Genomic DNA, 57474 nt, shown 5'->3' with positions numbered 1-57474 from the left:
CGCGATATAAAGGTCAGGAGTTACAACCTTACCAGTTTGGCCGATTTGTAGTGAATAATCACAGTAGTCAGCATCACAAGCTCCACGAGAAGCTCCAACTGCTCCACCTAACACGTTCGCAAGCTCTTTTAATGGTGCAAATCCTTCCTCACTCTTCACTCCACGTCCACCCGCGATAACAACCTTCGCCTCTGATAAGTCTACGCCTTCCGTAGATTTACGTACTACTTCTTTAATGATTGTGCGTAGGTTTGTGATGTCAACTGATAGAGAAGAAACGTCACAAGATTTGCTATCGTCTTTTACAAGTGGTGCGATGTTGTTTGGACGAATTGTGATGAACTTAATACCTTCTTTAACTTTAACTTTTTCAAAGGCTTTACCAGAATAGATTGGACGAATATATACTGCATCTTCCCCTTCTCCTTCGATAGCTGTTACATCGGAAATTAGACCGATTTGTAATTTACTAGCGATTTTAGGAGATAGATCTTTTCCAAGAGCTGTATGACCAAATACAATTGCTTCTGGGTTTTCTTGATCGATTACAGCCATAAAAGCTTGACCATAGCCATCAGAAGTATATTGTTTCAAGTGTGGATGCTCTACAGTAATCACACGGTCTGCACCGTATTTTCCTAGCTCAGCAGCTAAATCTTGAACTGCATCTCCTAGTAATACTGCTACTACTTCCCCACCGTCAGAAATTTGCTTTGCTGCAGCGATTGATTCATATGATACATTACGAAGTGCACCTTCACGTGCTTCCCCTAAAACTAATACTTTTTTAGACATGATTTGTTCCTCCCATTTAATAAATGATTCGAACCCTCTTTACTTAACAAGACAGTTCATAGATTACTAGAAACTTAACCGTAAAAAGTTATACTACTTTCGCTTCTGAATGAAGTAGGCTCACTAGCTCTTTTACTTGATCAGCTAGTTCTCCCTCTAAAACTTTTCCAGCTTCCTTTTTAGGAGGTAAGTAAATTTCTATTGTTTCTGTTTTTGCCTCTATGTCATCTTCATCAATATCAAGGTCATCTAATTCTAGTTCTTCTAAAGGTTTTTTCTTAGCCTTCATTATTCCCGGTAAAGAAGGATAGCGTGGCTCATTTAAACCTTGCTGTGCAGTAACTAAAAGAGGTAAAGATGCTTCTAAAATTTCTGTGTCCCCTTCAACGTCACGTTTGATCGTAGCGGTTGTTCCATCGATTTCTAGGTTAGTAATAGTAGTTACATAGTTTATACCTAATAATTCTGCAACGCGTGGTCCAACTTGACCTGAACCGCCATCGATAGCAACGTTTCCAGCTAAGATTAAATTTACATCCTTGTCTTTTAAGTATTCGGAAATTATATGAGCCGCAGTGAATTGGTCCATTTCTTCAACATCATCTTCTGTATTGATCAGAACTGCTTTGTCAGCACCCATTGCTAAAGCTGTACGTAGTTGCTTTTCAGCATCCTCGCCACCCATTGTAATGACTGTAACTTCACCACCGTGTGCGTCGCGAACTTGGATAGCTTCCTCGATTGCATACTCATCGTATGGGTTGATGATGAACTCAGCACCATCCTCTTGAATTTTTCCACCACTTACAACAATTTTCTCCTCTGTATCGAACGTGCGTTTAACTAGAACATAAATATTCATGTTGAAGTCCTCCCAATATTGTTATTTACCTTTAAAGACAGGCTGTCTTTTTTCAATAAATGCTGAAATACCTTCTTTGGCATCCTCTGAAACAAATACTGTTCCAAAAGCGTTTGCTTCTGCTTTTACCCCTTCGTGATAAGATGAAGTCTTCACAAATTGAAGCATTTCCAAAGCAGCCTTCACGGCAACAGGGCTTTTCGTAGCAATTTTGTTTGCTAGCTCCCCTGCTTTTTCAAACAATTCTTCCTCTGGATAAGCATGATTAGCTAGCCCAAATGCTGCCGCATCCTTTCCACTGATTGGTTCACTTGTTAGTAGCATTTCTGCCGCCTTAGCAAACCCTACATATCGTGGAAGGCGTTGGGTACCAGCGAATCCTGGTATTAAACCTAACTGTAGCTCTGGCAAACCAAGTTTAGCATTTTCAGCGACCAATCGAATATGACAGCTCATGGCCAACTCAAGTCCCCCACCAAGTGCTGCACCATGAATGGCTGCAATCACCGGTTTTGGAAATGTTTCGACTCTTTCGAATATAGTTTGTCCGCTAGAAGCTAGCTTCGAGAACTCCTCTCCAGAAGTCACAGTGGTAAATTCTTTAATGTCTGCTCCTGCAGAAAAGAATCGACCTTCCCCTTTTAGAAGGATAACACGAACATTTTCATCGTGCTCCACCTCATCTAGCAAGCTATTAACCTCTAAAATAACACCCCTAGCTAATGCATTTGCAGGAGGACGATTCAGCGTAACGGTTGCTACATGATTTTCGACATTCCATGACAAAAACTCCATCTACCCACATCCCTTTTAGGTTGTTATACCTTTTAGTAATAGACGATGTACTTTTTCTGTTAGTCCGACTAAGTCATATTTATACTCATTCATCACCCAGGAAGTAGTCGTCTCATCAATTGTACCAAAAACCATTTGTCTTGCTAAGCGAATATCTACAGAATTTTCGAATTCCTCGTTTTCAATACCTTCTTTTAAGATAGTGTCGAGTAATGTCAAATAATTTTTTAAGATAGCATTTATTCGCAAACGTAACGCTAGGTTAGATTGACGTAGCTCCAATTGAGTTACAGTTGCTAGATGCCTATTACTAGCAAGCACCTTAAAATGATTTTCGATCATTTTATACAACTTATCAGAAGCACTGATATTCTCTTTTAAAATTTCCTTCAAGTTATCCGCAAAAACTTCCATTTTTTCTTCAAAAACCGATATTAAAATATCTTCCTTGTTTTTGAAGTACAAATAGATTGTTCCATCTGCAACGCCAGCTTGTTTAGCTATTTTAGAAACCTGAGACTGATGGTATCCATTCTCTGCTATAACAATGATTGCAGCGTCAATAATTTGCTTATACTTAGGTTTGTCTTTCTTCAATGAATTCACCACCAAAAAATAAAAATATGAATGATGATTCATTCATATTTTTATTTTATATTCAATTTTTTATATTGTCAATAAACAATTAACTCTGTACTGCCACCTGCTTCAATTTTTCTCTTTCTTCGTCTATAAGGTTTCTTCTTAATATTTTTCCGATAGCTGTTTTTGGAAGCTCTTTCCTAAATTCATAAATCCTTGGAACTTTAAATGATGCGAGATTTTCGCGACAATGTGTATTAAGCTCTTCCTCAGTTGCAGTCATTCCCTCTTTTACAACTATATAGGCTTTTACAGTCTCGCCACGATATGGATCAGGTACACCTGCAACTACACATTCCTGTACTGCAGGATGTTCGTAAAGAACCTCCTCCACATCACGAGGATAAATATTATAACCACCAGCAATAATAAGATCTTTTTTACGGTCTACAATATAAAAGAAACCGTTTTCATCCATGTACCCTAAATCACCTGTTAGCAACCAACCATCTCTCATCGTCATATCAGTATCCTCTTGACGATTCCAATAGCCTTTCATTACCTGTGGTCCCTTTACAGCGATTTCTCCTATTTCACCATAAGGTAATGGGTCCGTGGATTCTGGTCCAAAAATAGTTGCTTCCGTATCAGGCCAAGGAACACCGATGGAACCTTTTACTCGATCTGCACTATAGATTAAATTAGCATGTGTTACTGGAGAAGTTTCAGTTAAGCCATAGCCTTCTACCAGTCTTCCACCCGTAACTTTTTCAAATTTTTCCTGAACTTCTGCTGGTAGAGGTGCCGAGCCACTTAAACAAGCTACGATAGAGGATAAATCATATTTTTTTACATCTGGATGATTTAAAATCCCTATATACATAGTTGGTGCACCAGGAAACAATGTAGGTTTTTGTTTATCAATTGTTTTTAAAGCAGTTTCTACATCAAACTTAGGTAATAATACCATACGATTTCCTTGCATAACAGAGAAAATCATAACAGTAGTCATTCCATACACGTGAAAGAAAGGTAAAATTCCTAAAATTGACTCTTCACCTTCACGACATTCATGCAGCCAAGCACGGCACATCGAAGCGTTTGCAATCAAATTTTTATGTGTGAGCATAACTCCTTTAGGGAAGCCAGTCGTACCCCCTGTGTATTGTAGAAGAGCTATATCTTCATTAAAATCAAATGGTAAAGAAATCGAATCCATCTTTCCAACCTTCATAATTTCAGTAAATAGATGGTTCATCCCCCGATGCTCTACTTTTACACTAAATCCATATTGCTTCTTCTGAATAAAAGGATAAATGAGGTTTTTAGGAAAAGGTAAGTAATCCTTAATCCCTGTAATAATTAAGTTTTCCAAATTTGTTTCTTTAATAACCTTAGTTATTCGAGGGTAAAGAATGTCCATAGCCAAAATAATTTTAGCTCCTGAATCCTTTAATTGATAAGCTACCTCACGTTCGGTGTATAGAGGATTTGTTTGAACGACAATACCTCCAGCATACAGAATCCCGTAATAACCTATAACCCCTTGTGGACAGTTCGGTAGCATGATTGCTACTCTTTCGCCACTTTGCAGACCTAATGACTGCAAATAATTCGCAAACTTCATTGATGATTCATATAGCTCTTTGTAAGTTACATCTCTCCCCATGAAATGTATAGCTATCTTCGTTGGAAATTTCTTGTACGCTCTCGTAAGATACTCTTGGACGGGAATAGATTCATAGTCAAGTGTGTGTGGAACTTCCGGCGGATAGTGAGAAAGCCATGGTTTTTCAATCATTTGTTTGCCCCCTTTGTACGATTTTAATAGAGTGAATATTCCTATTTTTTATTATAGATAAAAATGAATGACAATTCAATTCATAAAACAAGAAAAATATTAGCGCTTGTGCCTGCCCTGACATGCAAAAGGGAGAAAGCGAGAAAGCGGTTACACAATTATCATAGCTTTTATCCATTTGACCACGCAGGACAAGGCAGTAGCAGTTAGATAAATAATTGGAAAAGAAAGCATTTACTTTCTTTTCCTAAAAAAAGAGACCGCAATAATCCGCTAATTCATTAATTTGAATTACAAACGCATTATTACAGCCTCGTTTAGAGTTTAAATTAGTTCTATGAATTTTTTACTATATATAGTATGCCGATTGCTAGAAAAAATATTCCAACTACAATCAATATTTTCGACAATTTTTCCATCTATATCTCTCCTAATTAAATACTCGCACCAATTACAAATGATAATCCAACGGAAATAATTAACGAGATAAATCCAACAGAGCGATTATCATTTTCTATTTCTTTATCGACGTTAAAACTTGGAGTTAAAAACTCAAAAAGCCAATAAGCTACAATTAGTAATGCAAAGCCATATAATCCCCAGCCAATCATCTCAAAAAGGGAATTATGCTCTTCAATGGAGTATTTAAAAATATTACACACACCAAATATTTTCCCACCAGTAGCTAATGCCACTGCAACATTTCCATTTTTAATTTCCTGCCAGTTTTTATATTTGGTCACTATTTCAAACAAAACCATGGAAACAATTAAACATAAAACAACGACACTAAAATAACCTGCAGATTCTACTAATGGATTTGACCAAAAACTACCTAGCAGCATGATATAGCCCCTCTCAAACTTTTCTTTCTATACGAATGGGTATTTGAAAAGTTTCAACATAATATATATTTATTTGAATAAGTATCGTAAATAAAGAGATGACAGAAGTACACAAAATCTGTATCTCTTTCCTTCCATCCATGTTATTTCAGTTCAACTACAGTTACTCCATGGCCACCTTCGCCCGCTTCACCAAATCGATAACTATTCACTCGAGAATGATTTTTCAAGTACTGTTGTATCGCCTGTCTTAGGACGCCTGTACCTTTCCCGTGGATAATAGAAACTCGTGGATAATTAGCCAAAATAGCATCATCTATATATTTTTCAGTTCGAAGTATAGCATCCTCGTATCGCTCTCCACGTAGGTCTAGCTCAAGCTTTACATGTGAATCTCTTCCTCTAACAGCATTAACTGATACTGATTGTTTCTGCTTTTCGGGTTTAATATATTCTAAGTCTGCCTCGTCTAACTTCATCTTGAGCATTCCGATCTGAACGGACCATTCAGTTTTCGATACTTTTTCAAGTAAGGTACCTTTTTGGCCAAAGCTTAGTACCTTCACCTCATCGCCCGACTTTAATTCTTTTGCCTGTTCATTCAATTTTTTCTGCTTCTTCAAAACTGGATTGTTCGGAAGGGCTTCATCTAAACGTTTTTTAGCATCTATTAGCTCATGCTCTTTCACAAGCTTATGCGTATTTGACTGCATTTTTCGTAGCTCACTGATGATTTCATCCGCTTCTCTTCTTGCTTCTTCCACAATCTTTCTCGCTTTTTCCTTTGCTTTTTGCTCTAGTTTTTCTTTTTTCTCGTCGTACTCAGCCAACTTTTGCTCGAGGTCGTCTTTTAGGCGCTTAGCTTTTTCTAACTCGACCTCAGTTTCTTCTGCATCTCGCTCTGCTTGCCTACGGCTATCCTCTAATGAGGCTATCATGGAGTTTACCTCTCCTCGATCCGTTCCAGTAAAGGTTTGAGCCTGTGAAATTATATGGTTTGGTAGACCTAAGCGCTCGGAAATTTCAAACGCATTGCTTCGTCCAGGTACACCAATTAAAAGCTTATAGGTCGGGCTTAGTGTTTCAATGTCAAACTCCACACTGGCATTGGCTACACCAGGTCGGTTATAACCATATGCCTTTAGCTCAGGGTAGTGGGTAGTTGCCATGACACGTGCACCCGTTCCGTGGACAGCATCAAGAATAGATATTGCTAGGGCTGCCCCCTCTTGAGGATCCGTTCCTGCTCCAAGCTCGTCAAACAAGATTAACGATTTATCGTTATATTTCTTCAAAATATCCACAATATTAACCATATGAGAGGAGAACGTACTTAAGCTTTGCTCGATAGATTGCTCGTCTCCGATATCTGCAAACACAGATTCAAACAGAGCAACCTCTGACCCGTCCAGCGCTGGAATCGGTATTCCACTTTGAGCCATTAGAGTACAAAGGCCAACTGTTTTCAAAGTAACGGTTTTCCCGCCCGTATTCGGACCTGTTATCACTATCGCTGTAATTTCTCTTCCGAATTCAATCGTATTTGGAACTGCTTGTTCTACTGGAATAAGAGGGTGTCTCGCTTTTACTAAGCGTATATAACCATCGTTGTTGATTTGGGGCATAGTACATTTTTCTGCCTGTCCATATTTAGCTTTTGCTAAAATGACATCGATTTCTCCAAGTATGTTAACTAAAAGGAAAATCTCATGCCCAACAACCTCAACCTCACCTGTCAAACGTATAAGAATGCGTTCAATTTCTTCCTGTTCCTTCACCTTTAAAGCCCGAATGTCGTTATTGATCTGGACTACAGCTGAAGGTTCAACGAAAAGAGTTTGACCAGAAGAAGATTGATCGTGAACAATGCCACCGTAATGGCTGCGATATTCCGATTTAACCGGAATCACATATCGGTCGTTTCTAATCGTTATAATAGAATCAGATAGCATTTTCGCTGCATTAGCGCCACGTGTGTAGCTCTCTAGCTTCTCACGGACACGACTCACCTGAATTCTCAGTTGCTGACGAATGGAACGTAATGTACTACTCGCACTATCTAGCACGCTGCCGTTTTCATCAATACAGTCGTTTATCTCATGCTCTAATGCTGTCAAAATAGGTAACGAATCCTTTTTTGAAAGAAAATGAGGAATCTCTACAGATTCTGTTTCTGCCATATTTTCTAAAAAGTTTCGAAGAATTTTACTTGCTCTAATAGTGCTTGCAGTTTCCATAAGCTCCATTGGACTCAGCATCCCACCAATTTGAGCACGTTTCGCATGCGGACGGATATCTACAATCCCTCCCATAGGAACGTTCCCTCTCAAGCGAAGAATTGTGAGACCCTCATCCATTTCCTCTAATAGTATAGATACTTCCTCATAATCTACAGAAGGGACTAATTTTTCGATATGCGATTTCCCGATAGATGAAGTACAATATTTCCCTACTTCTTCCCTGATTTTATAATATTCTAAAGTTTTCAGTGCTCTTTCAGCTATCACCGAGGCACCTCCTAATTATTTCTTCAAGTATTGTTTAAATTTATCTAATGTCCATGTATTAACAATATTCTCTTTGTGAAGCCATGCTTTCTGTGCATATTTGACGCCTACATCCATATATCTTAGTTGATCTATATGATGCGCATCCGTGTTAATCGCAATTGGCACACCCTTTTCCTGCGCCATTTTTAAATAGACTGTTTCTAAATCCAAGCGATGCGGGTTAGCATTTAGCTCTAATATCTTTCCGAATTCACTTGCCCACTCTATTAAAGTCGGCACATCCGGATCGTAGCCAGTACGGCTACCAATAATTCTCCCCGTAGGATGAGCAATCATATGAACATGTGGATTTTCAATTGCTGTTCTCAGCCTTGCCATAATCTTGTCCTGTGATTGACTAAAGCTTGAATGGATGGAAGCAATAACAAAGTCTAACTGCTCAAGCAATTCATCATCAAAATCTAGAGAGCCATCTGGGAGTATATCCATCTCTGTACCTGCGAAAATTTCTATATCACTATATTTTTCATTCATGACATGTATTGCTTCTATTTGTTGTAACAGTCTCTCCCTAGAAAGGCCGTTTGCTACTTTTAAATAATTTGAGTGGTCAGTAATTACAATATGAGAGTATCCTTTTTCTCTACATGCCTCTACCATTTCTTCAATAGAGTGAGCTCCATCTGACCACGTAGTGTGCATATGAAAATCTCCCTTTATATCCTCTAACGTTACAAGGCTAGGAATCATTTCTAGCTTGTTTAGCTCTGTTCCATCCTCTCGAATTGTAGGCGGGATAAAAGGTAAATCAAAGTATGCATAGAATTCTTTCTCAGATTCAAAGGACTGAACGGAGCCATCTTCCTGCTCTACCCCGTATTCACTTATTTTCAGACCCTTTTCTTTGGCAATTTGTCTCATTTTAATATTGTGGTCCTTAGAACCGGTAAAATGGTGCAATGCGGAAGCGTATTGATGGGGCTCCACCAGCCTAAAATCAACATCTACCTCATTTTCTACATCTAAGGTCACAGATACCTTGGTGTCTCCTGCTGCAATCACTTTTAGTAGGGGGAGCTTCTCTAGCAATTCCTCTCTAACCTTTAGTGGTAAAGTCGTTGCTACGATAAAGTCGATATCCTTACTAGATTCCTTTACTCTTCGATAGGAACCTGCAACAGAATACTTAACAACAGTATCCATGCTTGCTAAAATACCTTCGATAAAGGCAACAATAGGCTCAAGCTGCCAAATAGCGGTTCTCTCAGGTTTTGTTTGAAAGACTTCTAGCTGTGCTAATATTTTTTCTTCTGTTTTAGCTCCAAATCCCGCTAGTCCTTTAACCTTACCTTCCTCACATGCAATCTTTAAGGACTCAATCGAATCTACACCTAATTCTTTATAAAGCTTGGCGATTTTCTTTCCTCCAAGACCTGGAATCTTTAACATAGGTAAAAGTCCGCCTGGCACAGATTCTTGCATTTCCTTAAGCAAAGAGGACTCACCAGTTTCGATTAAATCGTTGATCACTGCCCCTGTTGCTGCTCCAATCCCCTTCAGAGAAGTAATATTGTCCATCTCAGATAAGCTACGTTCGTCTAACTCTAAAACTTGGGCAGCCTTACGAAAAGCAGACACCTTAAAAGGATTTTCTCCTTGGAGTTCCATATATAACGCAATTTTTTCTAACGTTTTAATAATTGTCTTTTTGTCCATGAGTAGACCTCCTCTATTTAAAAAAACTTCCCTCTACTGAGAGAAGTTCTTCTTACATACTAGATATTACTTTTCTAAATAAATATACCACCAGTTTTTAACCATCTCAGATAGGATTGGCGTATGTTCAAGCATCCATGAAGTTAAGAATGAACCTGATGTAATATTTTGTATAAATTCAATTGGCAATAGCGCAAAAACATATAAAAGGACGAATATGATGAAATAAAACTCTATAAATCCTAGAATTGCTCCTGCAACATTACTCACAAAGCCTAGTATAGGCAAATACTTTAAAAAATCAAACATGGAGGCTATTAATTGTAAGCCAAACTTAACAACCATAAAAATTAAAGTAAACGCGATAATCCGGTAAAACGTTTGGTCTAGGTCCAATGTTTCTACTGCAATTGTTAATGATGAATCTGAGGTTACTGCAGGAAATGGTATCCACAGAACAAATTTGTCTGCCAGTGGTTTATAATAGATATAGGCGACGACGAGGGCAACGATGAAGCCCGTCATATGAATAAGTTGAACGATCAACCCACGTCTAGCGCCAGTTACAAAGCCGGCAATTAATAAAATCAGGATAATTAAATCTAACATTTTTTCAGTCCTTTAGCCTTTTCAATTCTTCTTCTAGAAGTTCTAGCTGTTCTTTTACTTTTATGTAATCGTTTACTGCATTAACAGCGGTAAGCACTGCTAATTTTGCGATATCTAGCTGTCTATTATGAGAGTGTATTTCTCTCATTTTATCATCTACGATGGAGGCAACGAGTCTCATATGACCAGATGTTTCAGTTCCTGCCATTTTATAATTCTGTCCATAAATATCGACAGAAATCCTTGTTTTCTCTTGTTCTGACAAAGACATACCCTCCCCCAGAAAATCCTATGTATAATAATAACACGAAATAGATTACGTTGTGAAGAAAGGAACAATATGAATGTCAAATGAAGTTTTATTATTGCCAGCTAACGAAATAGAAAAAGTGAAGGCACATTACTTAAAATTCAAAATCGAACGCTCTGCACCAGGGGTAGTTTTCGCTGCTAAGCTTGTAGATACAGCCATCACCATTTATAAATCAGGAAAGGTAATGTTTCAAGGAAACGGTGCTTCTAGAGAGGCAGCTCTTTGGAGCGGAAACATTTCTCCAACAAATCCTATAAAGAGCAGTTCGTCAAAAGGTGACATTCTCCCGGAAAACTTCACCACATTATCCGTGATCGGTTCTGATGAAACAGGCACTGGAGATTATTTTGGTCCCATTACTGTAGCAGCCTGCTATGTACCTGCACATCAAGTAGAACTTGTGAGAGAACTGGGAGTTAAGGATTCCAAAATGCTAACAGATGAGCTGATGCGTCGAATTGCCCCAGACCTGATGAAAACATTGTCCCATAGTGTGCTCGTATTAAAAAATGAAAAGTATAACGAAATTCAAGGTCGAGGCTGGTCCCAGGGTAAAATTAAAGCAATGATGCATAACCAAGCCTTAAAGCATGTTTTAAATAAAATAGAGCCAGAAAAGCCCGCTTACATATTAATTGATCAGTTTGCAGAGCGTGGTATTTATTACAACCATATCAAAATGGAGAAGGAAATCATACGTGAAAATGTTTTGTTTTCGACAAAGGCAGAGCAATTACACGTTTCAGTCGCTGCAGCTTCCATTATAGCAAGATATGCTTTCTTGAAGGAAATGGACCGTCTTACGGAAATAGCACATACCACTATTCCAAAAGGAGCTAGTGCAAAAGTGGACGAAACAGCTGCAAAAATTTATTTGAAGCATGGAGAGGAATTCCTTAAATCTATTACAAAATGGCATTTTGCAAATACACAAAAAGCCATGAAACTTGTTCAAAAAAGAAAATTTTAACGTGTGGAGGGGAAATGAATGAACATAGTAGGTGAAACAGAAAGATTATGCCTTGTAGTATTCGAAGAAAGATTTTTGGATTCAGCTAAGCTGTTTTGGGGAGACAACGACGTGATGAAATCATGTGGAGGAGCATCTTCCCATGAAGCATTACCTAGAACTATAGAGTTTTATCGAGAATGTCATGAAGAGAAAAATTTGTCTGTTTATGCTGTGATGGAAAAAAGCTCGGGAGAGATTATTGGAGCAGCTGGCTTCAACGTCGAGGATAAAATAGAAGAAGTAGAATTAATCTATCATTTTAATAAGAAATCTTGGGGGAAAGGATATGCAACTGAAGCGGTAGCTGCTTGTATGGACATCGTAAGGCATCATCCAAATGTTCTTATTGTGTCTGCTTCTGCTAGTATAGAAAACGCAGGATCCCTCAAAATTTTAGAACGAGCTGGTTTTACATATCTGGGACTAAAATGGTTCGATGATACCCAGCAGGAAGAGCCTGTTTATGAATATAGACCGAATAAGGAAACCATATTACATTAGATTCGTATTGTGCAGTGCTTTTAAACACAATATTTTATTATCTGGGGAGGTTCATGGGGTTACTATGAACCTCCTTTTTTCTGAGCTCTTTTAAAGCCTAATCCTATCTAATATTAAAGCCGCCTCATTTGCAACACGGTTAATAAGCTGTTCCACTGTTTCTTCTCTCGCTAATGTTGGGCTTTGTCCCGACCAAAGAGACATGAACTCTGGATTTTTTTGTTGAGAGGCTAATTTTCTTAAATTTTGTGTAAGAGCATTTTGTACAGGAAATGGAGGAAGAACTGCTTCATGCTCTTTCATTTCCTTCATAAACTGATTTTCAATTCCTCTAGCATCCTTACCTGAAAATGCCTTCGTGGTTACTATGTCCTCACTTTTTGCTAGAAGTATTGCTTGTTGATGTACTGGATGTGCCCCACTTTCTTTACAGGTTAAGAATGCAGTCCCCATCTGTACTGCCTCTGCTCCTAAACAGAGCGCGGAAGAAAGCCCTCTACCGTCCATTATTCCACCTGCAGCAATAACTGGAATGGCTACTTGGTCTACCACTTGAGGAACAAGAGCTATTAAACCAATCATGCTTTCGTTGGAATCGCATAGGAAATTCCCTCGATGGCCCCCTGCCTCACTCCCCTGAACAACTACCGCATCCATTCCTAAACTTTCAACGGCTATTGCTTCAGATACATTAGTAGCAGTACCAATCGTAAAAACTCCTTGACGTTTAAATGTTTGTATAGTTTCTTTAGATGGTATCCCAAAGGTAAAGGAGCAGACAGGTACATTCTCATCCAAGACAACCTGTATTAACTCTTCATAGGTACACATTTCAGTTTCTCGATTAGGGAGAGAAGGCTCTGTAACCTGTTGATTTAAAAGAAGCTCATAGGTCTCTATTAGTCGTTTTGATTTTTCTATCTGTTCTTCTTTAATCTCATAATGTTCAGGCACAAACAAATTTACTCCGAAACTTGCGTTAGTTTCTGATTTCACTTGTTTTATCTGATGGCGTAAATCATCTGGTTTTAAATACCCTGCGCCAATCATGCCGAGTGCTCCCTGATTGGAAACAGCGCTTACTAAAGCAGAGGTTGTCGCCCCACCAGCCATTGGCGCTTGAATGATAGGGAATTTTAAATCTAACGCTTTAATAAAAGTATTGTCCATAATAGAAATCCTCTCTTTCACACTAGTTTTTCTTTACTTGCCATTGTTCATAATAAGTAACTTCTATAGAAAACTTTTTTGTACGCAGCCATTCAAAAGCTTTTAGTACTAAAGGAGATGAATTTTCCTTAGTTGCTTCCTCTTCAGCAATCCAAACAGCACCTAAAGAGTCTTGACCTTCAAAAAGAAGAGGTTTTGTTATGGAACCCCCTGTTTGCTCTACCAAATAAAAAACTGCAATATGATGTACGGCCGTACCTTCTCTCCAATCTGTAAGAATCATAAAATCAGCAGTTCCTATCTGTTCAAGTACATCTATTAATAACCCCGTTTCCTCTAAAAATTCTCTCTGGACTGCCTCTTTAAGTGATTCCCTAGGTTCTAAATTTCCCCCTGGAAGATCATAGCGGTTGATATAAGGTCCACCATTCTTTTCAATGACTAGAAGCTTCTTTTCCTGCACGCATATACCATAGACACCAAAGGGTCTATGAAAATTTAGTTGTATCCTTTTTTTCCAGCGCTGAGCGTTTTCCTCTATTTCTTGAACAATCTTATCTTTTCCATTAATATAGCTCTCAATATCAAAGGGAAACAGTTTAGCAAGTTTGCTCTTTAGTTCTCCATATCTATTTAAATCCACGGGATGTACCTTTAAATAATCTCGAAAGACAAGATGTCTCTCTATTTCTGGATTCCCTTGTTCATAAATATGAATATGATGTGTTCGATTATTTTCCCCCTTTTGAAAGTAACGTCGACCAGGTAAACCATTTTCTCCTTTTGGTGTATACCCTTGCTGAATCATTTGTTGATTGTATAAATCGACCTTCTCAATATCACGTACTACCGGCATCATATCTATAATTGGCTTTGCTAAGAGTCCTTCTACTGAAGTACTTCCTATATGATGTATTTCAAGTAACTCTTCCTTGAAAATCTCATTTAACTTCTTTGATTCTTGCTCAAAGAGTAAAGCCCAATCCTTTGAATATTCGATGACTTCAACTTTTCTCATGTTTATCCTCACTTTACTCTAGAAGCTCTAGCAATAGGTTCTTATGAGCTTTCGACTGTTTTAATATATCAAATTTATTTTCTTTTAGTTCATCCATAATTTTATCAGCTGTCTGTTTTGCATGGTTATACTGTTGGTAATTTATTTGACCTTTAAGTAAAGCCTCTTCAAGCTCATCTTCGTCTATAAGGTAATAATCTCCTGATGGGAGGACAATGATATCTAAAAATAAGTCATCCCACCACGGTCCGTTATAGTCCACTCCGTGTCTATAGCAAATATCTATATACCATTGAACTACTTCTCCGTTATGATTAAACATCGTTGTTACCGTATAATTTTCTTCATTTGGATATTGTTGAAGCCACATATATCCATCGTCTACAATACAAATCTTCTGAGAGTCATAATTCACCCATAAAGGCTCTCCTATCTCAACTAAATGTAAAAGAGAGATTCCTCCAGTAAATTGCTCTGAAAAAGTATCTTTAAAAATATATTGTCTCTTTAAAATTCTAGACCAATCCGAACGATTACCGTACTTTCTTTTCATGATTTACGCATCCTCTAATAGGACAATGTGACATCAATTGTGATTAAAGGCAAATTAGTATTATTTAAACCATATAAATCGATAATTTCTGGGATTTCACTTTTATCGTTTAATGTGATAGACACACTGTTCCCTTGGACAATGATCTCTCTATGCTTAGAATCATACAAGGTATCACCATTTTCTATTAATATATCAGTAGATAAATACATATAAACGGCAATCGGAGTATAGTGGATGAGTATGCCCACTCCTAAGCCGTCTTCCTCATTAATATAACCCCTTTCATTCAAATTAGTATCTTTTGTATTTTCATTTTTAAACAAATTAAACAATATCATATCCCCCTATTTTTTTGATATATATATGGCGCTGCTGATTTTAACAAGCTGTTAATACCTCCAGGATGATAGGGCATCATGTTATCAACAGTTTGCTTATCCATCCATCTTATTTCTTCAATTTCTTCTGGATCTATAATGCAACATTCACCAGCAATAATTTTCATCTTGAATGTCACAAACAATACATGACTGTTCTTATGTTGAAAAAATGCTTCATTAAGTGCTATTACTCTCTCTACCTCTGTCATTAACCCTGTTTCTTCTTGGACCTCTCTTACAATAGCCTGCTCCAATGTTTCTCCATTCTCCACCGCACCTCCAGGAAGTGTCCAGCTAGCCCCAGTGTTCCGGACCATTAAAAAATTCTCCTCATTTGCATCGGCAATCAAGCCATAGACTACATCTACTCTTTTCATTACTTATCAATCTTCCTGTATACTGAAATTTGTTGCTCACATATCTTCTAGGAGCTTTATTAGAATTATATCAAATGTATGATTTCATTTTTAATAATATTTTAAATTTTTAGCAAACTGTTGTTCGATAACGATAGGATTATCTTTAGTTTTATGGGGTATATATTTAACAAATCTATCGATTAATACGTCTCACTAAGATTTCTTTCTTTGAAGGTAAGAGCTTTTGGTGGGAGGTGATTAGTTGAGAAGAGTCTATGGAGTAAAAAAATTAATGACATATCTAGATTCTGTTGGCTATCCACTAACAGAAGAACAAATCCATCAGCTTATGCTAAATAAAGAAATACCACATCTTAGACCAATCGGAGACATTATAGCCTTTAATTTAGACCATATAGATTGGTGGATCAGTCACAAAAAGATTTCTCCATAGAACAAGCCCTGCCTATTGTGGCAGGGCTCTATTTTGGGATAGAATGTTATTTATTTATTTGTTTTAGGACAGTAGCCGCATGCTCCTTGACCTGGTAAATCCATAGACATACAACAGCTTCTACGGATAGGCTGATTTACTAATACTGCTGGATTTCTACCTTGAGTGTATTCGTAAAATAGAGATTTAGTGGAGAATAATTTCCACACCTCTGGGTTCTCGAGTATTTCAATATCATCCATAGCTTGACCAGCGGTAGAAGGATCTTCTAAGAGCTTCTCAAACTGATTAACAAGATGAACGAAAAAGCTTTCCCAAATGATTAGCGGTGAAATACTTGTTGTATTTCTTAACTGCTGTACTATTTCATATCCTTGCTTACTTAAGATCTTTCGGATGACCTCTTCTCTCTCTTCTTCCTTCACATAACGAAAATCATTAGGATTGATGAACATAGCTATAGTATATGCACCATATTCCTTTGTAACATCGAAATGAAGCTCTGTGTGCTTGCCATCCCAAACCATGTCGTAAGCAGCCAGCATGTAAAATTGATTGGCAAAAAACATACCGTATCTTTTAGCAAAATGGGAAACAGCTGCTACCTGGTTTTTTGCTTCCGTAATCCCCTGCATCAACTTTGCAAAATCATCCTGGAAAAATTCCTTACTTAGTCGCTCTAATGTAAAAAGAGTTCGAAGCGGCTTAGACGTGTATATTCGATGTTCATTTAATATAAATTCTTGTTCAAACGTTATTGCTGGCATATTATCACCTATTCAAAATAATTTACTTAGTACCCTCTATTTTAAAGGAAGGGCTAGCCATTGCAACATTTCGAGCTTAAACCAAAAAATAACCCTATACCGATTACCAAATCGGATAGGGATATTTTTATGCCTCTACAGATGTTTCATTTGAATTAGGCATTATTTTTGATGTAATCAAAGTTAATAAAACCGAAATAATCACACCCCATAAAATTCCTATGGTAAGTGATACTATAGAGCCGGCTATGATACCGATCCTCGCTCCCCAAACGGAAACTTGACTATTACTTGTCCCCATCGTAAACTCTTGACCTTTCCTCTTTTTCCAAAGTAGCCCTACTATTAATACTGGAACAACTCCACCTCCCGCCATAGAATAGGCCATGGAAAATAAATCGATAATAGAGTCTGCCCAAATGGCTGTTCCAATAGTAAAAGCTCCAACAACAATGACCCCTATCCTCGTTAACCTTAAATAATAGGAATCTTCTTTTGGCTTCATATTTGGAATGACTAAGTCATTTACAATAACTACTGCAGCGGAATGTAGAAGTGAGGAGGCACTAGAGATGGCTGCCAAGAAAATCATGATGAAAAAGGCAAGAGCAGCTAATTGAGTCATTTCCTCAAGAATTAACCACGAGATTGCTTCGTCTGCTGCCAAATTTGGGTTTTGCAATTTCACAACCATACCTGCGATTGTGGCAAATATCGTGAAAATTATCGCGACTACTCCACTTATTAGCATTGCACGACTAGCCGCTTTAGGGTTTTTAGAAGCAAAACACCGCTGCCAATATACCTGTGCAGCTAATATTCCCAACGTACCCGTTACAAACAGAGAAATTACCTCCACAGCTGATAGATTCATTTGTGCTAACTCGATAGCTCCAACATTTTCTAAGCCACCCTTAAGTGTCGAATAACTAAAATCAACTTTATCGAATACTTGTATGTAAAACCAAACTGCAATTGCAATGAGTATCCCTCCCTGTATTAGATCGGTCCATACAACGGAATACATACCGCCAACAGCAGTGTAGATGATGAATACTGCAGAAAAAACTAAAATCATCATTAGCGGGTCGGCACCTGTGAAAGCTGAAAATAGCGCTCCCATCCCCATTGCCTGACCACTAACCCAAGCAATCATAATAGATGAAGTTAAAATGGCTATTAAACTACGAGAAAACCTATCTCTTATTATTAAATCGTCCATCATTTCTGCTAACGTATTATATGTAAATTTTGCTGCAAATCCTGCAAATATTAGAGCGAACAAAATTTTTGCTCCTTGTTCGCCAATGACAAAGGGCACATTTGCTATTCCAATCTCATACCCCTTGGATGAATGTCCCACAAAATTTCCAACTCCCATAATAGTCGCGATATCTGTGAACAGTAATAGAAAAAAAGGTAATGTACCTCCAGCTATCGCGTAATGTGCAAAGCTAGTATCCGCTTTTTTCTTAAACAGGAATGACATTCCAATGAAGACTATAGATAACGTGATTGTAACTGTCCATGTCCAAAAAGCTAAACCCATCTAACCCCTCCATCTTTTTGTATTTGCAAGCATTATTAATAAAATAAGTAAATTATTAAAAATTTGCTATTACTTTATTACCCCTGCTTAGATGGTATAAACCATAATAAAAGAACGAGATAAATTTTCCTTCCACTAGTGTTAAATTAATACAACAAAAAAAGACTGCTAACACTCGATTTGAGTATGTAACAGTCTAAAACTAATATCATTTTTATTCAGTCTTACTATGTGGAACATAAGTTACATTATCCAATTACAAAAACTTTATGGATACCATGCTAGTTTACTATCACTGTCTAACGGCTTGGTTTGGATTTCCTTACTCAATGTATCGAACCATTTATTTAAAATTTCTTCCTTAGGTAGCTTTGAATCCTTATCATCTTCCCAAATTATATGAGAAAACCACGCACTTGTTAGCCATTCAAATTGTAGCTCAGCATATGCAATGTTAGGATGCTCCGCTTGAGTAAAATTGTCATTTACTGCAGTGGCAACATTTGAGGCTTGAGGTAGTAATTCGTTTTCAATTTTTTCTTTAATAGATTGACTGTCAAGTTGATCCCACATAACTAAACCGCCATCTATTTGATAAAAAATGTCGAAGGATGGTTGTTCACCTAAATCCACCAAAACAAAGGCACGTTGTACAGTGTTATTAGTTGCTTTAACCGTATTTACAATAATATTCTGTGCCATTTCCACCCAATAATCCATTGCATCTTCTACAGGTGACTCTATGTATAACTCAGATTCTAATTCAGAAACAGCTGTCTCTCCCTTATTAACATCTTCTATTTTCCTAAAAAGACGGTTAAAAAATCCCATATTCTACACAGCCTCCTTATTTTAATATTCATATTCATTTAATCTTAAAAACTGTAATCTGCATCATTAATTTATAATGGTCCACCTTCAAAGCCAATCGGCCATCCATCTTTTTTTAATTTTACCTTATACTGAAATTCATGTGGACGTTCGCTATAAAAGGCTACTGTAAATCCTGAAAACAGGTGATCATCAAAATTGATTATCCTTCCAAAGGATATGTTAGCTAGATAATAGTCTTCTATCTCATGAGCTGGAAAGAATATCTTTAAATAATTTAATGCACGGTTAATGTGCTGAGGCAACTGAGAGAATATTTCCCCTGCCAGTTCAAGAAATTCTTCAGAAGGATATTCTGTATCTCCTTGAACAAATATTTCTACTTCTTCCCAATCCCCAATATCTATACTACAAAACCATTGCTTCGGAAGGAAATTATCTTCTTCACTTTCGTAGTTGCTATTAGCTAATTTCAATTTATCTGCTTCACTTTGTGTTAAAGACTTCGAAAGAATAAGCTGTTTATTCAAAATTTCTTTTATGTTGGGTATTGCTTTTATTGGCTTGCTTGGTTTAAACGAATTCATACTATCACCTCTTTGTTTTTCTAATTAAGCTATGATTATCCTGCCCTAAATTACCTTAACTGATTGTTAAATAACTATAGAGATAGAGAAGAAAATAACTAAAACAACGCAACAGGCCAGTTTAATAAAAAAGGGATGATTTAAATAATATTTTTTGATACTAGTGATCATTGCAGGGTTTAGTCACCTAATGAGGAAGGAGCAAGTTACCTCATCTTAAAGTATTTCCTATGAAATTAATGCAGTAATTTAATTATAGAATCATTTACCCAATTATGGAAAGTGGAAATATGTCTAGAAAAACTAAAGAAAGGGTAAAGAATATGTAGTTGAAGCAAACAGGAGGTAATTTTTTATGGAGAATCATGTTATTGGCGTATACGAAAACGAACAACAAGCAGCTGAAGTTGTCAAAGATTTAAAAGATAAAGGTTATACAACTGATGAAATTTCAATTATTGCTAAAAATACAAAGGAACTTTCTGAAATCACAAACGAAGTAAAACCCTCCACTAAAGATGGAGCCATTGCGGGAGCTTTAACAGGAGGAGCAATTGGCATAGCGGGAGTTATAGCAGGGTTATCTACAGTATTGATTCCCGGATTTGGCGCTGTGTTGGCTGCAGGTCCTATCATTACAACAATTGGAGGCGCAGTCGTAGGGGCCAACTCTGGTGCTGGTGGATTAAAACATGCTCTTATGGAAATCGGAGTCCCAGATGATGAAGCAGAGAGATATTCTAATGATGCTAAGGATGGGAAAGTCCTGGTATTTCTTCACCCCAAAAACCCACAAACCTGAGGGTCGATTGAATGGTCAGCTTTAACTACGGTGTTAGTTTAAGTACATCACTGTTCCCCTTCACATAGCTATAAAAAGGAGCAGCACCAATTTAAGTGCTGCTCCTCTTTCTTTTTTTCAATTATCCTCTTAGCTCTGCTCCTGCTTGTTCAGCAAGTGCTTTTAGAACTTTGTTGTGAGCATTGACTACTTCTTCGTCTGTCAGTGTTCGTTCCGGATCGAAGTATGTTAGAGAGAATGCAATTGATTTTTTTCCTGGTTCCATTTTTTCGCCTTCATATAAATCGAAGAGATGTACAGCCTTCAATAGTTTTCCGCCTGATTGCTGGATAATCGCTTGGAGCTCTCCAGCAGCTTTTTCACGTTCCACTACTAATGCAATATCCCGAGTAATAGATGGGAATTTAGAAACTGGTGCATAATATAATGTTTCTACTTCTTTAGTTAATACTTTTACTAAATTCAATTCGAACACATACGTTTCTTTTAAGTCGCGGGCTTTTTGTTCTGCTGGGTGTAATTGTCCGATAATACCTATTTCTACACCTGCTAATTGAATGGATGCAGTTCTTCCTGGATGCATACCTTCTACAACTGTACGTTCAAATGTTAAATCCGCAGTGTGTCCAAGGAGGTCCATCAAACCTTCCACAATTCCTTTAAGCACGAAGAAATCCACGCTCTTCTTCTCACCTTGCCAGCTATGCTCTACCCATTTACCAGCAATAACTCCTGCTAAATGCTCTTGCTCTTGAGGAAGACCAGATTCCGTTTCCCCTAAGAATACAGAGCCAATTTCATATAATGCAACTGTATCGGCTTGGCGAGCAGTGTTATATGTTACAGCTTCCAACAAATGTGGGATTAAGCTTTGACGTAACGTGCTGCGTTCCTCACTCATTGGCATTAATAATTCTGTCACTGGAGCAGATTCTAATGCAAACTTTTGAGCCATTTCTTTTGAAGTTAATGAATAAGTGATTGCTTGATAAAGTCCTGCACCTTCCATAAATCCTCGCACTTGGCGACGTTTTGCTTGGTAGGAAGTTAAACCACCAGGCTTCGATTCTTCCACTGGTAATGTCATTGGGATTTCATCATAGCCATACATACGAGCAATTTCTTCTACGATATCTTCTGGGATTTTGATGTCCTGGCGACGTGTCGGAGCTTTAATATACAAATATCCATTAGCTACTTGGAAATCAAACTTCAAACGAGTTAATATAGATGTCATATCTTCTAGAGAAATTTTCATTCCTAAGCGACTGTTGATGAAATCAGGAGATACGATTACCTCAGCAGGAGATTTATCTAACTTATCTACTACTACAGAACCAGCTAACACCTCTCCACCAGCAAGTTCTGCTAATAGGCTAGCTGCACGTTCAGCTGCTAAAACAACTCTGTTAGGATCAACACCTTTTTCGTAGCGGGCACTCGCGTCACTACGTAAATTATGATCTTTAGAAGATTGGCGAACTGAACTTGCTGTAAAGTACGCAGACTCGATAACAACTGTTGTCGTACCATCATGAACCTCTGAATTGGCACCACCCATAACTCCAGCAAGAGCAACTGGTTCTTTACCATTAGTAATAACTAAATGATTAGATTTAAGTGTACGCTCTTGATCATCAAGTGTAACAATTTTTTCTTCTTCATTTGCTAGGCGAACAACGATTTCCTTTGTAGCAAGGCGATCATAGTCAAATGCATGAAGTGGTTGGCCGTATTCCATTAACACGTAGTTTGTAATATCTACGACATTGTTATGAGGACGGACACCAGCTGCCATTAGACGATTTTGTAGCCATAGTGGTGATTCTTTTACTTGTACGTTTTTTACAACTTTCGCAATGTACAAAGGATTTTCTTCTATTGCATCCACACGAAGCTTTATATAGTCTTCTGCTTTTTCAATACTTTCTGTATAGGACGCTTCTGGGTATTTCATATCTTCAGAAAGAATTGCTCCTACTTCATAAGCTACTCCTAGCATACTTAGTGCGTCAGAACGGTTTGGTGTTAAACCTAGTTCTAACACTATATCGTCCAGACCTAATAACGGGAGTGCGCTTTCACCTGGTACAGCTGTTTCAGGGAGAACATAAATCCCTTCTGCATATGCTTTTGAGACAAGGCGGCCTTCTATACCTAGCTCCTGAAGAGAACAGATCATACCGTTAGATATTTCTCCACGTAGCTTTGCTTTCTTAATCTTAATGCCACCTGGTAGCACTGCACCAGGACGAGCAACGATTACTTTCTGACCAGCGTCTACGTTAGGAGCACCACAAATGATTTGAGTGATTTCATCTCCTACGTCTACCTGACAGATGTTTAACTTATCAGCTTCCGGATGTTTCACCTTTTCTTTTACATATCCAACTACAACATTTGTCATGCCTTGAGAGCGGTCAATTACTGCATCTACCTCAATACCTGAGCGTGTGATTTTTTCTCCTAAATCCTTTGGATTCAATCCTTGTGTGTTTACATATTCTGATAACCATTTCGTCGATACTAACATGTCATTTCCTCCTTACACTTCTGTTCGGTGGAATTGCGATAAGAAACGCACATCATTTGTATAGAAATGACGAATATCTTCCACTCCATATTTCAACATTGCAATACGCTCTGGCCCCATACCAAATGCAAAACCAGAAAGCTTTTTAGAATCATAGCCAGCCATCTCAAGGACGTTAGGATGAACCATACCTGCTCCTAGTATTTCAATCCAGCCAGTCTTCTTACATACGTTACAGCCGCTACCTCCACACTTAAAGCAAGAGATATCCATCTCTACAGATGGTTCTGTAAATGGGAAGAAACTTGGACGCAAACGAATTTCGCGATCCTCTCCGAACATCTTCTTCGCGAATAAAGATAATGTACCTTTTAAATCACTCATACGGATATTCTCACCGATTACTAGACCTTCAATTTGAGTAAATTGGTGTGAATGTGTCGCATCATCATTATCACGACGATACACCTTACCAGGACAAATAATTTTAATCGGTTGACCTTCTTTTGCCTCCATTGTGCGCGCTTGTACTGGAGATGTATGCGTACGTAACAAAATATCCTCTGAAATGTAGAAGGAATCCTGCATATCACGAGCTGGATGACCTTTAGGTAAATTTAAAGCTTCGAAATTATAGTAATCCTTTTCAACCTCAGGACCTTCTGCAATTTCATAGCCCATGCTTAAAAATAGATCTTCAATCTCCTCGACAACGCGAGTAAGTGGATGATGATTCCCGGTTTTCACTGGACGACCAGGTAAAGTTACATCAATAGATTCTTTCTCTAGCTGCTCTTGAATCGCTTGCTCCTGTAATAAGGTCATACGGGCTTCTAATACATTAGTTACTTCCTCTCGTACTACATTGACAAGTGCCCCCATCTTCGGACGCTCCTCGGCTGGAAGTTTACCCATTCCCTTTAATAAATCCGTGATTGGGCCCTTTTTCCCTAAATATGCAACTCGCACTTCATTTAATTCTTTTGTGTTTTGTGAAGCTTCAATTTTTTTTAGAGCTTCTTCTTTCAACTGTTGAAGTTGTGCTTCCATTTCAAAAATCCCTCCTAATTGACAAAATAAAAAATCCTCGCCCCTATAAAAGGGACGAGGACTATTTTCGCGGTACCACCCTGATTATTGCACAAAAAAACGTGCAATCACTCAATTCGACTAACGGCTCTACACCGGCACACCTTTACAGTAAATACTGGTCCCGGTGGCAGCTAACGGGGTGAACTTCTATATGAAATCTCCATCTACGCTTCCAGTCAAGGCGTAAAATCCCTACATTCGAATTCCCATATATACTTTTCCCGATGACAGCTTTTCTTATTTATTAAATTATTATCTATTATACGGACTTTTAAACATTTCATCAAGGGCATTTATCTCAAAGTAAGTCCATAAAGAAGAATTCCCGTTGCCACTGCAACATTTAATGATTCTGCTTGACCAAACAAAGGGACAATAATATTTTGGTCGGTTTGTTCCAACAAATCCGCTTGAATACCGCTTCCTTCGTTTCCTACTATCAATGCAAACGAATCACTTTTCTCTACTTCATGGAACGGAGTAGAGTTTTCAAATGCTGTTCCATATACTTTTACATTTTTGTCTTTCAGCTGGTCCACCCAATAGCTTAATTCACCTTTTAAAATAGGTATATGAAAATGAGAGCCTTGTGCAGATCGTAGTGTTTTGGAATTATAAGCATCTGCTGATCCTTTGCCAAGAATGACTGCGTCTATTCCAGCAGCGTCGGCTGTACGAATCATCGTACCAATATTTCCAGGGTCTTGAACCGCATCAATCAATAACAGCCTTTTCCAACTTCCCTGTTCATCTAACTTAGCTGTACTTTGTTTACAATGTGCAAAAATCCCTTGAGTATGCTCTGTTTCGGCAAGCTCTTTTTTGATAACATCATTAATCTCAACGATTTCCAGATTATCAACGTCCCATGTTACAGGAATTTCACTAGTATCACTTAGCATAATAGTTAAAACATTTTCTTTTTGTTTAATTGCTTCCTCGACTAAATGATATCCTTCAATGATAAATTCTCCTGTTTTTTCTCGCTCTTTTCGAACACTAAGTAATTTCTTCCAATGTTTAACTAAGGAATTTTGTGGAGATTCAATTCGTTTCATGTATGTACCGCCTTTTTCTTATATACCGCACAAAAAATAATACGGCATCTTTTCTTTTGTAAAAAAATTATATCACGTAAATCTATTACTTCATATTTATCTTCCACGAATTTATCAAAATCATGTATACGTGGCAAGACATTGGGAAAGATGAAGAAAAGGAGTGATGATAATGGATTTTCAAATTCGAGAAGCAATAGCAGCAAACCTAAAAGGAAATTCCGCTACAGATATTAAAGAAGTCGTGGAAGATGCGATTAACCGAGGAGAAGAACATTTACTACCTGGTCTTGGCGTAATTTTTGAAAAATGGTGGAAAACTGCTGATGAATCGAGCAAACAAGCAATGCTAAATAATGTTTCTACTGCATTTGCTCAATAAGTTTAAGTAATTGTTCAGACCGTAGACTTAGTCTACGGTCTATTATTAATTCAATATTAGTTCCATGACCAGAGCTAGGCAAACTTTGGTCCATAGTGTCGTACCAAAGTTTCACCTTATCCCCATCATGTATACTCTTTTATAATCTCTACCACTTCAATTTTTCCGTCTACTAACAGCTCAGGTAATTCACTTTTTACGTTCCCCTTCCAGTAATCTCTTGCTTGTTCAATTTTTCTTGAAAATGAGGCTCCATCCTCCTTTGGCAAAAGGCTAGCATCTCCCTCAAAGGATTTACCAAAAACTCGTAAGCTAACAAGTTGTAAAATCTGCCGATTATAGGAATTAAAGATTTCCACCCATTTTAAAGCATCCTCGAAGTTTTTCGTCGCATATAAACAAGAAAGTCTAGAAGGGTAATCCGGGTATTCTTCTAATCTCACCATTTCTGCTAACGTTTCTCGTATTGCTCTAGTTGTTTGGTCAATATATCGACGCCCTACTTCTGCATCCTCTTTAGTTAATTTCAACCCTTCATCCGTAAATTGGTTCTGAAAAATTTTTATAAAATCCTCACCTTTAGAATTTAAATGCTCTCTTTCAAAAAAGAACCTATACAAAGTATTCCTTTGATTCTCTTCAAAATTAATTATCTGTCCTACCTTCATCTTCTTCCTTGTAACAATATGATAAACAATTAGTCCATTTTCTATCATAATACTCTCCTTATTTAATAAAATATAACACTAGTTATTTTAATTTACTAAACCACTAAATTAATTTAACTTTTGCGAAAATTACCCTTGATTTCTCCGATATACTGTATATAATTACTCTATGAGTTTGAATAATTAGAAAAGTTCAAAAAATATTATATTTAAATTATAGCAAAGAGGCGAAGTGTATGAACATTATGGTGGAAAATATTGTAGAAGCATTGAGTGAACATCTAGAGCAAGACCAGATTTCCATCAATCAAACTATTAGAGAATTACATGGGAAGGATGAATCCTATCACTCTATAAGTTTACCAGACGTTGTCGTTTTCCCTAGAAGCGCAACAGACGTTAGTAATATTATGAAGACTGCTAGTAGACTTAAAGTTCCAGTAGTACCTTTTGGACGTGGAACAAGTTTAGAGGGTCACGTCATACCCTACGAAAATGGTATTACCGTTGACTTTTCATTGATGGACAAAATTTTAGAGATAAGAGAAAACGATTTATTGGTGAAGGTCCAACCAGGTGTTACGAGAACGCAGCTTAACAAAGAATTGAAAAAATATGGCCTGTTCTTCTCTGTTGACCCTGGTGCAGATGCAACTCTTGGGGGCATGGCTGCGACTAATGCTAGCGGAACTACCACCGTCAAATATGGAGTAATGAGAGATCAAGTAAGAGATTTAGAGGTAGTGCTTGCTGATGGAACAATCATGCATACAGGTAATTTAGCAGCAAAATCTGCTTCTGGTTTTCATTTGAACGGATTATTCGTTGGATCAGAAGGCACTTTAGGATGCTTTACAGAACTAACTTTAAAGGTGTATGGCATTCCTGAATTTACAACTGCTGCTAGAGCAACCTTTCCTACGGTCAAAAATGCTGTTGAAGCTGTAACTTCTATATTACAGGCGGGTATTCCCATCGCACGTGTAGAACTTGTGGATGAGAGCTCGATTCGTCAAGTTAATCATTTTAGTGAAACTGATTATGCTGAAAAGCCTACGTTGTTTTTAGAATTCCACGGCAATGAAGCTGGACTCACTCAAGATGTCGAGTTTACCCAAGAAATTGTAAAAGACCATGGCTGTGATGATATTCAATTTGAAACAGATAATACCGCCCGAACAAAGCTTTGGGATGCTAGGCATAATTTAGCTTATGCTTATATTCACGGAAACGTCGGTAAGAAAATGATGGTTACAGATGTGTGTGTTCCTATTTCAGAATTGGCCGATGCGGTTATATTTGCTCGTCAGGAGCTCGATGCTATCGGATTAACAGGAGGACTTACTGGTCATGTCGGAGACGGAAATTTTCATGCTCTGCTCATGATTGATATGAATAATCCCGAGGAGGTACTGAAGGCACAGAACTATAATGAAAAGATTGTCCTTTATGCTCTCGAACGAAAAGGAACTTGCACTGGTGAGCATGGGGTAGGTGTCGGAAAACAAAAGTATCAGGCAGCAGAACATGGCGAGGCTCTTCGAATTATGGAAAAGATTAAAGTTGCTCTCGATCCGCTAAATATTTTAAACCCAAATAAAATAGTAAAACTTGAAAGTGACGGTGGGTAATATGAAAATTTTAGAAAAAATCAGTAGCTTTGCCGGAAAGTATTTTGCCATCTGGGTTATTTTAATAGCAGTAATAGCTTTCTTAATACCAGAAGCATTCCTACCTTTTGGCGGTTATATAACTATCCTCCTTGGAATAGTAATGTTTGGAATGGGACTTACGCTTAGAGCAGTTGATTTTAAACTGATCTTAACAAATCCCAAGCCAGTACTGATCGGTGTAGCAGCACAGTTTATAATCATGCCTTTGACTGCCTTTGCTATAGCTTATTTACTACAGTTACCTAGTGAACTGGCAGCTGGTTTGGTTTTACTTGGCTCTGTGCCAGGGGGAACTGCTTCTAACGTAATGGTTTACCTAGCAAAGGGAAATGTACCACTATCAATTACGATGACTTCGTTCTCAACTCTCTTGGCTCCTTTAATGACACCAGTTCTTCTATTACTGTTAGCTGGACAATGGATGCCGGTAAATGCTATGGATATGTTTATGTCTATTGTACAAGTAATTATTGTTCCAATCGTACTTGGATTACTCATAAAAAAATTACTTCCAACAGCTGTAGAAAAAAGCGCCAATATTGTTCCATTGATCTCTGTATTAGCTATTATTATCATTGTCTCCGCAGTAGTTGCTGGTAATGTAGACAATATTGCTTCGGCTGGTCCATTAGTTTTTGTAGGGGTTTTCCTTCATAACGGAGCTGGGCTATTGCTTGGCTATTATGCTGCAAAAATGATGAAGCTATCTAAATCAGATTGTCGTGCTATTTCCATAGAAGTTGGTATGCAAAACTCTGGTTTAGGAGTTGCACTAGCAACTGCACATTTAGGTCCACTAGCCGCTCTACCGAGTGCCTTAGGAGCCGTTTGGCATAATATTTCAGGACCGATTATAGCAACTGTTTGGTCCAAGAGCGCAGGAAAACAAGATAAAGATGAGGTTGAGGTTGAGGTTGAGGTTGAATCTATTCCTCTAGAAGGTAAGCCATCACAGATTTAAATATACAACTAAAAGAAGAGGTTGGAACAAAACCCACCTTAGACATTTAAGAGTCCCGAAAATTTACCGAATAGTAAATTTTCGAGACTCTTTTCTATTACATAGTCGTTGTTGCCCGCTACTGCGGACGCTTTCCTGAGGACACGGGGAGAGCCTGCAGTCTACTCCCACGCGCTTGTTTCCTAGGAGGTCCCGACTTCACTCCGAACAACTTTAATTTTCTTTGAGATTAAGAGAAAACTGTATATAATTTCAGTTATAAAAGGACATCTTTAGTTAATTTTTTACCAAAACGAAATTCATTCAGAATGAAGTATCCTTATAGTTAGTTCCATCCTCTTTCTATTTAAGTTTTTTAACTCCAAAAATCATGTTATTTGCTCTTCTTCCTATATAATCGCTCTATATTTTGATTTCCCCAACTTTTTCCTTCACTAAAAGATATGTTTATTGCTCTGGGACTTCTATTTCATACTCTTCATACATGATAGGCTTTGGATATTGGAAAGTAACTATTTGAGCCTTTTCTAGTTCACTTACTTTAAAAACTTGTTTAAAGCTATTTCCTTCAATCCTTTGCGCTAATGGAGAATCCTCAAGCACTAAACTATTCCCCTGATCATCCTCTAGCCATAATGGATTTCTAGAAAGTCTATTATCGTAAATTGAGTCACTTTGTATATCAAAATAGACAGATATCTGCTCCTCATTCGACTGAATCTCTGTAACAAGAATATCTCCGAAATCCCCTTGACTTAATGTAAAAGGATATTTTTGTCCTTTTAAAGGTATGATGACCTTCTCTAGGGCAAATTTGTCCTCCAGCATATAAGGAATAACTCGAACCTTTTTAGTTCCTTGCTTCAGTGGGCTAAAGAGATAGCTTAATTGCGTAGTAACGATGCCGTTTTCAGTATCACCGTGACCATTTTTCCCTAATGGATCCAATATATTTCCACCATCATCAACTATAAAGAATTCTATATCATAAGGCTCTAAATTCGTTTCTTTCTCCTCTGACATAACATTTACGGCAAGATCTGTCCCAGCAGGACCAATTTTCAGAGAGCTTATTTTGACTTCTGCTGCATCAATCATCTTCACTACTTCAGGGCGTATCACAATTACTTCATTCGATTGTTTTACATTGTATTCGAACTTCCAAGTGCCAGGTATTAGGCCAACAGCATCTATCCTCATGCTAAGCTCAAATTCTTCTGGTAGCTCCTCTGTTGGATTTATTTCTATCATCCCTTTATACTTTTGTGGAGTTATAAATTTTCCAGATGAGCTAGAACTGAAATTTATTTCTTTTCCGTTTACCTCAATAGTTGGTCTTTCCAGCTCTCCTATAGCAAACAATGATTCTTGTGTGTAACCTAATACTAGTCTTGTTCCATCATAAAAAATTTCGTTTATTGTTAAAGTAATTCCACTATCCTTTGTAGACTGGTCGATAATTTGTGTTAAACCCTTCTGTCCAGCTATTTGTAAACCTTCGTCTTGTACATCATTAAAAAATGTACCAATTAGAGGTACCTGGGAAGCAATTTTGGCCATTGCAGGAGAAACACTAGCAGTTCCTATAAACACACTCAATGCGACTGCTGCTCCCACTGCACTATAGGACACTATCTTTATCATTGATTTTTTCTTTTTGACCGGTTGGACGGTGTTTTTTATGATTGTATCTAGTTTCTCCAGTGGCACATGTATTTTATCCATTTCCTTTTTTAAATCTGGCCATTGCTTACTCATTTACACAATCCTCCTTCAATGTGTCTCGTAAAATATTAATACCTCGATGTACATTTGTTTTCACAGTTCCCTCTGGATATTCTAATATTTCCGCTATTTGTTTGATGGAATAGTCCTGATAAAACCTTAGCACTAAAACTGTTTTATATTTTTCATCTAATTTCATGACAGCCTCCAATAAATCCATATCCTTCTCTGAAGAGACATAAGGATTTACTTTCCGCTCTATCGACTCTCGGTCCATCGGAACCACTCTATTTTTCTTTTTAATATGATCAAGTGAAGTATTTATAAGAATGCGAGTTATCCATGTTGAAAAGTATTCGTCCTCTTTTAAATTTTTGAGAGAAACGAAAGCTTTATAAACAGTTTCTTGAAAAACATCTAGGGCGTCTTCTTCATTTTTCATGTACATGAAAGCCATTTTATATAGCTTTACTTTTTCCTCATCAATTAGCTCCTGAAATGCTTTATGATTCCCCTTCTTTGCTTTTTGCACTTTCTTTATATCCGACAATTTAGTAATCCCCCTTTCTTTCTAACTGTTAGATAAAGCAAGGATGTAAAACGTTTCATTATTTTTCACTTTTATGTACTATTAATAATTTTTATTGGAAACTGTAATTCCTTTATCTCTATTTTTATAAATGTAACATTCAGGAAGCGTTCCCGACTAATACTAAAAAAGAGGTAAGAAAGGAAAAAGGAGTTCATGTTCATTTTTGTTTTTCCAATGTTACTGATAGGATGTCAAGAAGAGGGGTCTGTCATTCAATCACAGCTACCATCGGTGCCAGATTATACACCTAGTTCAGAGGACATAGTTGATACACATGGAGACATGCAGAATTTCAATAGATTTGAGGAGTTTCTAAGCAACTTGAATAATGAACAAAGACAATATTCGTATAGTTACTTATACCACAGAAGGAGACCCTATACTTCGTGATCTAGCATACGATGGAAACGTTATTATCTCTAAATTAGATACAAGAAGAGATCATTTTGGTGCAGGTAGCTTGAAGACAACATCTTGTACCTCCTACGAGTTAGAAGGCTGCCAGGAGGAGTATGACAAGAACGTACTGGTCATCCATCACTAACAAATGGTCCTCTCTATATTTGTATCATTAAAATGAAGAAAAATAATAAAGAGTGACTCGGCGTCTCCCGAATCACTCTTCCTATGTAGCGATGAAGTCATCCTTCTAGATAAGCGACATCGCATATATATAAACTGTAGGACACACCCTGTCGTTACAGTTTATTCAATACTTTTAAGCCATTAACGAAGCAAGTACGGCTTTTTGTGCATGCAAGCGATTTTCTGCCTGTTGGAAGATATATGAGTTTGGTCCATCTATGACAGATGTGGCAACCTCCTCTTCTCGGTGGGCTGGTAAGCAATGGAGAAATATATAATCTGGCTTTGCATTGGCTACAAGCTTATCATTAATCTGATATTCCTTAAATTCCTCTAAGCGCTTAGCAGCTTCTTCCTCCTGTCCCATAGAAGTCCATACATCTGTATACACTACATCTGCATTCACTACTGCTTCTATGGGATCATTACATACAAATAATGAGCCTTCATTATCCAATGCAATAGCCTTGGCCTTTTCCATAATTTCTTTATTCGGTTCATAGCCTATCGGTGTTGCAACTGCTATATGCATACCCATGTATGCTGCCGCTATAACTAAGGAATGTGCTACATTGTTTCCGTCTCCAACATATGCTAGCTTTAGTCCCTTCGTATAGCCCTTTACTTCCTGCACAGTAAGTATATCCGCTAATGCCTGGCAGGGATGATAAAGATCTGTCAATCCATTAATCACTGGAATACTCGCATGCTCAGCTAGCTCTCTTACCATTGTATGTGAATTGGCACGAATCATAATGCCATCTAAATAACCAGATAAAACATGAGCAGTATCATATACAGATTCTCCTCGCCCAATTTGTAAATCACGTGCATTCATGAACATACCATTACCGCCTAATTGCTTCATTCCTACTTCAAAAGAAATTCTTGTACGAGTAGAATGCTTTTCAAAAATCATCCCAAGTGTTTTACCTTCTAACAGCGGCGGGCATTTCCCTGCTTTTGTCAACGATTTTAAATTTGTGGCAAGCTCTAGCAATTCACTCACTTCCTCTTTTGAGTAATCCAAGAGAGTTAAAAGGTCTTTTCCTTTTAAGCTATCAACCATTTTCAGATTTACCCATTCCAATAGTTTCATAAATTTAATCCCCTTCTTTTCCGTATCCTTCTGTATTTTTTATTATAAATATGAATATTTATAAAGTCAAGTGGATTTATATACATTTATTTATACATAAAAAAGACTAATGAGGAATACTATTGCAACCTTCATTAGTCTTTTATAATTAGTTAAAAGTAATATTATTTACTGTATCACGGTCTAGCTTTTTAATAACTTCCACAATTAGCTTAACTGTATTCTCATAATCATCTCTATGCAGAATTCCTGCATGTGAATGAATATAACGAGTAGCAACTCCAATCGATAAACATGGTACCCCGTTTAATGAGATGTGCATGGATCCCGCATCTGTTCCACCGCCAGCAATTGTTTCGAATTGGTATGGGATATTATTTTCTTCGGCAGTATCCACTACAAAATCACGTAAGCCTTTATGTGAAACCATAGAAGCATCGAATAGAACGATTTGTGGGCCGTCTCCCATTTTACTTGTAGATTCTTTAGGTGAAATTCCAGGAGTGTCACCAGCGATACCCACATCAACTGCAAAGCCGATATCAGGGTTAATTTTTGCTGTAGACGTTTTAGCTCCACGAAGACCTACTTCTTCTTGGACGTTCCCGACACCATAAACGATATTAGGATGATCTTGACCTTGTAAATTTTTTAAGACATCAATAGCAATGGCACAGCCAATACGGTTATCCCATGCTTTTGCAAGTAATAGTTTTTCATTGTTCATAACAGAAAACTCAAAATATGGAACGACCATATCTCCTGGCATTACTCCCCATGACATTGCTTCTTCTTTAGAGGATGCACCAATATCAATGAACATTTCTTTAATATCAACTGGTTTTTTACGAGCCTCTGGGCTTAGAATATGCGGTGGTTTCGAACCAATAACACCTGTAATGGTTTCTCCCTTACGTGTAACAATCGTAACACGTTGAGCTAGCATTACTTGTGACCACCAGCCTCCTACTGTTTGAAAGCTTAAAAAGCCTTTATCATCAATCTTAGATATCATAAAGCCTACTTCATCTAAATGACCAGCGACCATAATTTTTGGGCCATTGGCATCACCAACTTTTTCAGCAATCAAGCTTCCAAGATTGTCATATTCAATTTTGTCTGCATAAGGAGCGATATACTTCTCCATCACTTGACGTGGCTCACGCTCATTACCTGGTATTCCTTTTGCGTCGGTCAAATCTTTAAGCATTGTTAATGTTTCATCTAATTTCGTCATTATTTCGACCTCCTAAATATACTCATCAACTAATTATATGACAAATTGAATGCATATTCAAAATATTTATTAAAGAATCTTCAAGTTTTCTAGTGATAAAATAACTAGTCTGCACCAGCGCCTCCTCCACCGTCACCAGAGCTACCTCCACCATCAGAGGATGAAGTTGAGGAACCTGAGGAACCATCACCAGAAAATAGGGAACCCTTAGTCCATCTCCATGAATCCATTACATAATTCATAGGATCTGTTTCTACTAATAACAAACCTGCCAATGGAACTGTGGCCATTTCAAGAGGGAAAGTTTGTTGTCTTCTTTTAAACAAATACGCTCGAATAGCCCAGCTTTCTTCAGAATATAAAGGAACATTCCCTTTTTTACGCTTTCTCAGTGCTCTTTTAAAAGTTCTTATAGAATCTTTCGCTCTGACCGCATTCATAGATAAAATATTCCTTGGAACAGCAATATATAAAACAATGAAAGCAACCAATAAATTAAAGGTTTGATTGAACAGTTGTTCATCTACCAGTTGTGCGCTTGCAAAAAACATGAATGCTATATATAAAAATAGCCATAGTTTAGACTTTTTCTTTACCCATAGTATTACAATATACACCAAGGAAACACCTATAATCCATGCTATCCCCCAACTGCTTCTTAAGTCTACAAAATAGGCAATAGAGAATAGTATAGCCAGTATAATGGTCGCCATACTTAAAATAGTAAGTGGTATCTTATCATTAAAAGCTCCAGCTTCTTTCATCTCGGATTCAACTGCCGATTCCCATTTTTTTTGCTTTTCTTTAAAATCTCTTTTTCGATGAACAAAATAGTCATTTTGACTTTTCTCTTCTCTAGCCGCGCCAGCTATATCATGCAAATTAAATTTTGATTTAATCGATCCTTTTCTTGATGAGAATAACCAATTTATCATTATATTTTCAAAATCAGCCTTAGCGATGCTTCGATCGACCAACTGAAACTCAAGTGTCTCTTTTGGTGATTTGGGATCATTCTTGAAACGAACCGCTGCCTTTCCTTTCATAACTTTTAATGCTCCATTTTCTACTAATGAAAATAAACCTGCCAAAAAGCTTTTTCGACTGGTGTTACCTACGGAGTCCACAAAAAAAAGATATAAAACATCCGTATCTAGGATATCTCTTTCAGATCCCCTTCTCCAAAAATGTCTCTGTGGCAATAAGATTATGAATAATAATGCAGTCACTAGCAACCCAATAATTATTTTGGGAATGAGATTCTTTATTTCTCCCATCCCCTCTAATCGATTGTACGTCTCGTCAAATGTTTGTTGTTCTATAGCAAAAGCATCACTTAACGTTTGAGATGACTTAATCTTCGACATACCTGTCATCACTGAAGATGGAAAGTAAAAACTAGTCTTGGTTGTAGAATACGCCTCTGATTTAGGAGTCACAAACCTAACCCCATATTGATTTTTCTCACGTTTTACCGCATGCCGATCAAACATAATACCATCAAAACGATCAGGATTCATTGGTTGCGGAAGGATAAAATCAATTGTAACATTCTCATAGGTTTGATCATGAGCGTTCCCATCAAAGTAAGTCACTTTTAGCTCGCTATAATTTTCATAAGACTTTACTGCATCCTTTAGTGTATAAGCATAAAAAAAGGATACCTTTTCATTGGATTTATCAATAATCGTACGAAAATAGTCATTTTCATAGGATACACTTAATGGAATCATCGATTCTTCTCCTACAAAACCTGGCTCCATATCTAGACTTTTAAGCTCATAGGAATAGAAATTTACTACCCTATCATCGTATGTATCAGGAAATTCTCTATATAGGTTGGTAAAGGCCCCATCAAAATTATAAGTAAATACCTCATTAACTAATAAATCGCCGTTTGGTTGTATCCAAGATTTAATGTGTACTTTGTCAATGCTGAATGATTTTGCTTCTGCCACCGAACCAAAGGAAAGAAAAGCGATCACTAAAGATACCAAGAAATATAATAACTTTTTCATAAAGCACCTCCCATACCAATATTATCAAGATACATATCGTACGGAAAATACTTAAAAAAGTTTCACATTTAAAACTTAATAGCCATTTTTCTGTCTTTCATAATTGGTTTCATTTTTGGATATATAGGCATTCAGCACTTCTTCACTGGAGAAACCAAGTTTTTCTGCTATAGCCCCATACATAATCCATACTTTTTCATATCGATTTTCTGATGGATTAGTAAGAAAATCTAATATAGCTGAATTTGTCATAAGAAAAATCTCAGTTATTTCTTGTTTCAGATTAGATTGTGGCCAAACCTCTAGATAATCCAGTTTTTTTTCTATACCTAATGATAATAAAAAATGAATAGAATCTACGTATTCTTCTAAGATTACCTCTCTCTCAGACGCTCCTTTATTGCTCCAAAATTTAAAGCATCTTGTTTCATTAGCCAATTCTGCTAATTCTACGATTAATGCTAAACCTTTTCTTTGAAATACATCCTCATTTACTTTCATATTTGTTTCAATATAACTGTCTAATTCTCGTTGCATTTTAAAAAGTTTTTGTAAATTCATATTTTCCTCCAAAAAATTTAATTTATTTTGAAACCAAACTACTTCTTATATCGTATAGCAATTATCATGTATTTTACAAGGAGGACATTTTAATGGTCCATATTTTAAGATTACTAATAATTGCATTAATCATATATTTATTTTATAAAATTTTGCGATACTTATTTGATCCTAAACGAAAGCTAGACGAAGCCTATGAAAAAGATCAGTATTATTACTATGATGATATTAAAAACGTTCGTAAAAACTTCTTTATCACTTACAAAGGCGCAATGTTTGAAGGTGAAAAATATCTTGGTACTACCGAACAGGCTTTTGAGGTAGTATCTATTTTCATTTGGATTAAAGATCCTTCTAAGCTTCAAGGATTCACAAAAGAGGATTTCTATTTCCTCCAAAAAGAAATACTAATGAATTACCCTGACGCTACGATTAATTGGAAGAGTCCAATCGAGCAGCTGATGAAGGAAGAGTAATAATTATAAGGAAGAGCTCTCGAAATAATTTCATTCGAGAGCTCTTTTATAGAATATATAGGAATTGTAATAGGATGCATGAATAGATGGTGATACTCATTTTAATTGTGCAAGTTTAACTATATCTCCTACTATAATCTGCACATCCTGTTGTTTTTTAATCACAAACAAATAATCTGCCTCTTCTTTTGTTGGTTCAACTACTTCTTCTAAATTTTGTCGAATAAGTACTTCTTCAAAATTAGAAGCAGTTCTTAAAATCGATGAACTGCGATTGCTAGCCGTAAGTCTATCCTTTAATATCTCTTCAGGTATATCAAAATACACAACCACTGTCTTAAAACCAGAACTCTTATAATAATCTAGAAATCTAGTTCTACCATTAATATTTCTATTGGAGTTACACAAAATAAGATGGCAATCCGACTCTTTAACGGCATAATCGACAATCATTTTTGTAAGCCCATATTTCAACTTATTGCTAGCCGTCTTTGGTAATAAGTTTATGTAATGAGTAGCTAAAAACTCCGCATGATTGTCCTGATCAATTATCACTGAGTTTGCTAAATGTTTTTCTAATAGTTTAGCAAATGTTGTTTTACCACTATGTGTCTTTCCGACAGTCATTATAACGATTCTGTTTTTCATAAGATTGCCTTGTTGCTAAGGGTTATAAATAAGTTCTCTACATTAAAAAAAGTGCTCAAAGGTTCTTTTCTTCCCGTTTCATACCATTGCTTGTATTGTTTAAATACTTCTATCGGGTTATTATTATTTTGCTCTTCCACCAAATGCTTAACGGTTAAAAAGCTTCGAGAATAATCATACATAATACTGGATAACTCATTAATATAGGAACTAGTTCCAAATTCATCTATACTTCTATTTCCGTATTGATCCTTATAATATGCTACAATTGCTAATTCAACATTAGTGATTATTTCAAAATCCTCAGGGTTCAATAAATTTTTCCTAGCTATGTAGTCGCACATTCCTTCTTCAAACCAAATGCTATCTCGTTCCTCATCAAACTCATCGGGAAACAAATCTAAATGGTGAACCATTTCGTGACCAGCTATCGTTAAGACGCCTTCGTCCTTAAAATGTTGATAGAAATCTTTTATCAAATCATTCTCTACATCTCCGTATATTTTCATGAAAAAATTTCTCCATTCACCAATGTCTGGTGTCATATAGATTAGATTTCGATTTGTATAAGCTGGAATTGGAATGTCCGAAAAGGTACTAGTAGCTAAATCTACTGGAGTCCAGACGAATCCTTTAGGCGGTTCATTTAATTCATACTCTTCCTCTAGTAAGGCTTTAAAGTCTTTTAATCTAACTTTAAAGGACTCTATTATTTCTAAGTATTTAACAGCCTCATATGGTGTTTCAAAAGCGTATATATGTTTCATATGTCATTCCTCCCTTTCCTCTCTATTTATTATATAATAAAAAATAAAGTGAAAAGTAAGAAATTAATAAGGTTCGCTCCACGAAAATGCTTACCTCGTTAAAAGCTATGAACAAATAATGGGGAAATTTCAGCTTTCGGCGGACGCTTTCCGCGGGGGGAGCGATAAGCCATCACCGTCGCTTCCGCGCCGTAAGTGATGTCTTATCTGTCTCCCTGCTCCCGCAGGAGTCGCCGCCTGTCTCTTCAAACATATGTGATGAAAGTAAAGAACAAGTAAATCTCTTATTAGACTAGTGCATTCATTTTTTACACTCAAAAGAATATTCACTCGTTAGGTTACTATGAATTTCGAGGATGGGCGTCCCGCCAATTTCAAGACAGCCATTGTTAGCTAAATTTATTTCCTTTGTATTAAAATAACTAGATGAGATTGTTAAAAAAAGGAGACCTACTATAGCTATTCCTAAAAGAAATACCACTTGTAAAAAGTACCTATTCTTTGTCATTTTCAAAAACCTCATTTCAATTATATCTGCTTTACTACTTATACCTTTATACGAATGTAATTATTTCGTATCAATCTAAAGATTCTTCTAAATTAAATTAGAATACTAGAGGACTATTATCTGTTAACAACCAAACAATTAAAAATATATACAAAATTAGTAACATGAGAAAGCCTACACGAAAATTGGTATGCTTTGTTTTGTGATGAAAAAGCTGCATCCCTAAATATGCACCAATTCCACCTCCAAAGATGGCAAAAGTCCATAAAGTTTTTTCGGGAACCCTTTGTCCTTTTTTCTTTGCTTGTGATTTGTCATAGCCCATCAAAAAGAACGCTGAGACCGACATTAACAAGATAAAAATGAGAATTACATTTACCATAATTGTCCCTCCTCTCAGAAAAACGTAAGTGCCTTTATCTGCTCCAACAAGTGACTAAAGAATAGCGTAGGAGGCAGCACCTCACTGCAGCTAGACATAACCAAATGCACAAAAGCCTATATTTACCGCAGGTAACAAATGGAGAAAAGCATTAGATTGTAAAAAAAAGGCTGATAGAAAATCTATCAGCCTTTTCATCTAACTTATTTGTTGATTGCTTTTTTTGCTGCATCAGCAAGTTGTGTAAATGCAGCTGCATCAGTTACAGCTAAATCAGCTAACATTTTACGGTTAACTTCGATTTCAGCTAATTTTAATCCGTGCATTAAACGGCTGTAAGAAAGTCCGTTCATACGAGCTGCCGCATTGATACGTGTGATCCATAATTTACGGAAATCACGTTTCTTTTGACGACGGTCACGGTATGCATACATTAATGATTTCATAACCTGTTGGTTTGCTACTTTATATAATGTATGTTTAGAACCGTAATAACCTTTAGCTAATTTTAATACCTTTTTACGACGCTTGCGCGTCACTGTTCCGCCTTTTACGCGTGGCATGTTCATTACCTCCTGCTATTCTTTCGAATAATTTGATTTCGTTTAAATTATTTCATGTAAGTAAGTAAAGTTTTGATACGTTTGTAATCGCCTGAAGAAACTACTTTAGTTTTACGTAATTTACGTTTAGCTTTAGTAGATTTGTTAGCGAATAAGTGGCTTCCAAAAGCACGGTCATGTTTTAATTTACCTGTACCCGTTTTTTTGAAACGCTTTGCAGCTCCACGGTGAGTTTTCATTTTCGGCATGTCGAATTCCTCCTAAACAATTGTACTCTATTACTGTTTTTCGTTCTTAGGTGCAAGCACTAAGAACATGCTGCGTCCATCCATTTTCGGTTTTGACTCGATAGTGGATACTTCCGCACAAGCTTCTGCAAATCTATCTAAAACTCGTTGTCCGATCTCTTTATGAGTAATGGCACGACCTTTAAAGCGAATAGATGCTTTCACTTTGTCTCCTTTTTCAAGGAACTTGATCGCATTTTTCAATTTCGTTTGGAAATCGTGTTCATCGATTGTTGGGCTCAAGCGAACCTCTTTCATTACGATGATCTTTTGATTTTTACGAACTTCACGATCTTTCTTTTGCTGCTCAAATTTGAATTTACCATAGTCCATGATACGAGCGACTGGTGGCTTGGCTTGAGGAGCCACAAGGACAAGATCCAAATTTACACGACCTGCTATTTCAAGTGCTTCGTTACGTGTTTTTAAACCTAATTGATCACCATTTTGATCAATAACGCGTAGTTCGCGTGCTCGAATGCCATCGTTCACATACATGTCTTTGCTAATAATGATCCACCTCCAGATAGTGTCGCGAATACATGGTTTGGGCATAAATTCCGTAGAAACGAATCAGTTACGCCGTTTTCGATCCAATAAAAAAGCGAGCAGACATTTGTTATGTCTGCCCGCCGATATGAGAAATATGTAGCAACTACATATTACAGTCGATCGTGTGCTTACCAGTCAACAACCTAACGTGTCGAACAGGTGAGAAGCGGGCAGCCTCTTCTTATACCACAAACTTGTATTCAATAACCTTAATAACTATACCACCTGTAACAACAGTTGTCAACAAGATTATTCAATAATTATTAATTAGTGTTTTACTTCTTCTTGGATTCTAGTTAAGAACTCATCGAAAGGTATGCTTTCAGAATTTTGTTCTCCGTATTTACGTACGTTAACGTTACCAGCCTCTAACTCTTTATCCCCTAAAACAAGCATGTACGGGATTTTTTGCATTTGCGCTTCACGAATCTTGTAACCAAGCTTCTCTTCACGGTCGTCCATTTCTACACGGAATCCAGCAGCAACCAATTGCTCTTCAATTTGCTTCGCATAATCGAAATGCACTTCATTGGAAACTGGAATAAGCTCAACTTGCACTGGAGCCAACCAAGTTGGGAAAGCACCTTTGTATTCTTCTATCAGGAATGCCACAAAACGTTCCATAGTTGAAACGACTCCACGGTGAATAACAACCGGACGATGAGGTTTGCCGTCTTCTCCTACATATGTTAAATCAAAACGCTCAGGTAACAAGAAGTCTAATTGAACTGTAGACAAAGTCTCTTCCTTACCAATTGCAGTTTTTACTTGTACATCTAATTTAGGGCCATAGAATGCTGCCTCGTCTTCAGCTTCGATATAATCTAAACCTAACTCATCCATTGCTTCTTTTAGCATGCTTTGAGCTTTTTCCCACATTTCATCATCATCAAAGTATTTTTCTTTGTTGTTTGGATCTCTGTAAGATAAACGGAAAGAATAATCATTTAAGTCAAAGTCTTTGTAAACAGAGATGATTAGTTCTACAACCTTTTGGAATTCAGTTTTGATTTGATCTGGACGTACAAATAGGTGAGCATCATTTAAAGTCATCCCGCGAACACGTTGAAGCCCCGATACAGCTCCCGACATTTCGTATCGATGCATAGTACCGAGCTCAGCAATGCGTAATGGGAGGTTACGGTATGAATGCATGCCATTTTTGAAAATCATCATATGATGCGGACAGTTCATCGGACGCAATACTAATGTTTCGTTATCCATTTCCATTGGTGGGAACATAGAATCTTGATAGTGCTCCCAATGGCCAGAAGTTTCATAAAGATCTTTAGAACCCAGCACAGGTGTGTATACATGTTTATAGCCGAGCTTCAACTCTTTATCCACGATATAACGTTCGATTACACGACGAATAGTTGCTCCATTCGGTAACCAAAGAGGTAAACCTTGTCCTACCTTCAATGAGTTAGTGAAAAGTTCGAGTTCTTTACCAATTTTACGGTGATCACGCTCTTTTGCTTCTTCCAACATTTTCAAATGCGCTTGAAGGTCTTCTTTTTTGAAGAAGGCAGTTCCGTAAATACGTTGAAGCATTTTGTTGTCACTGTTACCTCTCCAATAAGCACCTGCTATGCTTAATAGCTTGAATTCCTTTAACTTGCCTGTAGATGGTACATGGACTCCGCGACAAAGGTCAAAGAATTCACCTTGCTCATAAATAGAAACCTGTTCACCAGCAGGAATTGCTTCTAAAAGCTCTACTTTATACTCGTCATCTTTAAATTTGTCAAAAGCTGCTTCACGAGAAACATCGTGACGAATAATTTCGATATTTTCATTAATGATTTTTTTCATTTCTTTTTCGATCAATGGTAGGTCATCTGCTGTTATTGGCTCTGGAGAATCTATATCATAGTAGAATCCACTTTCAATAACTGGACCAATACCTAATTTAACATCCTTGAAAAGACGTTTAACTGCTTGTGCCAATAAATGCGCAGAACTGTGACGAAGAATTTCTAATGCCTCATCTGATTCCGGAGTGATGATTGCAATCTCCCCATCCTCTGTAATAGGTGTTTTTAGATCAATCAGCTTACCACTTAATTTACCTGCTAAAGCTTTTTTACGCAGCCCAGGGCTAATAGATTGAGCTATTTCTTCTGTAGTTGTAGATGAAGGAAACTCTTTTACTGCTCCATCTGGGAATTGTAACTTAATAACATCTGCCATTTTGAACACTCCTTAATTGTTTTAGATTAAATGCTGGCTTCAAAACTGTTCTTTCCTTGAACAGCTAAGCCTGTTCAGGTAATACGATTATTTATTTTAGACAAAATAAAAAACCCCATCCCGGTAAAGGGACGAGGTTTAAATCGTGGTTCCACCCTTCTTCTATCTATACGAGTATAGATGAAGCTCTGCATCGGCTAACGGGCCGGTGACCGGCAACTGCTACTTCAATTTCACAGCTACTGCTCGGAGGTGGTAAATCGATTGTCGATACTTAAGAAGCTTCCAGCCAAGGCTTCTCTCTCTATAAGTCGTACAAACTGATTATTGTCCTCTTCAACGCATTATTCTTATTCTTATGAAAATGATTATACGCCACGACTTTATCATTTGCAAGTAGTTATTTAAGCTCTCTCCAGTTTTTCCCTCGTAGAGCAACTGGATTAGTGAGTGCTTTAATCCGCTCCATAATACGCCCTGCCTTTACTACCTCTTTTTCTCCACGTTGCGTGTAGGAAAGATGATGTTGTAATTCATCGTAGTTAAAGTTCGAGGACATAAACGTCGGGAGTTGCTCTGACATTCTATAATGGAGAATTGTTCCTATAATCTCATCTCTTGTCCAGCTAGACATGGTTTCCGCTCCAATATCGTCAAGCATTAGCACTGGGGCCTTTTTCACAAACTCTACTTTTTCAGGTAGAGACTGATCTTGTATCGCTTGTTTCATTTCTCGCAGAAATTCCGGCACATATACAACGACAGAATGAATATGTCTAGCGGCTAGCTCGTTGGCTAATGCGCCTAATAGATAGGATTTACCAACACCAAACTTACCGTAAATATAGAGTCCTTTAGCTGGCAAGACATTTGTTCTTTCCCATTCGTTCAAGAAGTCTTTAGCAGCCCTTACCGCAACTACCCTACTGTCATCCTGTAAATCTAAACTTGAGAGACTCGCCTCCATCACTTCTTTAGGCATATGAATGCTGTCTATCATAGAGGTTACTTTTTTACGTTCATCCTCTATTACTCCTCGTTTACACCTTACATATTCTACATCTATTAGGTTTCGATCTAACACTAGCTTCGGCTCATAGCCCTTCATAAAGTTCGCACACTGCTCTAGCGAGGGACATTCATTACAATCATGAGACTGAGATTTATATTCATATAGCTTACTCAAGCTTCGACTTATTACCTGTTTCGAGATATCTTCGGAGTTTTCTTCTATAAATCCTTGTATACCCGGATCCTCCAATACTTCTTGCTGTAATTCGTCCAATCGAGAAGTAAATTCGGGAGTAATCACTCTTTTGAGTGTTTCATTGATTCGCTCCATTTTATTCACCTACCTTTTCTTCATACCTAGTTCTTCTAGTAATTTTTGTCTCTCTGCATCAATATCCTGAATTCCATTTGTTTCTTTTCCTGACTGTTTCAGCTCGTCATCTTTTTTATAAAACCAATCTGGCACCTTTTCTTCCCTAGTAGGTTTTTTCGAATAGGATTTCTGTTTAGAGCCTTCATTTTTCCACTTCATATATTGCTCATGCTCATTTCTTGCGAGCTCCATAGCTTCTTTAGCCGTTTTGATATCCTTACGCATCCAGTGTGATGCAATCTTCTCTGCGTAATTCTTTGTTAGTTTCATGTCCGTTCGCAGAAGAACGTATTGTAAGAGGACATTCACTACACCAATTGGCATTTTATAATGTGTGACAAAATAATTGGCTAACTGAACATCTGCAAGTATAGGCTCTTTTCCATTAGCAATATCCTTTAAAACCTTTGCAGGAGCAGTTGTTTCCAAATATTGAATCAACTCTTCCTCTTTCGTTAGCTTTTTCTCTACATTCTGTATTGGTTTCTCTGATAGCTCTATTTTTTGAAGAACTGGGGCAGTTCGAGAAACTGTTAGCTTATAATACTCGGCACATGCTTTTTTCAATCTAGCATCAGAAAGATTGAGATCATCATCCAATGCCAAAATAACAACCTTTTGCATTTCTATTGGTGATAAATTATACAAAAAAGCCAATTTCGCAATTATTTCTCTTGCTTCCAATGTCATTGCTGACTTGGGCACCAACTGTTCTGATAACCCTTCCTGCAATAAAACAAAGTCAAAATCTTCATAATAGAACGGTACAGAATTATTTCGTTTCTTTGATTGAAATTGCTCTTGCGTTGATATCGAAGTACCCGTTTTTGTTGATGGCTTAAAGACATCAACAAACGTTCTAGAAACATCTGTGAACTCTTCATGCCAGTTAGGCTTTTGTATGTAACGGTTTCTTAGCTGTTTATATGCATTTTCCCCAATTTTATTTAGTAAAAACATAGATAATAAGGGATCCTTTAAAAAGGACTCTGCATCTAAAGGAGCCTCGAGCTCATAATAGAAGGTTCTTCCTTCCTCAGTTGACTTTTGCCAAGTACGAAGCAAGCCTATTGCTTCCAGGGCAATTCTAGCCTGAAAAATTTTACCTAGTGACAAACCTAAGACGTTTAATAAATGATAATGCGTCCATTGTTCGTTATCTTTCATCTCTCCATCAGCCCATAAAGTCAAGTAGAGACTAATACTTTCAGCACCTACTATCGGCTGATAAAATAACGTCAATAACTGACGATCATAATCAGAAAAAGAATATGGCAAGCGAATCATATATGTATCTGTTGAATGTAGCTCCTTATATAACATCACTTGTTAACCTACTCTCTAATTAATAACTTATAATGAAGGGTTCTTTTTCAATATTTCCTTTAATTCATCGATGAATACATTGATATCCTTGAATTGACGATAAACGGAAGCAAAGCGAACATAGGCAACTTCATCGATTTCAGCAAGCTTGTCCATGACTTTTTCGCCTACCTCCTCTGATTTCACTTCAGAGTTACCAGTTCTTCTTAGCTCCTTCTCAATATAAAACACGATCTCCTCTAATTGGTCAAGTGCAACGGGCCTCTTTTCACATGCACGAATTAATCCACGTAATATTTTTTCACGACTAAATTCTTCTCGTGAGCCATCTTTCTTTACTACAATTAATGGAGTCTCCTCTACTTTTTCAAAAGTCGTGAAGCGGAAACCACAGTCTTCGCACTCTCTCCTTCTTCTAATCGCTTTGTTATCGTCTATAGGTCGTGAATCGACTACTTTAGTGCCATTAAATTGACATGCTGGGCATCTCATAGAACCTCTCCTAAATCTTATCTATAATTTTGTATTCCTATTATAACAATTTTTTCTCATAAAATCGAAAAAGCAGAGGAATAAGTTCCTCTGCTCACTCATTTAGGCATTATGTTTCATTTACGCTTGAACTGTCATGCGTTCTTGAGGTGTCTTAACTGGCCCCATACCACGTGGCATTTCCAGCGTTTCGCGCGTTCCAGCATTAAGAGCATCTGCGATATAGTTAGCTGCGATTGATGGATCTAAATCACCACAAGTATACACATCAATGCTTGCATAACCGTGCTCTGGAAAGCTGTGAATCGTTAAATGCGATTCGGAAATAATAACGACTCCACTTACACCTTGTGGTGCAAATTTGTGAAAAGCAACTTCTCTTACCTCTGCACCAGATTTTAGTGCAGCATCAACAAATGTTTGCTCGATAAATTGCATATCGTTAAGTTTGTCGAAATCGCACTCCCATAGTTCTGCAATAATGTGACGTCCCATTGTCTCCAATGTCCGTTTCCCCCTTTGATTAGTTTTATTTTTAACATCAAAGTTGACTACCACGGGGGAAAGTTAGTCCAAAGAGGTCCTAACCCTTTAAGTAGTCCATGTACTAGAAGTACACGATTCCCATTATAAAACAGTTTTTTTAATAATGCAATATAAAAAATCCTCTTTCTACTAATTCTAGAAAGAGGATGGAAATATGTTATTAACAGGAGATAAAAATTATTTATACGCAAAGAATAGCTAAAATTAGCTGTCTAGAAATTGACGATTAAAGACCACTTGCTACTTTTTTAGTAAGGTCAACTACTCTTGCAGAATAGCCCCATTCATTATCGTACCAAGCTAGAACTTTAATTTTTGTTTTGCCAATTACCATAGTCGTCAAACCATCTACCGTACTAGAATTAGTAGTTGTATTGAAATCAATGGAAACTAACGGCTCATGAGTTATTCCTAAAATACCCTTCATAGAACCTTCAGCTGCTTTTTCGAAGGCAGCATTTACTTCTTCAGCTGTCACTTCTTTTTGAACATCCACAACTAAATCAACTAAAGAAACATTAGGAGTAGGTACACGCAAAGCCATCCCATGAATCTTCCCTTCTAGCTCTGGTAGGACCAATGAAAGTGCTTTCGCAGCACCGGTCGATGTTGGAATAATCGATTGTCCACATGAGCGTGCCCGTCTTAAGTCTTTATGTGGGTTGTCTAAATTATTTTGGTCATTTGTATATGCATGAACCGTAGTCATTAAACCATTTTCAATTACAAATGCATCATTCAATACTTTGACAACTGGCGCTAAGCAGTTTGTTGTACAGCTTGCATTTGAAATGATTTGGTGATTTTTCACATCTAACTTATCTTCGTTTACACCAATAACAATCGTTGCATCTTCATTTTTGGCAGGTGCTGTAATTACAACTTTCTTCGCTCCTGCTTTCAAGTGACCAGAAGCTTTTTCACCATCATTAAATTTTCCAGTGGATTCAATAACGATATCCACGTTCAATTCTTTCCATGGTAACTTTTCAGGCTCACGTTCATTTACGATTTGTACTTTTTTACCGTTAACGATTAAAGCATTTTCGCCTATTTCAATTTTTCCAGTGAAAGTGCCATGCGTAGAATCATATCTAATTAAATGAGCTAAAGTTTCTAATGGGTATCTCGCATTGATAGCTACTACATTTAAATCCTCTTGTACGATTGCTTGGCGAAATACCATTCTCCCGATTCGTCCAAAACCATTGATTGCAATTGAAGCTGACATATAATAAGTCCTCCCGTAACGTGTGATACTTTTTGTTTTATAATCATGCATTAGTATAACACATTTTTAGAATTATGTAGCCTTAAAATAGCCCATTTTAAAATTCACTATTTTCAAATAATTATTTTTTCCAAGATTTTAAAATTTTTTCTAATTGCTCCTGAGTAGACTCTAAAGTACCATTATTATAAATAACAGCATCTGCACCCTTTTCCTTTATAGAGAGCGGCAGCTGTGATTGGATTCTTGCCTTTGCTTCCTCCATAGAATAATTGTTTCTTGCCATTAGCCTATTCAATTGCGTTTCTTCTGATACAGTTACAACAATAATCTTATCGACATAGGATTGTAGTCTACTTTCAAATAGTAAGGGAATATCCATAATAATAGTTGGGTAACCCGCTTCCAATAGCTCTTCCTTTTGCCTCATCATCTCAGCTCGAATGGCTGGGTGCATTATGTCATTTAGCTGCTTTCTTTTAGCGGGCGAGGAAAAAATGATTTCTCCAAGTTTTGGACGATTTAGATCTCCATCTGAAGTTAGTATATCTTCCCCAAACACATTTATAATCGCTTGTAAGGTTTCGGTCCCTTTCTCAACTACGACTCTTGCTACAAGATCAGCATCAATAATTGGATAGTTCATTTCCTTTAACATATTTGATACAGTACTTTTACCGCTAGCAATACTTCCTGTCAAACCAATAATCATGATGAATCCTCCGTTACTTTTGGCACGAACCACAATAGGTAGATGTTCGACCGGCAATTGTTTTCTGCTTGGTTGGTTTCCCACAGATTGGGCAATTTTTTTTGCTATACATTTGCAGTCTATGTTGCATTGTTCCTGCTCCCCCATTTATAGAGCGATAATCCGAGATGGTACTTCCACCATTTTCAATACTGTCTAATAGCACGGCGACAATTTCATGGAACAATTGAATTTTTCTTTCCTTGCTAATTCTTTTTACTTTTCGAGCAGGATGAATTCTAAGATTAAATAACGCCTCTGTTGCATATATATTGCCACAACCTGAGACTACATGGCCATCCATGATGAATTCCTTAATCGGTTTATTTTCGTATCGTGGGAGAAGGCTCATATTTAGGTAATGGTCTAGCGCTCCTTCGTCAAAAGGCTCAGGAGCCATTAGCAGTAACGGCGGATAATCTGCTTCAGTTTCTAACAGACGCAGTTCACCAAACCGACGTATATCGGCATATACAAGCATATCACTCTCATCAAAATGAAGCGTAACATGACTATGCTTCTTAAACTTTTCCTCCATGATGTCATCAAGACTTCGTACATAGAACCAAGCACCTGACATGCCAAGATGGGAGACAAGCAAAAATGATTCTCCGTCTTGATTTTTTAAATGAAAGTAAATATATTTAGAGCGGCGTTCTATTCGAACAATCGCCATTCCGGGAAGAGCAGACTGGAAAGATTCCACGTCTGCCCCCTTAATGATTGCTTCCTTCCCATTTTCCTTTGAATGAATAATAGTAGGGGAAACATCTACTGATTTAATCAATTTTCCCGTAACAACTGGCTGAAGTCCTCGAACTACCCCTTCAACCTCTGGTAATTCCGGCATACTTAAAACTCCTTACTTTGTATCGTACCAAGATGATCCATATGCATATTCAACTTTTAAAGGCACATTTAATTTAATAGCTGATTCCATTACTTCCGGGACAATTTTTTCTAATAGAGCTATCTCCTCTGGAGGAGCCTCAAAGATTAGTTCATCATGCACTTGCAGGAGCATTTTTGTTTGCATATTTTCTTTTTCTAATCGTTCAGCCATATCAATCATTGCTTTTTTAATGATATCGGCTGCACTTCCTTGGATAGGCGTATTCATCGCCGTACGCTCTGCAAAGCTTCTCAAGTTAAAATTAGAGCTTGTAATCTCAGGTAGATATCTTCTTCTATTTAAAATAGTAGTAACAAAACCTTTTTGTTTCGCTGTTTGTATACTTTCATCCATATATTCTTTCACGCCTGGAAAGCTTTTTAAATACTTGTCGATAAAAACAGCCGCTTCTTTGCGTGTAATATCTAGGCTTTGAGAAAGACCATAGTCACTAATTCCATAAACAATTCCAAAATTTACAGCCTTCGCAGCACGGCGCATATTCGAGTCAACCTCTTCTGCCCCTACATGAAACACATCCATAGCAGTTTTAGTATGAATATCCATATTATTGTTAAATGCTTCGATTAGATTATCATCCTCCGACATATGAGCAAGCACACGTAACTCGATTTGGGAATAGTCAGCTGCAAACATCACCCATTCTGGGTTAGATGGAACAAACGCTTTACGAATCTTTCTTCCTTCCTCGATACGGATAGGTATATTCTGTAAGTTAGGGTTAACAGAGCTTAAACGTCCTGTTGTAGTAAGCGCCTGCTGATATCTTGTGTGGATTTTCCCATCATCAGTGTGGATCTCTTTTAGGAGACCTTCGATATAGGTTGAATTTAATTTTCCTAACTGACGGTATTGTAGAATTTGCTCTATGATTTCATGCTCATTTGCAAGCTTCTCTAATACATCGGCTGCTGTAGAATAACCTGTCTTAGTTTTCTTAATTGGCGGTAGTCCTAGTTTTTCAAAAAGAATCACTCCAAGCTGCTTAGGAGAATTGATATTAAATGCTTCCCCTGCTAGGGCATGAATGTCCTTTTCAATTTGTTGTAGCTTGATCTCTAAATCATGACCCATTTCTACAAGAACTTGCTTATCTACCTTTACTCCATCCGATTCCATCGTTCCTAAAATAGAAGCAAGTGGCAATTCCAATTCCTTATATAGCTTAAATTGTTCATTTTCTTTTAATTTCTTTTCTAAAATAGGCTTTAAATGCCAAATAGCCAAAGCCTTCCTAGTAGCATGCTCTGCCAGTTTCTCTTGCTCTGGAACAGATTTTTTTGCTCCCTTTCCATATATCTGCTCGTTGCTTAATACATTATAATAACCATACTCTTTTCCAATAGATGCAACATCGTCTGCAGATAATGAGGCATTATCAATATATGCTGCCAGCGTTAGGTCAAACTCTACTCCGGAAATGCTAACTCCATGCTTTCTACTTACCGCTTGTGTCGCCTTGGAGTCCACTACATATTTTGTCTTCGACTCATCCTCAAGCCATGTACAAAATTCTTTTGAATGAAAAGCAGCTTCCCCTGGAACAAAATAGGATTGCTCTCCATCGGATAAAGCGATTCCTAATAAATCCGCTGTATGGTATTGTTCATCATATAATTCTAAGTGAAGAGACATTTCATCCTTTAATAAAGTGAAATCTATTTCCTTTACTATTTCAAATTTCGTTTCAGTAGTAGATTGCTCTTCCTCCACATATTCCGTTTTTTCTAATAAAGTTTTAAAGGATAGTTCCTTCCATATAGAGATCACTTCATCCATGTTAGGTCCGCTATAAGTGATATCTTCAAGTGAAACTTCAATAGGAGCATTTGTCTCAATGGTAGCGAGCACCTTACTCATCTTCGCCTGTTCTTCATTAGCGACAAGCTTCTCCTTTAGCTTAGCACCGCTAACAGAGTCAAGTGCCTTATATAGATTTTCGACAGAGCCATGCTCCTTTAATAGTTTAATCGCTGTTTTTTCTCCTACACCTGGAACTCCTGGGATATTATCGGAAGCATCTCCCATCAATCCCTTCATATCAATGATTTGAAGCGGGGTTAGTCCGTATTTTCCCTGAACATGCTCCGGTGTATATTTCTCTATATCTGTTATTCCTTTTCTTGTAATGTAAACAGTCGTGGAGTCTGTAGCTAGCTGAGTTAAATCTTTGTCCCCTGACACAATGACTACTTGCTGACCCGTAGTCTCCGCCTGGCGGCTAAGCGTTCCTATAATATCGTCTGCCTCATACATTTCCAACTCATAGCGTTTAATCCCATAAGCATCGATTAGCTTGCGTAAATACGGGAATTGCTCAGAAAGCTCTGGTGGAGTTTTCTGTCTGCCACCCTTGTATTCTCCAAATGTAGAATGTCTGAAGGTTGTTTTCCCAGCATCAAATGCCACAAGCATATGCGTTGGTTTTTCCTCGTCCATAATTTTTTGGAGCATCATCGTAAAGCCATACACGGCGTTCGTATGTATTCCATGTTCATTTGTTAATAAAGGAAGAGCAAAGAATGCGCGATAAGCCAAACTATTCCCATCTAATAATAGAATTTTTTCAGAAGACATGAATAAATTCACTCCTTGGTTTATATTGTTTTACATTAGCTTCTACACATTATTAAAAGTGTATTTTTGTATTAATACATTTTGCTAAAAATAAAATCGTCATTCCCTATATCTTACCATGACAGTAAGGGGAATGACGATTCATATACTATTCTAAGTATCCTGAAAGAATATTAGCATAAGGTGAATCTGATGGAATAATAATCATTGTATCTTCACCAATGGTTTTCTTATAGGATTCTAATGTTCTGTATAACGAATAGAATTCAGGATCTTTAGAAAAGCTCGAGTTATAAATTCTCGCTGCCTCCGCATCACCTTCTGCTACAAGAAGTGCAGCTTCTTTTTTTGCAGCAGCCTGCATTTGAATAACTTTACTATCCGTTTCTGCTTCAATTCTCCTCTTGTCAGCATCACCAGTAGATAAAAACTTTTGAGCAACACTTTCACGATCGGAAATCATTTCGTTATAAACAGATTGCTCATTCTCTTCTGGCAAGTCTGTTCGTTTGATACGCACATCTACTACTTCAATACCATATTTATCTTTTGCTAGAAGTTCATTAACTTCTTGTGTTATTTGATCGTTAAGGCTTCCTCGAGATGAGTTTTCATCATTAATGATTTCGTTATAATTTAATTGACCAAGCTCTGAACGAACGACAGAATAGATGAATTCTTCCATACGTGAGCTTGCATTAACAATATTCCCTGCATTAGAAATCATATCTTTAGGATTAACTACTCTCCAAATTGCATAATTATCAATAATTATTCGACGTTTATCCATTGTATTTATTTCTGCCTCAGACAGATTATGATTCATTTGATATTTTGGAATGGTCGTTACACTTTGGACAAATGGGATTTTCATATGCAATCCTGGTGAATCCTTAATGCTTTTAATCTCACCAAACTGACGAATAACCTTATATTCCCCTTCTTTCACTACATAAATATTAGCAAGGGCAATTACTGCTATTACAAAGACTACTAAGATAGTAATAAAAGACTTAGTATGCTTTTTAAAATCGATTGGTGTCTTTTCTTTCTTTGGTTTATTCGGAACAGTCTTAAACTTAGATTCTAAATTTGCAAAAGGGTTGTTGTTATCTGACATTATTGTCCACTCCCTTCTTCTGTCTTCGATTCATTTGTTGAGGTAGCTGCAGGTGCATTTTGTTTAGTAGATTCTAACGGTTGTAATGGTAAGTATTTCGTCGTTCCACCATCATCATTCATAATATAAATTTTCGCGCCCGGTAAAACGGAATCTAATGTCTCCATTACTAATCGCTGTCTTGTTATCTCTTTGTTATTTTGATATTCAGCATAAAGCTTATCAAATAAGGCTACATCCCCTTTGGCTTGTTCTATGCGGGCTGTTTGGTAACCACGAGCTTCAGAGATAATTGCATCTACTTCTCCCTCTGCAACACTTATTTTCTCATTTTCATATTTTTCTGCTTGGTTTACCTTTGTATTTTTTGTTTCCTCCGCATCCGTTACTGCTGTGAAAGCTGCACGGACCTCTGCATTTGGAAGCTCTACATCTTGTAATTTTACCGTTAAGACAGTAATTCCTATATCATACTTTTTAATCAATGACCCTAGAAGCTCGTTTGTATCTGCTTCTATTTGAGCCTTCCCAGAAGTTAATGCATCATCAATTTTAGAATTCCCTATAACTGAACGAATGGATGCTGAGGTTGCATCATGCAACATTTCTTTTGGATTTTCGGAATTAAATAGGTACGATTTTGGATCGGTAATTTTGTATTGTACTACTAGGTCCGTCAATACGATATTGTCGTCACCTGTTATCATTTTTGTATCCTTGTCATATGAGGTTATTTCCCCACTCTCATCCTGCTTGTATCCAAACTGAAGGCTAAAGGTTTCTTTTGATAACTTTTCTACCTTCTGAATCGGCCAAGGAAGTTTAAATTTCAAACCAGACTCTGTTATCGGCTCACTCGCCTCACCAAACGTAATGACGATTGCCTGTTCTGATTCATCTACTGTATACCAAGAAGTAAATACTGCGGATAAAAGAATAATTCCAACTATAGAAACAGCGATAATGGTCAATAATCTTTTTGTACTCATATCTTTTCCCCTTTCTCTCTATATAATTCTTTTACGGAAAGAAAGGGTAGATGGTTTCAAAAATATAAATATTTAGATTTTTTATGCTACGTTAAAAGTTAAGGTTGATTTAAAAGTGCAATAAAAAATGAGCTGGAAAATGTATCTCCACGCTCATTATATCTTGATACCATTTTTTTACTATAGCACCTCGTTAACGTAACTAAAACGGCAGGCTTTGAAAAAGCGAAATAGTTATAACTAATGCCGATAAAGATCCTGCGGACAGTAAGGTTATCATTTTTCGCCAATTTATCTCTCTTGAAGGTTTTGCAGCCTCTTGGGAAACCGCAATCCATATCACAAAAGAAACTATGGCTACTATGGCAATAACATCTTTAGACATATTTAATACCCCCTTGTATTATTCAGTTAAATGACGCGTTTGTTGAGCACAACTTAAACAAAACTGTTCAACTAACCTGTTGCTTAGCTCAATAAGAAAAAGGGCTTTACTCCCTCTTGATGTAAAGCACACCGTTAGTTTAAGTGCATATTTCACTATCATTCTTTTGTATTAATAATTAAATGATTTTTAACTCTCGCTCTCTATAGACAGAAAGCTGATTATCATTCATACGGCAAAGGTTGAGTTCCATCGACATCGGTAAAGCCATATTTTCTCGCTAGTTCAGCCACCATTATTGTTTCTCCAGAAAACTTAGATACCGTGGTGTCTGATGCCAATGCGACAACCGCACGGCCTACATACGCCGTCGTTTCAGTTGTTCCATCCTCTGGTCCAAAACCCGAGTCTATAACTCTTTCTGTTCTCATCCAACCAGGGCAAACAGCAACGGCTGAAACGTTGCATTCCTTTAATTCCTTTGCCATTCCTACTGTCATTCGATTGATAGCATTCATAGCTAAATCGTAATATAAATTACTTGAGATTTTGTCTTTGATAAAAAATGTGATATTTACAATTAACCCTCTATGGTGTTGGGCCATCAGAGGTACAGCGTATCGAGTAGTCAGCAAATAAGCTTGCGGTCCAGCAACCATCATAGCATCCCAATGCTCCAGTGGTCGTTCCCAAAAATGCCGCCCATCTCCTGATGGTAGAGAACTTTCGGACCCACCAAATACACTATTAACTAAAATATCACTGCGACCATGTTCCCTTTCAATTTGCTCAAATAAATTCCTTACATCATTGTCACTTGTATGGTCACACTGTATTGCGATGCCTTTACCTCCTCGTGAAGTAACACCATCGGCAGTTTCTTCAATGGTTTCTGGTCGATTATCGGTTCTAGACCCCTTTACACTCCGTCCTGTCACATACACCGTCGCTCCTGCACTGCCTAGTTGAAAAGCAATGCCCCTACCTGCACCACGGGATGCACCTGTAACAACAGCAATTTTCCCTTGTAATGGTTTCATATTTTCCTAACTCCCTGCCCCGTTAGTTAAAAGTCATGTTAAAGTTTTCTTTTTAATAAATTCATCAAATATATTAAGTAGTACATGAGTGAAATCATAAATGATAGAAGTATAACAATTATTGTACCGAATATATAGATTGCTGTTTCGGTAGCATCACCGCCATCAAACACATTTCCAAATAGAAAAAAGAAAATTACACTAACCATTAAAGTTAAGAAAAATATACTAATATACTTTGACATATTATCCCCCTCCACAATCCAACTTTACCGTAATAATCTAGACCTTTATTAAACTAAAATGCCGTTTTTGTTAAAGTGGGAAAATGTATTTTGTGAATTCCATTGAATACAGAACCAATAAAAATACAAACTATAAATCCGAACAATATATTGATAAGTTCCATTAAATATCCCCCAATATCACATTTTTCCTATCTTACCATAAATTAGTTAAATAATTTTATGAAAGTTGTTCTAGTATATTTAATACTTTTTGTTTCAAGTAACTGTATTGTGTTTCATTAGTATCTAAATAAGCTTCTTCTCTGTTTGAGGGAGTGTCCATGTACCCTATTGCTCCCTTAAATTGACTGTCAGTAAAATCATAACGTTTGCCATTAATACTATTATAAAAATGCCAGCCGTCTAATAGTTTAGTTTTCAAAATTTCTCCGCCCAATAAATCATGAACAACTAAAGTTGTTACACCACATTGACCTTTGGCTATATTCTCTTTACTCCATTTAGTACTCGATTCAATAGACCAGGAATTAGATAATGCATATTTAATTTTTTCACACAGTTTTTCATCTAATTTTTCCATCAGTTTCACTCCTGTTCAATTTAAGACTCGCAGACGAATGCGATGGCTTATTGATCCCTCCATCATCCGACGAAAGCGGAAATCTGCCCTCTCTTGTTCTCACTCTTCCAGTAAATTATCTGTAATCAATAACTTTGTATAGTTAGATTCGTTCATATGGCTTTCTCATTAATACTTAACAGATGATTGAAGCGGCTGGCGGCGACTCCTGTGGGATGAGTGAGACAGATAAGACATCACAAACGACGCGTAAGCGACGGTGATGGCTTATCGCTCACCCCACGGAAAGCGTCCGACTATAGCGGAAATCCGCCATCTCTCGTTCTCACTCTTCCAGTAAATTATCTGTAACTGATCACTTTATATAGTAGAGTCGCTATATGACTTTCTCATTAATACTTAACAGATAATTGAAGTGACAGGCGGCGACTCCTGTGGGATGAGTGAGACAGATAAGACATCACAAACGACGCGTAAGCGACGGTGATGGCTTATCGCTCACCCCACGGAAAGCGTCC

59 protein-coding genes, 1 pseudogene and 2 other annotated features (1 of these 62 running past the window's edge) are annotated in these 57474 nt (G+C 37.2%); of the genes and pseudogenes, 9 read left to right on the top strand and 51 right to left on the bottom strand.

Annotation, left to right across the window (positions count from 1 at the left end; genetic code table 11):
* The 10 genes from ACQKNZ_RS08755 to zapA form a co-directional block, all read right to left on the bottom strand.
* Positions 1-795, bottom strand: the 5' portion of a protein-coding gene (locus ACQKNZ_RS08755) for an electron transfer flavoprotein subunit alpha/FixB family protein (protein ID WP_342577173.1). The gene continues 183 nt to the left of window position 1, outside the view; 795 of the gene's 978 nt are visible here — the first part of the coding sequence; it begins with the start codon at positions 793-795; its stop codon lies off the left edge, out of view.
* Between the two features lie 88 nt (positions 796-883).
* Complete coding sequence (locus ACQKNZ_RS08750; protein ID WP_427659199.1) at positions 884-1657, bottom strand: electron transfer flavoprotein subunit beta/FixA family protein; 774 nt, start codon at positions 1655-1657, stop codon at positions 884-886.
* Positions 1658-1678: 21 nt separating this feature from the next.
* The gene (locus ACQKNZ_RS08745) at positions 1679-2452 is read right to left on the bottom strand and encodes an enoyl-CoA hydratase (protein WP_144535527.1); all 774 of its coding nucleotides are present in this window, start codon (positions 2450-2452) and stop codon (positions 1679-1681) included.
* Positions 2453-2467: 15 nt separating this feature from the next.
* Positions 2468-3049, bottom strand: coding sequence for a TetR/AcrR family transcriptional regulator (locus tag ACQKNZ_RS08740; RefSeq protein ID WP_144535525.1), 582 nt, complete (start codon positions 3047-3049; stop codon positions 2468-2470).
* 88 nt (positions 3050-3137) lie between these two features.
* Positions 3138-4835 (bottom strand): AMP-binding protein, encoded by a 1698-nt coding sequence (locus tag ACQKNZ_RS08735; protein WP_151113591.1) that lies wholly within the window; start codon positions 4833-4835, stop codon positions 3138-3140.
* Between the two features lie 434 nt (positions 4836-5269).
* Positions 5270-5680, bottom strand: a complete 411-nt coding sequence (locus ACQKNZ_RS08730; RefSeq protein ID WP_144535521.1) for a DUF350 domain-containing protein — start codon at positions 5678-5680, stop codon at positions 5270-5272.
* 143 nt (positions 5681-5823) lie between these two features.
* Positions 5824-8187 (bottom strand): endonuclease MutS2, encoded by a 2364-nt coding sequence (locus ACQKNZ_RS08725; RefSeq protein ID WP_427659195.1) that lies wholly within the window; start codon positions 8185-8187, stop codon positions 5824-5826.
* A gap of 15 nt (positions 8188-8202) precedes the next feature.
* The gene (polX, locus tag ACQKNZ_RS08720; RefSeq protein WP_427659193.1) at positions 8203-9906 is read right to left on the bottom strand and encodes a DNA polymerase/3'-5' exonuclease PolX; all 1704 of its coding nucleotides are present in this window, start codon (positions 9904-9906) and stop codon (positions 8203-8205) included.
* Positions 9907-9972: 66 nt separating this feature from the next.
* Positions 9973-10515 carry a CvpA family protein gene (locus ACQKNZ_RS08715; protein ID WP_427659191.1) on the bottom strand — a complete coding sequence of 181 codons (543 nt, stop codon included), beginning with the start codon at positions 10513-10515 and terminating at the stop codon, positions 9973-9975.
* A 4-nt stretch (positions 10516-10519) separates the two neighbouring features.
* Positions 10520-10780, bottom strand: a complete 261-nt coding sequence (gene zapA, locus ACQKNZ_RS08710) for a cell division protein ZapA (protein ID WP_144535514.1) — start codon at positions 10778-10780, stop codon at positions 10520-10522.
* Positions 10781-10859: 79 nt separating this feature from the next.
* Here zapA and rnhC point away from each other — a divergent pair, with 79 nt between their 5' ends.
* Both rnhC and ACQKNZ_RS08700 read left to right on the top strand, forming a co-directional pair.
* Positions 10860-11798, top strand: a complete 939-nt coding sequence (gene rnhC / locus ACQKNZ_RS08705; RefSeq protein ID WP_427659189.1) for a ribonuclease HIII — start codon at positions 10860-10862, stop codon at positions 11796-11798.
* 18 nt (positions 11799-11816) lie between these two features.
* A complete protein-coding gene (locus tag ACQKNZ_RS08700; RefSeq protein WP_427659187.1) occupies positions 11817-12341 on the top strand; it encodes a GNAT family N-acetyltransferase in 525 nt (174 codons plus the stop codon).
* 90 nt (positions 12342-12431) lie between these two features.
* On the opposite strand, the gene ACQKNZ_RS08695 is transcribed toward ACQKNZ_RS08700, so the two are convergent.
* The 6 genes and pseudogenes from ACQKNZ_RS08695 to ACQKNZ_RS08670 form a co-directional block, all read right to left on the bottom strand.
* A complete protein-coding gene (locus ACQKNZ_RS08695; RefSeq protein ID WP_342577181.1) occupies positions 12432-13511 on the bottom strand; it encodes a nitronate monooxygenase in 1080 nt (359 codons plus the stop codon).
* 22 nt (positions 13512-13533) lie between these two features.
* Entirely contained in the window at positions 13534-14019 is a 486-nt protein-coding gene (locus ACQKNZ_RS08690) for an NUDIX hydrolase (RefSeq protein ID WP_427660131.1), read from the bottom strand.
* A 36-nt stretch (positions 14020-14055) separates the two neighbouring features.
* A pseudogene (locus ACQKNZ_RS08685) lies at positions 14056-14529 on the bottom strand (GrpB family protein); the annotation flags it as partial.
* 13 nt (positions 14530-14542) lie between these two features.
* Positions 14543-15082, bottom strand: a complete 540-nt coding sequence (locus ACQKNZ_RS08680; protein ID WP_427659185.1) for a DUF402 domain-containing protein — start codon at positions 15080-15082, stop codon at positions 14543-14545.
* A gap of 14 nt (positions 15083-15096) precedes the next feature.
* The gene (locus ACQKNZ_RS08675) at positions 15097-15417 is read right to left on the bottom strand and encodes a hypothetical protein (RefSeq protein WP_427659183.1); all 321 of its coding nucleotides are present in this window, start codon (positions 15415-15417) and stop codon (positions 15097-15099) included.
* A gap of 2 nt (positions 15418-15419) precedes the next feature.
* Positions 15420-15842 (bottom strand): NUDIX hydrolase, encoded by a 423-nt coding sequence (locus ACQKNZ_RS08670; RefSeq protein ID WP_427659181.1) that lies wholly within the window; start codon positions 15840-15842, stop codon positions 15420-15422.
* 244 nt (positions 15843-16086) lie between these two features.
* On the opposite strand from ACQKNZ_RS08670, the gene ACQKNZ_RS08665 reads away from it, so the two are divergent.
* Positions 16087-16278, top strand: a complete 192-nt coding sequence (locus ACQKNZ_RS08665) for a hypothetical protein (RefSeq protein WP_144535498.1) — start codon at positions 16087-16089, stop codon at positions 16276-16278.
* Between the two features lie 50 nt (positions 16279-16328).
* Here the strand turns inward: ACQKNZ_RS08665 and ACQKNZ_RS08660 are convergent, their stop codons facing one another.
* The 4 genes from ACQKNZ_RS08660 to ACQKNZ_RS08645 form a co-directional block, all read right to left on the bottom strand.
* Entirely contained in the window at positions 16329-17045 is a 717-nt protein-coding gene (locus ACQKNZ_RS08660) for a Fe-S oxidoreductase (RefSeq protein ID WP_427659178.1), read from the bottom strand.
* A gap of 127 nt (positions 17046-17172) precedes the next feature.
* Complete coding sequence (locus ACQKNZ_RS08655) at positions 17173-18594, bottom strand: sodium:solute symporter family protein (RefSeq protein ID WP_342577186.1); 1422 nt, start codon at positions 18592-18594, stop codon at positions 17173-17175.
* Between the two features lie 267 nt (positions 18595-18861).
* Positions 18862-19425: a hypothetical protein gene (locus tag ACQKNZ_RS08650; protein ID WP_427659176.1), complete on the bottom strand. Its 564-nt coding sequence runs from the start codon at positions 19423-19425 to the stop codon at positions 18862-18864.
* A gap of 71 nt (positions 19426-19496) precedes the next feature.
* Positions 19497-20012 carry a hypothetical protein gene (locus ACQKNZ_RS08645; RefSeq protein WP_154310465.1) on the bottom strand — a complete coding sequence of 172 codons (516 nt, stop codon included), beginning with the start codon at positions 20010-20012 and terminating at the stop codon, positions 19497-19499.
* Positions 20013-20367: 355 nt separating this feature from the next.
* On the opposite strand from ACQKNZ_RS08645, the gene ACQKNZ_RS08640 reads away from it, so the two are divergent.
* Entirely contained in the window at positions 20368-20814 is a 447-nt protein-coding gene (locus ACQKNZ_RS08640) for a general stress protein (RefSeq protein ID WP_154310463.1), read from the top strand.
* A gap of 121 nt (positions 20815-20935) precedes the next feature.
* On the opposite strand, the gene pheT is transcribed toward ACQKNZ_RS08640, so the two are convergent.
* The 3 genes from pheT to ACQKNZ_RS08625 form a co-directional block, all read right to left on the bottom strand.
* Positions 20936-23347 (bottom strand): phenylalanine--tRNA ligase subunit beta, encoded by a 2412-nt coding sequence (pheT, locus tag ACQKNZ_RS08635; protein ID WP_427659173.1) that lies wholly within the window; start codon positions 23345-23347, stop codon positions 20936-20938.
* Positions 23348-23359: 12 nt separating this feature from the next.
* Positions 23360-24397, bottom strand: a complete 1038-nt coding sequence (pheS, locus tag ACQKNZ_RS08630) for a phenylalanine--tRNA ligase subunit alpha (RefSeq protein WP_427659171.1) — start codon at positions 24395-24397, stop codon at positions 23360-23362.
* A gap of 47 nt (positions 24398-24444) precedes the next feature.
* Positions 24445-24677, bottom strand: a binding site (T-box leader).
* 55 nt (positions 24678-24732) lie between these two features.
* A complete protein-coding gene (locus ACQKNZ_RS08625; RefSeq protein WP_427659169.1) occupies positions 24733-25497 on the bottom strand; it encodes a TrmH family RNA methyltransferase in 765 nt (254 codons plus the stop codon).
* A gap of 172 nt (positions 25498-25669) precedes the next feature.
* Here ACQKNZ_RS08625 and sspI point away from each other — a divergent pair, with 172 nt between their 5' ends.
* Entirely contained in the window at positions 25670-25879 is a 210-nt protein-coding gene (gene sspI, locus ACQKNZ_RS08620) for a small acid-soluble spore protein SspI (protein ID WP_144535479.1), read from the top strand.
* A 125-nt stretch (positions 25880-26004) separates the two neighbouring features.
* On the opposite strand, the gene ACQKNZ_RS08615 is transcribed toward sspI, so the two are convergent.
* Positions 26005-26595 carry a DUF2441 domain-containing protein gene (locus ACQKNZ_RS08615; protein ID WP_427659167.1) on the bottom strand — a complete coding sequence of 197 codons (591 nt, stop codon included), beginning with the start codon at positions 26593-26595 and terminating at the stop codon, positions 26005-26007.
* A 188-nt stretch (positions 26596-26783) separates the two neighbouring features.
* Here ACQKNZ_RS08615 and ACQKNZ_RS08610 point away from each other — a divergent pair, with 188 nt between their 5' ends.
* Complete coding sequence (locus ACQKNZ_RS08610; RefSeq protein WP_427659165.1) at positions 26784-28178, top strand: FAD-binding oxidoreductase; 1395 nt, start codon at positions 26784-26786, stop codon at positions 28176-28178.
* A gap of 1 nt (position 28179) precedes the next feature.
* A complete protein-coding gene (locus ACQKNZ_RS08605) occupies positions 28180-29181 on the top strand; it encodes a bile acid:sodium symporter family protein (protein WP_427659163.1) in 1002 nt (333 codons plus the stop codon).
* A gap of 447 nt (positions 29182-29628) precedes the next feature.
* On the opposite strand, the gene ACQKNZ_RS08600 is transcribed toward ACQKNZ_RS08605, so the two are convergent.
* Positions 29629-30939 (bottom strand): DUF4179 domain-containing protein, encoded by a 1311-nt coding sequence (locus ACQKNZ_RS08600; protein ID WP_427659161.1) that lies wholly within the window; start codon positions 30937-30939, stop codon positions 29629-29631.
* Positions 30932-31456, bottom strand: coding sequence for a sigma-70 family RNA polymerase sigma factor (locus ACQKNZ_RS08595; protein WP_144535471.1), 525 nt, complete (start codon positions 31454-31456; stop codon positions 30932-30934). Before ACQKNZ_RS08595 ends, ACQKNZ_RS08600 begins: the two co-directional genes overlap by 8 nt.
* A gap of 370 nt (positions 31457-31826) precedes the next feature.
* Between ACQKNZ_RS08595 and ACQKNZ_RS08590 the strand changes: the two genes are divergently transcribed.
* Positions 31827-32042: a DUF4362 domain-containing protein gene (locus tag ACQKNZ_RS08590; protein ID WP_427659159.1), complete on the top strand. Its 216-nt coding sequence runs from the start codon at positions 31827-31829 to the stop codon at positions 32040-32042.
* 174 nt (positions 32043-32216) lie between these two features.
* Here the strand turns inward: ACQKNZ_RS08590 and argF are convergent, their stop codons facing one another.
* The 4 genes from argF to ACQKNZ_RS08570 form a co-directional block, all read right to left on the bottom strand.
* Entirely contained in the window at positions 32217-33182 is a 966-nt protein-coding gene (argF, locus tag ACQKNZ_RS08585) for an ornithine carbamoyltransferase (RefSeq protein WP_154310445.1), read from the bottom strand.
* Positions 33183-33330: 148 nt separating this feature from the next.
* Positions 33331-34419: a M42 family metallopeptidase gene (locus ACQKNZ_RS08580; RefSeq protein ID WP_154310443.1), complete on the bottom strand. Its 1089-nt coding sequence runs from the start codon at positions 34417-34419 to the stop codon at positions 33331-33333.
* Positions 34420-34523: 104 nt separating this feature from the next.
* Entirely contained in the window at positions 34524-36437 is a 1914-nt protein-coding gene (locus ACQKNZ_RS08575; protein ID WP_427659156.1) for a DUF2207 domain-containing protein, read from the bottom strand.
* A 75-nt stretch (positions 36438-36512) separates the two neighbouring features.
* On the bottom strand, positions 36513-36998 hold the full coding sequence (locus tag ACQKNZ_RS08570; protein ID WP_144535461.1) for a dUTP diphosphatase: 486 nt from the start codon (positions 36996-36998) through the stop codon (positions 36513-36515).
* A 92-nt stretch (positions 36999-37090) separates the two neighbouring features.
* On the opposite strand from ACQKNZ_RS08570, the gene ACQKNZ_RS08565 reads away from it, so the two are divergent.
* A complete protein-coding gene (locus ACQKNZ_RS08565) occupies positions 37091-37474 on the top strand; it encodes a sigma-w pathway protein ysdB (protein ID WP_144535459.1) in 384 nt (127 codons plus the stop codon).
* Between the two features lie 96 nt (positions 37475-37570).
* On the opposite strand, the gene ACQKNZ_RS08560 is transcribed toward ACQKNZ_RS08565, so the two are convergent.
* From ACQKNZ_RS08560 to ACQKNZ_RS08460, 21 genes are all read right to left on the bottom strand, one after another.
* Positions 37571-38122 (bottom strand): ATP-binding protein, encoded by a 552-nt coding sequence (locus ACQKNZ_RS08560; RefSeq protein ID WP_427659153.1) that lies wholly within the window; start codon positions 38120-38122, stop codon positions 37571-37573.
* A complete protein-coding gene (locus ACQKNZ_RS08555; protein ID WP_195761988.1) occupies positions 38119-38889 on the bottom strand; it encodes a hypothetical protein in 771 nt (256 codons plus the stop codon). Before ACQKNZ_RS08555 ends, ACQKNZ_RS08560 begins: the two co-directional genes overlap by 4 nt.
* A gap of 605 nt (positions 38890-39494) precedes the next feature.
* Positions 39495-39779, bottom strand: a complete 285-nt coding sequence (locus ACQKNZ_RS08550; RefSeq protein ID WP_144535457.1) for a DUF1294 domain-containing protein — start codon at positions 39777-39779, stop codon at positions 39495-39497.
* 203 nt (positions 39780-39982) lie between these two features.
* Positions 39983-40342, bottom strand: coding sequence for a 50S ribosomal protein L20 (gene rplT / locus ACQKNZ_RS08545; RefSeq protein WP_144535455.1), 360 nt, complete (start codon positions 40340-40342; stop codon positions 39983-39985).
* Between the two features lie 47 nt (positions 40343-40389).
* Positions 40390-40590 (bottom strand): 50S ribosomal protein L35, encoded by a 201-nt coding sequence (gene rpmI / locus ACQKNZ_RS08540; RefSeq protein WP_144535453.1) that lies wholly within the window; start codon positions 40588-40590, stop codon positions 40390-40392.
* 30 nt (positions 40591-40620) lie between these two features.
* The gene (gene infC / locus ACQKNZ_RS08535; RefSeq protein WP_186318088.1) at positions 40621-41142 is read right to left on the bottom strand and encodes a translation initiation factor IF-3; all 522 of its coding nucleotides are present in this window, start codon (positions 41140-41142) and stop codon (positions 40621-40623) included.
* A gap of 306 nt (positions 41143-41448) precedes the next feature.
* Positions 41449-43374, bottom strand: a complete 1926-nt coding sequence (gene thrS, locus ACQKNZ_RS08530) for a threonine--tRNA ligase (RefSeq protein WP_144535449.1) — start codon at positions 43372-43374, stop codon at positions 41449-41451.
* Positions 43375-43498: 124 nt separating this feature from the next.
* Positions 43499-43723: a binding site (T-box leader), on the bottom strand.
* 51 nt (positions 43724-43774) lie between these two features.
* Positions 43775-44716: a primosomal protein DnaI gene (dnaI, locus tag ACQKNZ_RS08525; protein WP_154310435.1), complete on the bottom strand. Its 942-nt coding sequence runs from the start codon at positions 44714-44716 to the stop codon at positions 43775-43777.
* A 9-nt stretch (positions 44717-44725) separates the two neighbouring features.
* A complete protein-coding gene (locus tag ACQKNZ_RS08520) occupies positions 44726-46081 on the bottom strand; it encodes a replication initiation and membrane attachment family protein (RefSeq protein WP_144537115.1) in 1356 nt (451 codons plus the stop codon).
* Between the two features lie 30 nt (positions 46082-46111).
* Entirely contained in the window at positions 46112-46576 is a 465-nt protein-coding gene (gene nrdR, locus ACQKNZ_RS08515; RefSeq protein WP_144535444.1) for a transcriptional regulator NrdR, read from the bottom strand.
* Positions 46577-46696: 120 nt separating this feature from the next.
* Positions 46697-47080, bottom strand: coding sequence for an adenosylmethionine decarboxylase (gene speD, locus ACQKNZ_RS08510; RefSeq protein ID WP_144535443.1), 384 nt, complete (start codon positions 47078-47080; stop codon positions 46697-46699).
* A gap of 268 nt (positions 47081-47348) precedes the next feature.
* On the bottom strand, positions 47349-48353 hold the full coding sequence (locus ACQKNZ_RS08505; RefSeq protein WP_154310432.1) for a glyceraldehyde-3-phosphate dehydrogenase: 1005 nt from the start codon (positions 48351-48353) through the stop codon (positions 47349-47351).
* 121 nt (positions 48354-48474) lie between these two features.
* A complete protein-coding gene (gene coaE / locus ACQKNZ_RS08500; protein WP_427659148.1) occupies positions 48475-49065 on the bottom strand; it encodes a dephospho-CoA kinase in 591 nt (196 codons plus the stop codon).
* Between the two features lie 13 nt (positions 49066-49078).
* Positions 49079-49954, bottom strand: coding sequence for a bifunctional DNA-formamidopyrimidine glycosylase/DNA-(apurinic or apyrimidinic site) lyase (mutM, locus tag ACQKNZ_RS08495; protein ID WP_427659146.1), 876 nt, complete (start codon positions 49952-49954; stop codon positions 49079-49081).
* A gap of 12 nt (positions 49955-49966) precedes the next feature.
* A complete protein-coding gene (polA, locus tag ACQKNZ_RS08490; protein ID WP_427659144.1) occupies positions 49967-52594 on the bottom strand; it encodes a DNA polymerase I in 2628 nt (875 codons plus the stop codon).
* Positions 52595-52742: 148 nt separating this feature from the next.
* Positions 52743-53714, bottom strand: coding sequence for a protease modulator HflC (gene hflC, locus ACQKNZ_RS08485; protein WP_144535434.1), 972 nt, complete (start codon positions 53712-53714; stop codon positions 52743-52745).
* Positions 53714-54703, bottom strand: a complete 990-nt coding sequence (hflK, locus tag ACQKNZ_RS08480; protein ID WP_427659141.1) for an FtsH protease activity modulator HflK — start codon at positions 54701-54703, stop codon at positions 53714-53716. Before hflK ends, hflC begins: the two co-directional genes overlap by 1 nt.
* Positions 54704-54905: 202 nt before the next feature.
* The gene (locus ACQKNZ_RS08475) at positions 54906-55088 is read right to left on the bottom strand and encodes a hypothetical protein (protein WP_427659139.1); all 183 of its coding nucleotides are present in this window, start codon (positions 55086-55088) and stop codon (positions 54906-54908) included.
* A gap of 224 nt (positions 55089-55312) precedes the next feature.
* Positions 55313-56128, bottom strand: a complete 816-nt coding sequence (locus ACQKNZ_RS08470; protein ID WP_427659137.1) for an SDR family NAD(P)-dependent oxidoreductase — start codon at positions 56126-56128, stop codon at positions 55313-55315.
* A gap of 38 nt (positions 56129-56166) precedes the next feature.
* On the bottom strand, positions 56167-56373 hold the full coding sequence (locus ACQKNZ_RS08465; protein ID WP_154310417.1) for a hypothetical protein: 207 nt from the start codon (positions 56371-56373) through the stop codon (positions 56167-56169).
* A 220-nt stretch (positions 56374-56593) separates the two neighbouring features.
* Positions 56594-56956 (bottom strand): YunG family protein, encoded by a 363-nt coding sequence (locus ACQKNZ_RS08460; RefSeq protein ID WP_154310415.1) that lies wholly within the window; start codon positions 56954-56956, stop codon positions 56594-56596.
* Positions 56957-57474 lie beyond the last annotated feature (518 nt).

The sequence above is a fragment of the Psychrobacillus sp. NPDC093200 genome, from assembly GCF_050280345.1.
In the GTDB taxonomy this organism is placed as follows: Bacteria; Bacillota; Bacilli; order Bacillales_A; family Planococcaceae; genus Psychrobacillus; species Psychrobacillus faecigallinarum.
This window is presented reverse-complemented; position numbering and strand designations above follow the sequence as displayed.

What these genes read in the sequence shown, in the direction of transcription:
- ACQKNZ_RS08715 (WP_427659191.1), bottom strand. Translation starts at nt 10,515, where the DNA reads ATGTTAGATTTAATTATCCTGATTTTATTAATTGCCGGCTTTGTAACT.
- ACQKNZ_RS08505 (WP_154310432.1), bottom strand. Translation starts at nt 48,353, where the DNA reads ATGTCAGCTTCAATTGCAATCAATGGTTTTGGACGAATCGGGAGAATG.
- sspI (WP_144535479.1), top strand. Translation starts at nt 25,670, where the DNA reads ATGGATTTTCAAATTCGAGAAGCAATAGCAGCAAACCTAAAAGGAAAT.
- ACQKNZ_RS08615 (WP_427659167.1), bottom strand. Translation starts at nt 26,595, where the DNA reads ATGATAGAAAATGGACTAATTGTTTATCATATTGTTACAAGGAAGAAG.
- rpmI (WP_144535453.1), bottom strand. Translation starts at nt 40,590, where the DNA reads ATGCCGAAAATGAAAACTCACCGTGGAGCTGCAAAGCGTTTCAAAAAA.
- ACQKNZ_RS08590 (WP_427659159.1), top strand. Translation starts at nt 31,827, where the DNA reads ATGAACAAAGACAATATTCGTATAGTTACTTATACCACAGAAGGAGAC.
- polX (WP_427659193.1), bottom strand. Translation starts at nt 9,906, where the DNA reads ATGGACAAAAAGACAATTATTAAAACGTTAGAAAAAATTGCGTTATAT.
- ACQKNZ_RS08465 (WP_154310417.1), bottom strand. Translation starts at nt 56,373, where the DNA reads ATGTCAAAGTATATTAGTATATTTTTCTTAACTTTAATGGTTAGTGTA.
- rnhC (WP_427659189.1), top strand. Translation starts at nt 10,860, where the DNA reads ATGTCAAATGAAGTTTTATTATTGCCAGCTAACGAAATAGAAAAAGTG.
- hflC (WP_144535434.1), bottom strand. Translation starts at nt 53,714, where the DNA reads ATGTCAGATAACAACAACCCTTTTGCAAATTTAGAATCTAAGTTTAAG.
- ACQKNZ_RS08460 (WP_154310415.1), bottom strand. Translation starts at nt 56,956, where the DNA reads ATGGAAAAATTAGATGAAAAACTGTGTGAAAAAATTAAATATGCATTA.
- pheS (WP_427659171.1), bottom strand. Translation starts at nt 24,397, where the DNA reads ATGGAAGCACAACTTCAACAGTTGAAAGAAGAAGCTCTAAAAAAAATT.
- ACQKNZ_RS08600 (WP_427659161.1), bottom strand. Translation starts at nt 30,939, where the DNA reads ATGAGTAAGCAATGGCCAGATTTAAAAAAGGAAATGGATAAAATACAT.
- pheT (WP_427659173.1), bottom strand. Translation starts at nt 23,347, where the DNA reads ATGTTAGTATCGACGAAATGGTTATCAGAATATGTAAACACACAAGGA.
- mutM (WP_427659146.1), bottom strand. Translation starts at nt 49,954, where the DNA reads ATGCCGGAATTACCAGAGGTTGAAGGGGTAGTTCGAGGACTTCAGCCA.
- argF (WP_154310445.1), bottom strand. Translation starts at nt 33,182, where the DNA reads ATGAAACTATTGGAATGGGTAAATCTGAAAATGGTTGATAGCTTAAAA.
- ACQKNZ_RS08475 (WP_427659139.1), bottom strand. Translation starts at nt 55,088, where the DNA reads ATGTCTAAAGATGTTATTGCCATAGTAGCCATAGTTTCTTTTGTGATA.
- ACQKNZ_RS08695 (WP_342577181.1), bottom strand. Translation starts at nt 13,511, where the DNA reads ATGGACAATACTTTTATTAAAGCGTTAGATTTAAAATTCCCTATCATT.
- ACQKNZ_RS08580 (WP_154310443.1), bottom strand. Translation starts at nt 34,419, where the DNA reads ATGACGAAATTAGATGAAACATTAACAATGCTTAAAGATTTGACCGAC.
- hflK (WP_427659141.1), bottom strand. Translation starts at nt 54,703, where the DNA reads ATGAGTACAAAAAGATTATTGACCATTATCGCTGTTTCTATAGTTGGA.
- ACQKNZ_RS08640 (WP_154310463.1), top strand. Translation starts at nt 20,368, where the DNA reads ATGGAGAATCATGTTATTGGCGTATACGAAAACGAACAACAAGCAGCT.
- ACQKNZ_RS08730 (WP_144535521.1), bottom strand. Translation starts at nt 5,680, where the DNA reads ATGCTGCTAGGTAGTTTTTGGTCAAATCCATTAGTAGAATCTGCAGGT.
- ACQKNZ_RS08550 (WP_144535457.1), bottom strand. Translation starts at nt 39,779, where the DNA reads ATGGTAAATGTAATTCTCATTTTTATCTTGTTAATGTCGGTCTCAGCG.
- ACQKNZ_RS08610 (WP_427659165.1), top strand. Translation starts at nt 26,784, where the DNA reads ATGAACATTATGGTGGAAAATATTGTAGAAGCATTGAGTGAACATCTA.
- ACQKNZ_RS08575 (WP_427659156.1), bottom strand. Translation starts at nt 36,437, where the DNA reads ATGAAAAAGTTATTATATTTCTTGGTATCTTTAGTGATCGCTTTTCTT.
- ACQKNZ_RS08645 (WP_154310465.1), bottom strand. Translation starts at nt 20,012, where the DNA reads ATGAATTCGTTTAAACCAAGCAAGCCAATAAAAGCAATACCCAACATA.
- polA (WP_427659144.1), bottom strand. Translation starts at nt 52,594, where the DNA reads ATGTCTTCTGAAAAAATTCTATTATTAGATGGGAATAGTTTGGCTTAT.
- ACQKNZ_RS08470 (WP_427659137.1), bottom strand. Translation starts at nt 56,128, where the DNA reads ATGAAACCATTACAAGGGAAAATTGCTGTTGTTACAGGTGCATCCCGT.
- rplT (WP_144535455.1), bottom strand. Translation starts at nt 40,342, where the DNA reads ATGCCACGCGTAAAAGGCGGAACAGTGACGCGCAAGCGTCGTAAAAAG.
- ACQKNZ_RS08700 (WP_427659187.1), top strand. Translation starts at nt 11,817, where the DNA reads ATGAACATAGTAGGTGAAACAGAAAGATTATGCCTTGTAGTATTCGAA.
- ACQKNZ_RS08750 (WP_427659199.1), bottom strand. Translation starts at nt 1,657, where the DNA reads ATGAATATTTATGTTCTAGTTAAACGCACGTTCGATACAGAGGAGAAA.
- ACQKNZ_RS08560 (WP_427659153.1), bottom strand. Translation starts at nt 38,122, where the DNA reads ATGAAAAACAGAATCGTTATAATGACTGTCGGAAAGACACATAGTGGT.
- ACQKNZ_RS08565 (WP_144535459.1), top strand. Translation starts at nt 37,091, where the DNA reads ATGGTCCATATTTTAAGATTACTAATAATTGCATTAATCATATATTTA.
- ACQKNZ_RS08520 (WP_144537115.1), bottom strand. Translation starts at nt 46,081, where the DNA reads ATGTTATATAAGGAGCTACATTCAACAGATACATATATGATTCGCTTG.
- ACQKNZ_RS08605 (WP_427659163.1), top strand. Translation starts at nt 28,180, where the DNA reads ATGAAAATTTTAGAAAAAATCAGTAGCTTTGCCGGAAAGTATTTTGCC.
- ACQKNZ_RS08745 (WP_144535527.1), bottom strand. Translation starts at nt 2,452, where the DNA reads ATGGAGTTTTTGTCATGGAATGTCGAAAATCATGTAGCAACCGTTACG.
- ACQKNZ_RS08555 (WP_195761988.1), bottom strand. Translation starts at nt 38,889, where the DNA reads ATGAAACATATATACGCTTTTGAAACACCATATGAGGCTGTTAAATAC.
- ACQKNZ_RS08735 (WP_151113591.1), bottom strand. Translation starts at nt 4,835, where the DNA reads ATGATTGAAAAACCATGGCTTTCTCACTATCCGCCGGAAGTTCCACAC.
- ACQKNZ_RS08570 (WP_144535461.1), bottom strand. Translation starts at nt 36,998, where the DNA reads ATGAATTTACAAAAACTTTTTAAAATGCAACGAGAATTAGACAGTTAT.
- ACQKNZ_RS08680 (WP_427659185.1), bottom strand. Translation starts at nt 15,082, where the DNA reads ATGAAAAGAAAGTACGGTAATCGTTCGGATTGGTCTAGAATTTTAAAG.
- coaE (WP_427659148.1), bottom strand. Translation starts at nt 49,065, where the DNA reads ATGATTATTGGTTTGACAGGAAGTATTGCTAGCGGTAAAAGTACTGTA.
- nrdR (WP_144535444.1), bottom strand. Translation starts at nt 46,576, where the DNA reads ATGAGATGCCCAGCATGTCAATTTAATGGCACTAAAGTAGTCGATTCA.
- ACQKNZ_RS08650 (WP_427659176.1), bottom strand. Translation starts at nt 19,425, where the DNA reads ATGGGATTTTTTAACCGTCTTTTTAGGAAAATAGAAGATGTTAATAAG.
- thrS (WP_144535449.1), bottom strand. Translation starts at nt 43,374, where the DNA reads ATGGCAGATGTTATTAAGTTACAATTCCCAGATGGAGCAGTAAAAGAG.
- ACQKNZ_RS08625 (WP_427659169.1), bottom strand. Translation starts at nt 25,497, where the DNA reads ATGAAACGAATTGAATCTCCACAAAATTCCTTAGTTAAACATTGGAAG.
- ACQKNZ_RS08655 (WP_342577186.1), bottom strand. Translation starts at nt 18,594, where the DNA reads ATGGGTTTAGCTTTTTGGACATGGACAGTTACAATCACGTTATCTATA.
- ACQKNZ_RS08670 (WP_427659181.1), bottom strand. Translation starts at nt 15,842, where the DNA reads ATGAAAAGAGTAGATGTAGTCTATGGCTTGATTGCCGATGCAAATGAG.
- dnaI (WP_154310435.1), bottom strand. Translation starts at nt 44,716, where the DNA reads ATGGAGCGAATCAATGAAACACTCAAAAGAGTGATTACTCCCGAATTT.
- ACQKNZ_RS08660 (WP_427659178.1), bottom strand. Translation starts at nt 17,045, where the DNA reads ATGCCAGCAATAACGTTTGAACAAGAATTTATATTAAATGAACATCGA.